Origin of the sequence: Prevotella pallens (assembly GCF_900454935.1) — a bacterium.
GTDB lineage: Bacteria > Bacteroidota > Bacteroidia > Bacteroidales > Bacteroidaceae > Prevotella > Prevotella pallens.
Genome location: NZ_UGTP01000005.1, coordinates 114,996 through 172,666 on the forward strand (window position 1 = coordinate 114,996; position 57,671 = coordinate 172,666).

The following is a 57,671-nucleotide window of genomic DNA, read 5'->3' on the forward strand; positions in this document are numbered from 1 at the left end:
AAGTCCAATCCCTCGATAAAGGCATAGTCCAATTGTGCGTATCGAATATCTTCCTGACCTAAGCGTTCACGCAGATAGGACTTAATGAGCTGTGCTGCATAGATGTAATTAGCAAAAGTCGGCTTGGCAATCGTCAGTCCTACGCATGGGCGCTTTTCCTCTATGAAAAGTCGTGCTTCCTCCAAAAGAAAACCTTTGGGCTTGTCTTCTTCCATGAGTTCACGTTTGAGGAGCTCGGCGGTGATATAGCCACGTTGCCAAACTAATTCTTGATACTTCGCTTTGGCTTGTTCCTCTTTGCTTTGTAAATAGCGGTTGATTTCTTTTGTTTCTTCGCCTATTCCTTTGCACCGTCCCTTACGACTGTCCCAAAGTTCGGGAGCGATTTCCTTGCCCGTGCTGTATTGCACCTGCTCACCGTCTATGGTGATGCGTCCCATAATCGGGCAGCTGCCGTTCTTTTTCTCTTTGGAGCGATTGATATAGAATAGTGTCTTGAATGTGCTTCGTGCCATAATGTCAAAGTTTTAAGGTGAATGTATCTTGTATGCGCTGCTGCACTATCTGCATATCCCGATGGATCCTTTCGGAGGAAACCGCTGCATATACCTGTGTTGTTCTCAGGTTGGTGTGTCCGAGCATACGGCTTACCGTTTCAATAGGTACACCTGCAGAGAGTGTGATAAGTGAAGCAAAGGTGTGGCGAGCCATGTGAAAGGTCAGCGGAGTTTCCATACCGATATTTCGCTGTATATAGTGCATGCCATTGAGGATAACGTCGGTGGTTGGAACGTCAAAGACAAAGCCTGCCCTTATCCCTCTATAGCGATTCATAATTTCCAGAGCAGGAGGAAGTACCTGTACACGATACGGAGTTTTGGTTTTCATTCGTCTGCCCTTGATGCAGAGTTCACCCTCTTCAAGGACGATGTTTTCCTCTCTGAGATTGCGCACGTCAGAGATAGCCAGCCCTGAAAAGCAGGAGAAGACGAACAAATCACGGACAATGCGGTAGTTTTCCCATTCAATCTCCAAGTCGATGATGCGCTCAAGTTCTTCCTGCGTAATGCTTCTCGGTTCGCCTTTTGGTCGCTCGTAACTGTAACCCAAGAACGGATAGAAGTCCAGCACACCTTTCTTCACCGCCATGCGGACGATGGTCTGCAAAGTAGACACGGTACTCGATATGCTGTTGCGTTTCAGTTTGCGGTCAATAGTGAGATAATACTCGAAGCCCTCGATAAAGGCTTTGTCCAACTGTGAAAGGGGAATGTCGCTTACCTTGTGCTTCTTCTGCACATACTCACGAAGCAGGGAGAGTTGGTAGGTACGGAGTTTGAACGTCTTTAAGGCTCGGTCGATACCGACACGTTCCTTTGTCTGTGTGAGATACTCCCCAAAACTCTCCAAGAGCAAGGCCTGACGGTGGATTTGCCCCTGATAGGCATCCCTCACGTCTGTGGCGGTAAAGGATTCTTCTCTTTCGCTGAGTTCATGAAAGCGTGCGTGGATGAGTGCGGTGCATTCACCGAGTTTCTGGTTGACGGACACAGCCATGCTACTCTTGCCGATAAGCCTTTGCTTGCGACTGTCCCAAAGAGCGAGCGGAGTCTTACACTTGGTGGAGAAGCCCGAATGGGTTCTGCCAACGGAGATTCGCCCAATGACAGGCACAAGTCCTTTCTTGTCGGTTCGTTTCGCCTGAACGAAGAACGATACTTTGAGTTTGTTTTCTTTCATTTTTCTGTCGTTTTTTCTAAATTTCCTTTGCTTGCAAAGGTACAGATGAACAAGTATTCCTGAGCGATGCAAAAAAATGAAAGATGAGGAATAAAAACCTATGAAACAGTTGTTTAGCTTCAATTCGTAACCCCTTTTTGCTTTTTCCTTGATGGGTTACGATTTGGTAACGGAACTCCTGCCGTTTGATGCTCGTTTTCGCTTACCCTTATAATAGCAGAGAAATGCTAAATGATGATATTTCAAATAGTTACATTCCTTGCGTTTCCCTCTGTTTCCCTTAATTCTTAATGACTGATTATGCCCGCAAGATGAGCCTTGATTTACGCATGATAGATGAAAATGGGTACTCAGATCATATCGACAACAAGGCAAGTCACTGTGCCAAGATGCTCAATGACTATTATCAAAAGTACGATGCACAGAAAGGTACGCAGTTCGTTTTCTCTGATTTAGGTACTTATAAGCCCGGTGGAGACTTCAATGTCTATTCGGAAATCAAGCGTAAGCTGGTAGAAGACTATCATATCCCGTCCTACGAAATACGTTTCATTCAGGAATGCAAGAATGAGAAAGCTAAGAAGGCGATGGTGGATGCGATGAACCGTGGTGACATTCGCATTATCTTCGGTTCTACCTCTATGTTGGGTACTGGCGTGAATGCACAGCAGCGTACCGTAGCCATCCATCATTTGGACACTCCTTGGCGACCTTCAGACTTGGAACAGCGCAACGGACGAGCGGTGCGCAAGGGAAACCTTATCGCCAAGGAATTTGCGAACAACAAGGTCGATGTGATTATCTATGCTGTGGAACGTTCCTTGGATAGCTACAAGTTTAACCTGCTGCACAACAAGCAGCTGTTCATCAATCAGCTGAAGACGAATACGCTTGGCAGTCGCACCATCGATGAGGGTTCAATGGATGAGGACAGCGGCATGAACTTCTCCGAATACGTAGCGGTGCTTTCTGGCAATACAGACCTTTTGGAGAAAGCAAGATTGGATAAGAAGATTACCACCTTGGAATCAGAGCGCAAGAACTTCCTTCGTGAGCGTGATGCCGCAACGGGCAAGTTGGCAGAGATTGACAGCTCCGTGTCCTTCCATACGGATAAAATCAAGGAGGCACAGTCTGATTTAGCTCTCTATGAGAAGCGTGTGGAGCGTGATGATGAAGGTACACCTATAAATAAACTGACAATCAAAGGTGTGGAAGACTGTACTGACATTAAGACTATTGCTGCACGTTTACAGGAAATAGACGAAAAAGCTCGCACCAAAGGAGAGTACAACAAAATTGGCGAAATCTATGGTTTCTCCATTATGGTCAAGACAGAGAGTACTTCCAAGGACTTGTTCGACTGTTCGGTGAACCGCTTTTTTGTGAAAGGGCAGGAGAGTATCTACTATACCTATAATAACGGTAAGTTGGCAACTGACCCGAAACTTGCGTGTCAGAACTTCATTAATGCCTTGGAGCGTATTCCAAAGGTGATAGAATCGCATGAGAAGGAAATGGCAAAGGTTGTGGCCAATAAAGAAGTTTACACCAACATTGCAAACAGTTCTTGGAAGAAAGAGGACGAGCTTCGCTCATTTAAAAGTAAAGCTGCTGAATTGGACAGAAAGATTGCATTGACAATTTCTACCAATAAAGAGGCAAAAGGAGATGTAGAACATGACAAATCCATATCCATAAGTGGACTACCTAACCAAATAGATAATAAACAATCTAAGATACATGAAGACAGTGAGGATGGTCGTTCACAAGGTTTTCGTCCAAAATGGAGGCACTAATTCTCCAATATATAGAAGATTAGATTTCGGTAGTATATATATTGCTGTCGAAATCTAACATTTTATTTTATATTAATTTCAACCACAGAACAGTCATCTTCCGTACATTGTAAAGGTGATGAAGTTCTCTGTTGCAAGTACTCACTTACATCATATTTTTTGTAGAAGCCATCGCTACAAAGTATGAAGCGATCTCCTGTTTGTACTGACATTTGATATACTTCTATTTGAGTTCTGTACCCTCTTCCATTAATACAGACTGTAAGGTAACTCTTACCTCCAATGTTGATTACATCATCGGACGTCAGCAGTGTGATTGTCCCATTAATATGTTCATGATATAGACGAACATCACCCAATGAAGTATAATAGAGAAAGCTATCCGTCAGATACACGAGCGTGAGGGCAGTACCCATCTTACACTTTCTTTGGTAGCATGCCTTGCGTAAGGTTTTATCGGCATATTCTAAGCTCTCTTGAATAATCTTTGAGGGGGCAGACGCCTTGTAACTTTCAAAGTAATCAAGGATTGCTTCACAAACGATTTTCGACGCCTGTTCAGGAAAATCTAATCCTCCCATACCATCAGCAAGTAAAACCAAAGTTCCGTCTGCTATTTTCTTCAGAAGAATAAAGTCTCCATTCTTTTCGTTAGCTGCTATGCTTTGAAAAGTAATACATATCTTCATCGGGTAAACTTATTAAAAACTTCTATCATTTTTTGGAATGCATATAAAACTTGCTCATACTGAAGAACTGAGTTACTGTCCAATATTTGTTGAAGAAGCCTACTGTCCTCTTCTTTTGTGATTTCCTTTTGTAGACATTTTTCATAATAGGACAAATACTTTATGGGGAGAAAACCAACAATGTCATTGGCAAGCCAATATGCACCGACAATAAACTCATCAAAATCGTCCCAATCAAATACTTCTTGGTACACACTCCTGTTTAAGTTGGCTACGAAGTAGTTCTCAATGATAAACCCCATATCATCAGCATCTTTATTTGTTTGCAGGTTACGATCTAACCAAGCATTAAACTTTAGGATAAAAAGTCCGTGAAGTGATGCTAGCTTGATGTCAAATTCATTATCAATACTTATGGTTATAGCATCTTTTAGTACCTCCTCATAACCTTTCACAGACATAGCAATATCTTCTTCTGGTGGCCAATAAATATATCCATCTTCTTTTGCAACATCTCCGTAAGGAACAATATCCATTTCATAAACCCCATAATAGAAGCGTTGATACATTTTCTCATCCTTAGTGAAACCATGCGCCAAAAGCATCTGCTTTATTTCGTCAAAGGCTTCCCAATTAGGGATAGCAATAGCTAAATCTAAATCTCTCGTTTTTCGACCAGAGCTAATGCCTACTAATTGCTGTATCAGTATATCACGTGCAGTTGCACCAATTACAAAGAAGTCTTGTCCTACCTCCTTAAAACATTCGCTGGCGGTTCTTAATAGTTCAACCAAAAGTGGATTGTCTATCTTATTACTTGAAATTTGAAAGCTCATCATTCAATATTTTATTTGCAGCTTCTATCGAACGACTATTGCCATCACCTAATAAGTCTGCATAAATAAGAATTATTGGCATTGTACTGCCTTTCCAAAACTTCTGATACATTGTAATTTCTCCTTCTGTTGCACGCATGGCACCTGTTTTCATCAGATTACCCCAAGCTACATCGGTATATATTTCAAACTTTTGTGGAATTAAATATCCGTTTACTTGATAAGCAGCACACTCTCCACCCCAGCATATTCCTTCGGGCAACACTATTTTATCCCATTGTGTTTTAGACTGTTCATCTCGAAAGGCAAAATGCTTCACCAAAAGTTTTGGCTTAAGAACATGATGATAGTTTTCCACCCATAGATCAAGCAACCTGCGTTTATCTTTCAGTATACGCTTTCTTTTAGTAGTCAATACAAACTTTCGAGTTTCTAATTCATCAAGTACATTTTTTATAGTACCTAACGAAACGTCGCACTGTTCTTTGATTTCCCTAAAAGTTTTACCCACATTGTCTACATCTTGCAATAAATAAAAAATAACTTTTAAGCCTGCTTCTTGAAAGATTGGATAAGCCTTGTTAAGCGCTATAGGTGCTTTTTCACCTGTGTGAGAAAGTTGAAAAATCAGCTTCTTACCTTTTGTATATAGGATTTGATAGTTACCAACAGTGTCTACAAAATTAATGCCTGCCGTTCGTAAAATGTTATAAACACCTGGTTGAACATATCGTGCTATAAGCAAAATAGGTATCTTTTGTAGTTCAGCACACCCCTTTATCAAATCCTGAATGCGGCCAATGTTGATACTATTCACCTCGTTTTCTACAAGGCAAGGAAAGTCTATTCCTATGATGTTAACTCGTCCTTTAAGTATAGGATTACTTTGTGGGGTTAAATCATAGGTGATATTGAGTCCACTTTCTCCCCATTGTTGCTTCATTGCACTTACTGCCTGTTCTATAATATGTATTTCTTCCATACTTGTTCATCATTTATTACTTGTTCAATAATATTGAACACTGCAAAGATAATGAACAAATACAAAGCCACCAAATATTTTGTTCAATAAATTAATTTTGTTCAATAATAGTGAACAATAGAAGAATATTGAAAGAATCTAATTTTTGAGAGAATTTACCTACACTCTCGCTTACGTAGTATACTATCAATCTCTTCACGAAGAAACAGCAGCCTACCATTAGCTTTGAGAAATGGGATCTTACCTGCCCAAACCCAGTTATAGATAGTCTTTTGCTCAACTTTCAAGATTCTAGAAACATCTATGATATCCAGATATTCCGGTTTCAAAGGTGGACGGACAGTTGTGTCGACGGATTGCTCTTGCAGGACAAGTAACTGGTCGAGTTTATTCTCGACAGTTTTTAGTTTATCAAACAATTGTTTGCACCAATCTGTTTCTGAAGTATCGTTTAAGTATGGCATAGTTCTCCTTTTTGATAGTTTCCACTTGTATCTTGCGTCAATATGCGCTGCTCTTTCATATATGCAATGTACTTTTTTGCAGTTCGGTCTTTGATCTCCATTTCATACATCAGCACCTCACAAAGTTCCTGGTATGAAAGCCTTAGTTTGGTCCGAAATGCAGATTTGATGACAAGCAAGAGTTCATCGGTCTTGCGCTTTTCCTTATCTTCCTTCGATTTCTCGCCACGATAGACGTGCATGTCTTCAGTTTTATCCCAACCGAAGAGCATCATTGGAACATCTAATGGGCTCCCGTCACGGACTTTCAATGCCTTTACGACCGAATATTCAGGATTGTCGTCCCTTTCTATGGAGAGAATACCCGCCGCCTTACGTTGAAGTTCCGAACCAATATGCCCACGCAACTTTATGCCATTAGGCACAAAGTGAAGCACACAAACAATACAGGTATTGTATATGCCTGCCAATCGGTACAGTTCATCTACAATGGCTATACTTTCCGTTTCATCGTTGGCAGAGCGTATCAAGTCAGCAATACCGTCAATTACCACAATATGGATACCACCATGCTTGTGATGGAATAAGTCCATACTCTCACGAATGATTTTTAGCCTGTCTTTGCGGGATAGTGATGCCAAGTAGAGTGAATGGTAGAACTCTGGCACTGCCTTTACTCCTGCCCGACGAAGTGTCTTTCCCAAGTTCTTGTGCAGCTGTGCTTCAGACTGCTCCGTATCATAGTGGAGTACCGCTAATCCTTTTGGGTTAGCAGTTATCTCTAATCCCAATGTCTGTTCAGCTTGTAATCGTTCCGAACCAAGTGTGCCTGAAAGGATTCCAGAAATATAGTTGCTCTTACCTGTTCCTTCTCCACCTGTGATACAAAACAGATTATCCTGGGTTCCGAGTGGAACACCATTGACTGCCACAACTGATTTTGAAGCATCAGGTGGATTATCGTAGTTGATTTCACAAGATTTTAATATCATCATTGTCTGCGAATACATATTGGTAAACATATCAGAAAGGAGAGCTTTCAAGTCATTCGAGTTATTTCCCAAGGCAAAGAAGTCTGATATATCTTTCTCCGACTTAATCCCTTGCAATGGTAAGGTCAAGCTCAAAACCTTATATTGAATGAGTGCATTTGTTTGTTGTTTGGCTTCTCTTATTCCCGTCTCATCAGTGTCATATAATATGATAATATGTCGAAAACGAAGCTGTAACCCTTCGATAATATTCTCAGGAATCTCTGCCGTCTCACTATTGAAACAAATAGCATTAAAACCATGGGCAGATAAAGATAGTACATCTTTCTCTCCACCAGTGATGAATATGATATCTCCTTTACTGGGCAACTGTTGGAAGCCAAAGACATAATCGGTCACTTTCTCACCACCATAAAGAAAGCGTAGCTTACTTTTAGGACGATAAATCTTTACAAATGCCCCCATATTGTAAGCAAACATCGGCTCTTCATTTGTCGACCCTAATGTAAACGGCTTACCTTGATTAGAGATAGACTCATAACGAGCAAGCGACTTTACATGAAAACGTTGTAAGGTATTGGAATCAATACCATATTGTTGCCAATATTTCATTTCCTCGATACCAAAAGATTGTTCTATTAGTTTAAACCACTTCTTCTCTTCCATTAACTTTGGTTGGTCTGCTGGTTGTGAAATAGGAGGTTTAGGAGGTTTCATTATCGTAGATCGTTGTTCAAAGCGTTCTTGCTTTCCTATGTAGATGTTTAGTTGCAAGTCTCGTATAATAGTTTCAAGTACCTTAACAAAATCTTTCTTAACATCCAATCCTATCATTGTGGCAGCAAACCAAAAACAATCTCCAGAATAAGCATCATTTCCAAAGTCTTTCATGCGATAGCAGTCTGACTTTCTATCAAGATATATATTGCATGAAGCACGTTTATCGTCGTACAAAGGATTACGGAAATTACGCTTAATCACGAAATCAATAGGCATATAGAAACAGAATATTTCAAGTCCTTTGTTGGTACGCAATAATATTTCTTCTTTGATGTTCATAGCTCTTCGAATAAGGTTTGAGATTCTCCCATATAGCCTTTTAGCACACCTTCCTTGTAAGCGTTTAGACGCTGCAAAGCCTCTAAACGACGAAAGCCCTTGAAAGTGGCTCTACCCGTCTTGACAGAGAGATAGAGTCCTTTAAATGGATAAACTACATGATTACTAGATACATATCTGTACGGAATAGAATTAGATTCCCTCCATCTTGCAAGTGATGCCTTTGATATTCCAAGCAGGTGCAGAACATCTGCCGAACTCAACTCTATCTTTTCCTCCAAAACGGAATAATCACGCTTTAGCTCCCTGATAAAGCAGGCTATCTGTCTAAATTCTTCACGAAGTGTTTGAAGTTCATTTATTAGGGAGAGTGTTTCGTGGTGTTCCATCTTCTTTAAGTAGGGTTTGGCAAAGATTAATAATAGCTGATAAAAATGGTTTCATTAGATGTTCTTTGTCGTGACTTGTTAGGTGTCTCTTGAAATCCTCCATGAAGTTAAAAATTTTAATTCCGTCACTCGGCATAACCGCCATCAACACCTTAATCAATTTATCTTGTTCTATAGTTTTATAAAAACCGTTCACATGAGTCTTAGGCTCAATCATTGATTCTATGGTTCCCAAAGGAAGATGAATAACTATAACTTCTTTCCCCAAGCCTGCAGCACACTTTCGATATGTGCTAAATCTTATATCCTTTTCCATCTTGCAAGCCTTAAGGAAATTTGAATACTCTATGCCACTTATATGAGCAGCTTCTTTTGCATTCTCACATAAAAGAACTAAACTCTCAAGTGTAGGGCTACTAATATAAAGATGCCCTTTGGGTTTTAATTTGTTTTTATTAGCCATAATATACATAATTGTAATTATTATGGCTACAAAGTTCCTAATGAAACAAGCTTTAGATAGAATATTAAAATACCATTTTCTGGTAGTATAATACCATTTTACGTGTTGATAATCAACGGTATAAAATATAAGGTAGGGACCATCAGTGCAAGGTGCAAGACCTATCTATATATATAGGCTTGCACCTTGCACTGAAAATTGTAGCCAAAGAATCTATAAAACATTTTCTATCAAATATTTGGAGCATGTTCATATTTTTAGTACTTTTGAACCCAAGAAACACAAGAGCGTGTTTCAAGCAGCAGTATCCACGTGTACTCTCAAAATACTCTGTTGTGGCTACAATCTGGCTACACAGAAAAGAAGAAAGTTTATAAAGAACTATGATACAAGGAGATGCAAGGAATATTCATTTTCCTCTCTCTCCGCAAACAAGGGTGTAAATCAGCAAGTTATGCGATTTACACCCTTTATTACACCCAAAAAAAATTCTCGGTATTTCTTGTATGGTTTATTGCGGCACGATGTCAAAGATTCTATTCTTACGTATCATTCAAAGCTACTAGAATAAGACTGTCACCAACTACTACACTATTGCCCTTTGTCGTAACAAAATCTCCCACCAACGAGTAGGATTTTCGTGGTCATCCACGATTTTGAATGCCACGGTTAGCAAGTAGGAGCGGGTCATCTAGGCAACCCAATGCGTCTCAACGAGCAGCACCAGCTCATCAGTCAAGGGCTTCGCTGGTAAGCAACGCCTTATGTCCCTTTTTCAGCCGTAGCAACAATCTCTGCCTTATTCTTTCCATCCAGTCGGCAGGAGTGAGCCGAGGTCACAACGGTTTCCGTAAGAACAAGTCAGGCGAGAAGCTCACTGAGTCAGAAGAAGACCTGCTTGAACACCGCACCGACGGCTCCGACGTATTCGACGCCCTCTACATCAGCTGCGAGAAATTCCCCGTCCACGACATCGTGAACGTACCTGTTAGTGGTGTGATGTAGTATAAAATCCCTCATAAACGGCAAGAAACTTATCCTTCTTACCGTTTTTTTGCAGTTTTTTTTGCATATTTGCGTGATTATTTTCGGCACAAATGACAGAAATTAAAAATATTTCACTAAATTTGTACAGAAATAAACAAGAAATCTTATATGAATGACTTGAAGCGCATAAAAATGGTTCTCTTTGAAAAGAAGCGGACAAGCAAATGGTTGTCAGAGCAGTTGGGGGTCAATCCGTCAACTGTGTCAAAATGGTGTACGAATAGCTCGCAACCAGATTTAGCAAGTCTGCTGAAGATTTGCGACCTTTTGGAAGTCGATATTAAAGAGCTTATCCAAAGAGAATATAAGAACTTTTTGTTATCGCAGGAATCATGAGTTTTCAACCTCAAAATGATTAGGTTATGAAGCAGTTTTCTGAAGCGACACGAGTGCAGATGCCAGCAATGGTACATCTCACTCGAATTGGATATAAATACTTCGGAAAAATTCACGAAGATATGGCTGGCACCGTTTATGACGGTGACACCAATATATTGCTTGGTGTGTTTGAGAAACAGTTTAAGAAACTGAATCCTGAACATGAGGGTGAGTATCTTCAGGTGTTGAAAGATATCCGTAAAGAACTGAACGATGATGATTTAGGACGTGGATTTTACAACCGTTTGAAAGCGGTTTCTCCTGTTAGACTTGTTGATTTTGACAATCCACTAAACAATACGTTCCATTTTACGGCAGAGTTCACTTGTAAGAATGTGCAGGACGAATTTCGCCCCGACATCACTCTATTTGTGAATGGTCTGCCATTGGTGTTTGTTGAAGTCAAGAAACCTAACAACCACGGTGGAATGCTTGCAGAAAGCAAGCGCATGAATCATGAGCGTTTCCCAAACAAGAAGTTCCGTCGATTCATCAATATTACGCAGCTGATGATTTTCAGCAACAATATGGAGTATGATGCTTTGGGTGGCATCGTACCAATACAGGGCGCGTTCTATTGCACAGGTGCAAGAAACTCAGCTCCTTTCAACTGCTTCCGTGAAGACAACCTTTCGAGTCAAAAGGTAGCACCGTTCTATACCGATTACCCATATCTCGACATCAATGCCGATGTAGAGAAAAAGATACTGGCTGACAACAACTGTCAGGTGATTCATACCAGCGTTGAGTATCAGACCAATCTTAATCCATTCAGCCCTACCAACCGCATTCTCACATCAATGTGCTCACCTGAGCGCCTGCTCTACTTGCTGAAGTATGGTATTGCTTACGTTAAGATGGAGCGTGAGGTGGACGGAAAAATCGAGTCCACTGACCAGAAGCACATCATGCGTTATCAGCAGTTCTTCGCTTCGCGTGCAATCCGACAGAAACTGTCTGAGGGAGTGAAGTCAGGCGTAGTATGGCATACGCAGGGAAGTGGCAAGACCGCCCTTTCTTATTCGCTCACTTACATTCTCAACGACTACTATGCCCAGCAAAATAAGGTGGCAAAGTTCTACTTCATTGTTGATCGTCTTGACTTGCTGGAACAAGCCACACAAGAGTTTGAGGCTCGTGGGCTTGTGGTTACTACGGCGAACACTCGTCAGGAATTGATGGAGCAGTTTCGTACCAATCAGGCACAGCAAGGCACCAGCGGTCAGGCGGAAATCACCGTGGTAAACATCCAGCGTTTCGCAGAAGATAAGGAGAAAGTGCGCATCAGCGACTATGCCACCAACCTACAACGCATCTTCATTCTTGACGAGGCACACCGTGGATATAAGCCTGGTGGTTGTTTCCTTGCCAACCTTTTTGAGGCTGATACTGATGCCATAAAGATTGCACTTACTGGTACACCATTGTTGGCAGAGGAACGAGCATCATGCAAGGTGTTCGGTGACTATCTCCATACCTACTATTATGATAGGTCTATTGCTGATGGCTACACGCTTAAAATCATCCGTGAAGACATCGAAACATCATACAAGGAGAAACTATCTGAGGTCTATGACAAGCTCGACACGCTTGTAGAAAAGAAGGATGTGCGCAAGTCGGAAATCATCGAGCACCCTAACTATGTGAAAGAACTTGGTCGCTATATCATGGAGGACTTGAAGAATTTCCGTAAGATACAAGGCGACGAGACTTTGGGAGGCATGGTTGTTTGTGAAACGAGTGAACAAGCACGTCGTCTGTATGAGGTTTTTGAAGAAGAGTGGAACAAGCAGAAACCTAAGACTGTCAAGATAAAAATGCCTGATGGCTCTTACTTTGTTGGCGAAGCGGTGGGTGAATATGAAACGAAATATAAACCTCTGAAAGCCGGGCTCATCCTTCACGACACCGACGACAAGGAAACACGCAAGCAGATTGTCAAGGACTTCAAGAAGAATATGACAATCGACATTCTGATAGTGTTCAATATGCTGCTCACAGGTTTTGATGCTCCACGCTTGAAACGTCTGTACTTTGGACGTAAGCTCAAAGACCACAACTTGCTACAGGCCATCACTCGTGTAAACCGTCCTTATAAGGATATGCGCTATGGCTTCCTCATAGACTTTGCTGACATCAAGAAGAACTTCGACGAGACCAACGAGGCATATCTCCGTGAGCTCAACCGCTTTAATGATGTGGACGAGACCGGCGAAGGCAATGCAACCGACACCTTTACACAAGTTATTGAGGATAAGGAGGAGATTATCAACCAGATGAAGGAGATACGCCAAACACTCTTTGACTACTCCTTCAATAATGCAGAAGAGTTTTCGGAAGAAATCTCCACCGAGGAGGATAAAGCAGTTCTACTCGACCTCAAACATGCTTTGGAGTCGGCAAAGAATATGGCTAACATCGTCCGCACCTTTGGTGACGACGACATGAAAGGGCAGTTTGCAAAGTTGGAGATAACCAAGCTCCCAGCTCTGCTGTCTGAGGTAAACCATCGCATTGACATCATCAACCAAAAAGAATACTTTGGTGCAAGCGCTGAAACCAAAACGCTCATCAATGAGGCGATGATGGATATTGAGTTCAACTTCTCCAAGATTGGGCAGGAAGAAATGCGCATGATAGCAGGAGGCGTGGAATTAAAAGAGAAATGGCAACGTACCATTTCAGCGTTCACTCAGAACTTCGATCAAGAAGACCCTGATTATATCACATTAAAGGATGCTTTTATGCAGCGTTTCAAAGAACATGGCTTTGTGGTTGACACTGTAGCAAAGTTCAACGAGGAAACAAAGGCTCTCGACGACATCATCAAACGACTGCAAGAGCTTCAGCGTCGTAACGACAATCTTGTGAAGAAGTATCACGGCGACCAGAAGTTTGCTCGTGTTCACAAACGCATCTGCGAGGAGAACAAAGCACGCACTACATCTGGCAAACTAGCGATGTTTGACGGACTGCGTGAGGAGGAACTGGTCATAGTGCTTAACATGATTAAGAACGAGATTGACTCAAAGGTATATGACCGCAACGACATTCTGAAAAAAGATGCCTATTTCGGACGCACCGTGATGGCTATCCTCAGCACCACCATCAATAGCATTGACAACTTCACAGTAAATGCAGATGATTACCAGTTCATCCAGCAGCGAATTGCAGGACAATACATGAATCAATATAAAGCAACTTACGCATACGCATAATATACACCTATGTCGCAAATTAAAGAAAAGACCATACAGCTGATTGATGCCCTCAAAGCCACATATAAAACGTATGGTATGGGCAACGATGGCAACGAATATAAGATTATCACACAGGTTTTCCTCTATAAGTTCCTGAATGATAAGTTTGGCTATGAGGTGAAGAATGCCCAATGTCCACAGTCAAAATTTCTCAACGAGGCTGAGCAGTGGGAAACCGCATACGAACAAATGTCAGACAACGACCGTTGGATGTTGCAGAACACCATTTCGGCAGACGTTCCTATGCTTGAACCTTATCATCTCATTCACAACTTATGGAATCAGCAAGGCAAGGGTGATTTTGACACTATCTTTGACAATACCATGACGGATATTGCCGAGAAGAATGCCGATATTTTCTCAACACAGACAACTGCCAACACCAAGATACCTCTCTTTGAGCCGTTGACACAGTTCGTTACCGACAGCGCACAGCGTGCTCCGTTCGCGCGCGCCCTGGTGGATAAGCTCGCCAACTTCTCGTTTGAAGAGGCATTCGCAGAGAACTACGATTTCTTTTCCAGCATCTTCGAGTACCTTATCAAGGACTACAATACCGCTGGTGGTGGTAAGTATGCGGAGTATTACACACCTCATGCCATTGCTACCATCATGGGACGCTTGCTCGTAGGCGACAATCCCAATCTTCACAATGTGGAGTGCTACGACCCCTCAGCTGGTACGGGTACTCTACTGATGGCATTGAGCCACCAAATTGGCGAGGACAAATGCACTATCTTTGCACAAGACATTTCCCAGCGAAGCAACAAGATGCTGAAGCTAAACTTGCTACTCAATGGTCTTGTGTCATCGCTCGACCATGCCGTGCAGGGTGATACCCTCGTAGCTCCTTACCACAAGAGCGACGACGGCCAGCAGTTACGCCAGTTTGATTTTGTGGTAAGCAACCCTCCTTTCAAGATGGACTTCTCGGACACTCGCGAGAAGATAGCAGCCATGCCGGCACGTTTCTGGGCTGGTGTCCCTAATGTGCCTGCAAAGAAGAAAGAGTCAATGGCTATTTACACTTGCTTCATCCAGCATGTCATAAATTCTTTGAAGAAAAACGGCAAGGGTGCCATTGTTATCCCTACTGGCTTCATTACTGCAAAGAGTGGCATCGAGAAGAATATTCTTCAGAAGATTGTTGACGACAAAGTAGTTTATGGATGTGTGTCCATGCCAAGCAATGTGTTTGCCAACACTGGCACCAACGTAAGCGTGTTGTTCTTCGACAAGTCTGCCACCACTGACAAGGTTATCCTCGTTGATGCAAGCAAACTCGGTGAGGAATATAAGGATGCCAACGGCTTGAAGAAAGTGCGCCTGAGCGATGACGAGATTGAGAAGATTGTTACCACATTCCAAAACAAGGAAGCAGTGGATGATTTCTCAGTTGCCGTTACCTACGACGAAATCAAGGAGAAACGTTATAGTCTCTCGGCTGGTCAATACTTCGACATCAAGATTGACTATGTGGACATCACCGAAGAGGAGTTCAATCAGCGCATGACCGATTATAAAACGGAACTCACGCAACAATTTGCCGAGAGCCACCGTTTAGAAGAGGAGATTATGAAGCAGTTGGATGCGCTGAAATTTAATACTACTATCAATTAAATAAAAAGGTAATGGGACAATTGTATAATATATACTGTGATGAAAGCTGTCATCTAATAAATGATGCTTTCAATAGCACCGCAATGGTTATCGGTGGCATCTTATGCCCAGACAATATCAAGAAAGAAGTGGCAAGCGATCTGAAAGAAATAAAGAAAAGACATGGCATTGCAGAGCATGTAGAGATTAAATGGAACAAAGTTTCACCTGCAATGCTTGGTTATTACCTTGATTTGGTTGACTATTTCTTTGATAATACCAACTTACATTTTAGAGCGGTCGTCATTCCTGACAAAAGTACGCTTAGGTACGGAGATTTCGGGCATACACCTGACGACTTCTACTACAAGACATATTTCAATATGCTCAAAACCATGTTGGAACCAGGTAGTGAATATGCTATTTATATAGATATTAAAGACACTCGAAGCCAGCAGAAGGTCGAAAAACTGCATGATGTTTTGTGCAATAACAGCTACGACTTTAACAGGCATATGATTAAAAGAGTACAACAAATACGCTCTCATGAAGTAGAGTTGATGGGACTAACAGACCTTTTGATAGGTGCTGTTTCATATCTGCATAGAGGCCTGACGCAAAGTCCACCAAAACTGGCTATCATTGATAGAATAAGGAAACGTAGTGGCTACACATTAGAAAATAGCACATTATACAGAGAAGACAAATTCAACTTGTTCATTTGGCATCAAAGAAATGGTACCAATAACTAAACTTCCAATAATAATAGAACTAAGTGAGTATGGAGGTAATTATTCTTCATATATAAATGCAGTTTATGCAATTTTTCACAAAGATTTCATAAGACACAAGACTTCTTTTGGTTCTCACGAACTGCAAATGAAGTTTAACCCTATGTATCAAGAGCGTGCCTACACTTTTTATCACATGACCCACGAGGGTAAGGTAGAAAGCGAGCGCACACCAGACCTGCGACGTTGCGAAAGAATTGGTTGGGCACGTCCTTGCATTGAAAATGTGGAAAGCTGGTCGTTAAAGTTTTGGAGACAAAATAGACAGCGTTCGTCAAACAGGGTTTGCATTCTCTTAGACGTAGAAGAGGATTATGACTATTTTGTCATCCTTGAAGTTCGTGGTACCTATGTATTGCTTTGGACAGCTTTCATATCTCAGTGTCATCATGAAACAAGGAAAAAACTAAAAGAATATGAAGAGTGGAAAAAGAATGAAGGCAACAATGTAAATACACCTGACCAGTTGATAGAAATCATTCGAAATGAGATAAAAAAGCAAGAGGCGACTTAACATCGCCTCCGTAACTCCTTCAACACATGGTTGCTGAGATAGTGCAAAGTTATCCATTATACTGGACTTTGCCAAGTTTTGAGGCAATTTTAAGGATTTGTTTAACATTGTTTAAGATATGAAAAGGCCGTATTTGACAAAACATAGACTTGGTGAACTCATAGAAGTAACTCGTGGAGCAAGTCTATCGGGTGAATACTATGCAGAGGAAGGTAAGTTAGTTCGCCTGACACTTGGTAATTTCGATTTGAACGGAGGTGGATTCAAACTCAACACCTCAAAGACGGATTTGTACTTTACAGGTCCTGTAAAAGAGAACTTTATTCTGAGTAAAGGTGACATCATCACGCCGCTTACCGAGCAGACGATAGGTTTGCTTGGTGCAACTGCGCGTATTCCAGAGAGTGGCAAATACATACAGAGTCAAGATGTTGCTCTTATTCGTTGCAAAGAGGGATTGTTATATCCTAACTACTGCTATTACCTGATTTCGTCTAAGATGGTCAGAAACCAGCTTAGTGCAGCAGCTCAACAAACAAAAATACGCCACACTTCACCCGACAGAATCAAGGATTGCACAGTGTGTATTCCGTCTTATGAAGAGCAAGTACGCATAGGAGATTTACTTGTTGAGATTGATGAAAAAATCAACCTCAACAAGTCTATAAATCATAATTTAGCGACACTTGTCCGTTCATCAAAAGAGGGAGAAGTTCGTCGCGCTGCTTAGTGAGCGATATAATTTCTTTTCTGTTTCGAGTTATCTGTTCAAAAAAAGTTTGTGCTGTATCTTCAAAATCCTTAACCTCTTTTTCTGACGGCACAATTACAGGTTGTTCTTTCAAGAAGCTAAAATGTCTTGCATATCCTTTCCCTATTTTTACACCTTTCATAGCATAATATAAGTACTCAATAGGGATATTTGAATCCTTTGATAATATCACCTGTGTTCCGTCTGCGCCTCTAACAAACGGAAAGTTCACATACTTTACAGCACAAGAGTGGTCACCAAAAACAATAGCTGGATATTGGTTAACTACGGCTTCTTCTCTTTCGGTGAACCCTGCATAATAGACATCAGTGGCTTGGTCGATTATGGGATATGTTCCAGATGGCAAATATTCGTCTGTGCTAAGTCGTGGAGTTATAAATACTTTATCCAAAATACTACCAATATTTGTGACTTCCCACCCTCCAGGTATCTCTCTCTTCAGCTTCTCATTCCACACCATCTTTCCCCCACTACTTTTATAAGGCTTTCCATTTTCATCTGGAAAGTCGAACTGTACAAACCAATAATCGTAGAGTTGCTTTGCCATCGCCTCCAAATTATGATTTATCGGTAGTCGCTTTGCTCTGGCGGACACCTTGTCGCCTAGTGGTTGGTTACCGCCCATTTTTGATATGCTCGAGGGAGGAGGGAATGAGCCTTGTGGGAGCTTGTAGCGGTAGGTGCAATCAATCTCGCACGGTGGAAAAGCGATTGCGGGTATTCGTGCTTGGTCTGGGGCATGGACCGTGCAGCTTAGCCGTGGTAATGACACGGAATCAAAGATTGTTCTTACGAGGGAGAGGACTTATTGGAAGGAAATGAGGGACTGAATTTTGCGAACAGAGGCTTATTTTCCCTTCACAAAGTTAGGTTGCTACCCTTGGTGAAAAATTAGACACGATTTCCTCTCAATATTTTTATAGATCTACACCTGTATAGAATCTAATGTACGTTGTAAGAGAAAATTACTAAGTCAGTCATAATGATTACTTATAAACGGTATTTTGCCCGATATTGTTCACTTTATGAGTATGATTTAAGTGTTTTTGATAGTCTCTGATTTCCCTGTTTTCTCTTATATTTCCCGCCATATCCCTTTCACTTGGTAGAACATTAAAAGCCTTCTAATTTTGCATCGTCAGACCTGACTGAAAGCCCTATGCGCAAGGGCAAGTTATTCATTTCAAAACAATTGAATTATGACGATAAACGAATTACTGGACAAGCCTGTTTGGCAGATGACTGGTGAAGAATTGCTTTTCCTTGCACGACACGGCAATATGTCCACGAATGGAGAAACGGCAAAGGCTTCCTCCAAAGAAGAAAAGCAGTATGTGTACGGCTTGGCAGGCATCGCACGACTTTTTGGGTGCAGTCTGCCAACGGCTAATCGCATCAAGCAGAGTGGTAAAATCAATCGTGCCATTACACAAGTCGGTCGTAAGATTATTGTTGATGCTGACCTTGCACTTGAATTGGCAGGGCGAAAGATAGGAGGACGATGATGAATACAACTGATTATGAAAACATTTGGCAAAAGTCGCTCATTCATGTAACCGATGAGTTTGCACTTCCTCCAGTTGTACTGCAAGCAGGCGAAGCTATTATTGGCACATTAGGTAACTTCAGTGTATCGACAGGCAAGGCAAAAGCCAAGAAAACTTTCAATGTGAGTGCCATCGTTGCAGCAGCCCTTGTCAATGGACAGGTGCTGGAATATCAAGCATCATTTCCTGAAAGTAAACGCACGATACTTTACTTTGACACGGAACAAAGTCCTTACCATTGCCAACTTGTAATGCAACGCATTTTGAAATTGGCAAAACTGCCGATAGACAAGGAACCACAGAATTTGAAGTTCAGTCATCTTAGAGCCATTGCTGACCCTAACGAGCGCAGAGAAATCATTCGCTATGCAATTTACCATACGCCAAATGTGGGGTTGGTGGTTATTGACGGCATTCGTGATTTGATGCTCGACATTAACAACTCAACGGAAGCGACCAAGTTGGTAGGTGATCTAATGCAGTGGACAAGTGAACAGAATATCCATATACAGACCGTGCTTCACCTCAACAAGGGCGATGACAACGCACGAGGACATATTGGGACGGAACTCAACAACAAGGCTGAAACAGTTCTTCAAATCACAAAGGACAACACTATGCCTGAACGCAGTATTGTTGCGCCCTCCATCATCCGCACCAAACCTTTTGAAAAGTTTGCCTTTCGACTTAAGGAGGTTGAAGACGAGATTTGCATTCCCCAAATAGATCTCTCATATTCGGACAATGAACGGAAGTCACATCGTTTCTCCTATCAAGAGTTAAGCACTAATGAACATCGAAAAGCGTTGGAACCAATCTTCTCTACAAATGAAGTCTTGCTAACCCGTTGGCGGAATTAATCAATAGATAAAATATCAGAAATATGAATGTAAAAAAGTTGCACATGTCGCTAAAAATCAGTAACTTTATGATTATCAACAATACTGTTATCTGCTTTAACTCCATGCACAACTTATATGCAAATTTCGTCAAAATACTTGAGATATGCAAGAAATTCTCCTACGGATTGGTTAATGACCTTGGAAATATTCCTCGTCGTGGTGTTGTCCCTCGCTTCTCTGACCTTGATGTCATAGCCCTGAGTCTGACAGCTGAGCATCTCGGCATTGACAGTGAGAATAACCTCTTTGACCGGCTGAAAGAATACCAAAAGGACTTTTGTCATCTCATCAGTCGTCGCCAGTTCAATGACCGTCGCAAGAACACATATCACCTGTGTGAAATGATTCGTAAGCGTATAGCAAAGGCAATGGATGGTGCAGAGGAATATTTCTGTGTAGATTCCAAACCGATAGAGGTTTGCAGACTCTCAAGAGGCAAACGCTGCAAGATGGGCAAGGACGAGCCTGATAAATCTCCAGCTTTTGGTTACTGCGCCACGCAAGGAGTATATTATTATGGTTATAAGTTGCACGCTGTATGCGGTTTACGAGGTGTTATACATTCATTTGACCTGACGGCTGCTAATGTTCATGATATACATTATATGAAGGATGTGAAGTTTGAATTTTCAGAGTGCAGTATTCTTGCTGATAGAGCTTATCTGAGTGCAGAACTGCAACAAGATCTGTTTTCATCTGCGCACATCAAACTGGAGGTTCCGTATAGATTAAACATGAAGACATGGAAGCCTGCTTTTAAACCTTATGCGAAGGCTAGAAAAAGAATTGAGACTTGTTTCTCTCAACTATGTGACCATCTCATGCTCATCAGGAACTATGCAAAACAGACCACAGGACTATTCGCAAGAATTACTGCCAAAATCAGTACGTTTACAGTACTGCAATACATTAACTACATAAACGACAGACCACTAGGACATGTCAAATATGCATTAAATTAATTCCGCCAACAAGTTCTTGCTATATAGTAAACTTATCGTAGCTCTCAAAGAGGCTTATGCAGAAGTTGTGGGACAATCCTACGGACAAACAAAGCTCAAGGAGCTTTTACAATTCTTGCTCAACAAAGGCATAGTGGTTAAGGAAGAACGAGGAAAATATCGGTTCAACCATAATTCTCTACAATAAAACCTTTGGTCGGTCGGACACAGGCTATATATCCCTGAAACAATCCGACCAAAGAGAAACAAACTTGGTCGGACGTAAAGGTGTGCCTATAGTGTACGACTGTCCGACCAATCCTAAGCCTTTCAGCCTCTAAAAGAAAAAGGCTGAGACTTATTCATTTCAAATATCAAAACAAATTACAATGGAAATACAAAATATCAAGCAAATCTCTATCACAGATTATTTGCAGCAACAGGGTTATTCACCTGCACGAGTACAAGGTATTCACTTTTGGTACTGCTCCCCACTTCGTAACGAAAGTACACCATCATTCAAAGTAAATATAGAGCGTAATCAATGGTATGACTTTGGAACTGGCGAACATGGAGATATCATTGACCTTGTGCGTGCTTTACAGCATTGTACCATGAACGAAGCTATTGAACTTCTAATCGGTTCAAAACAAATAATGCATCAAGATTTTTCTTTTGGCGGTGAAAGAAAAACCTCTAAGCACAAATTAGAAATCATATCTGTGCAATCGCTTACCAATCCTTATTTGTTACGTTACATCGTAGAGCGAGGAATATCTCTCAGCATCGCTAATAGATTCTGTTCTGAAATTCGATACAATAATACCAATCGGACATACTATGCCATTGGATTTTCAAACGATGCTGGCGGATGGGAAATTCGTAATCCTTATTTCAAAGGCTGCATTGCTCCAAAAGCGATTACAACTATTAGTAAAGGCACAGACGTTTTACAAATCTTTGAAGGGTTTATGGATTTCCTTTCGTGGCAAACGCTAAATCCTTCTTCAACTTGCGACACCATAGTTCTTAATTCTTTGGCTCTTTTGCCACGTATTCAAGAGAAGATAAAAGGCTACAAGCAAGTTGAGAGTTTTCTAGACAATGATGAAGCAGGACGAAAATCGTTTGACGTTTTGAAGCAGTTTTGCCCATCTATCATAGATGGCTCTGTTCGCTATCGAACTCACAAAGACCTCAACGAATGGCTTATATCTCTGTCCAAAGTACAAGAAAATCAACCTTCGTTACCAACCATAAAGTGTGGTATCAGAAGATAGTGTTTATCAGGGAAGCAAGTTTGTGTTTTGAGTATCTCAAAACCTACTTGCTCCCACCTTTGGGAGGTGATAATCCCGTTGGTCTCATCAAAAAAATAAAAATGGAACAGAAGAATAAAGGTGGACGCCCCACCAAGACATTATCAGAGAAACGGAAATATCAAGTGCTTCTTCGGCTTAATACAATGGAGTACTACACCTTGTTGAGAAAAGCACGTGAAGCCTTAATTCCTCGAACAGAGTTCTTACGGCAGCTCATAACAAATGCAGAAGTAAAGAGTCGAATCAAGCCAGAGGAAATGCAACTCATCCGTACAGTTTCTGGCATGGCTAACAATCTTAACCAGATTGCCCATCGGCTCAATGCTTTCGGCATCTCTGCACTCAACGAAGAACTGAATGCGCTGAAACAACTTATTCACGAACTTATGAAACGATTGAAGCCATGATAGCCAAGATTATTAAAGGAACAAACTTCAGTGGAGTTGTCAGTTATATGCTTAGCAAGCGTGAAGATAAAGTCAAAGTCTTACAAGCCAATGGCGTGCGCAGTTCTTTTCCAAATGACATTGCATACGACTTCAACTTGCAAGCCTCTATGCGCCCGAATGTACATAAACCTGTTTGTCATACCATACTCTCATTCTCGGCACATGATTCAGAACGACTGACAGATGCAACAATGGTGAAGATTGCCAACGAGTATCTTCATAAAATGGGCTATGGCGACACACAGAGCCTTATCGTAAAGCACAGTGACCGCCAGCATCCGCACTTGCACATTTGTATCAATCGTATCGGCAATGATGGCAAGACCATCAGCGACCGCAACGAAAAGTATCGTTCCACAAAGATTTGCCGAGGACTGACTGAGCGTTATGGTCTAACTATTGGCGAAGGAAAGCAAGAGGTAAACCGATCACGATTGAGAGGTGAAGATAAATTGCGGTATGAGATATTCGATACCATTAAGTCTATATTACCTCAATCTCAGACTTGGAAAGATTTTGTTGCAGAATTAGAGCAAGAAGATATTACCACTCGTTTCAAAACAAAAGGTAATACCGATGTTGTACAAGGAATCATCTTTGAAAAGGATGGTTGCAGCTTCAGTGGCTCAAAGATAGACCGCTCGTGTTCTTTCTCTCGCCTTAATGCGGAGATAGAGCGAAATTCCCAACGGCAAGAGCAAAATCATCTAAAAAAAGAGCCTATGACACATTCTGTCGATGACAACAGTTTTACTTCAGACTTTTCCGAAGCAATCAGCGAAGTGTTCACTATGCCAATGCCAAGTAGTGGCGTGGATGTAGATGAACTCTGCTTTCAAAAGAAGCTTCGCAATCGAGCTAATCGCAAACGTAGAATTTAGTCACATCAAATTTATATCAGAATGAATAACGAAATAGCACCTGTTCTCGATATTCTCGAAGAACTCAAACAAGACTGCAAAGCCATCAGTAAAGCACAAGCAGAACTGCGCACGGCTCTTGTTGAACAGCCTATAAACTCAAAAGCAGAGCATACCGCAGCGCAAGAAGCCGTACAAATTCATCTCTCCCAAGAGACCCAAGTCAAAATCAAGGAGCATCAACTTTTTGTTTTGGCGGCACTCTCTGAGTCGAGCAAGAAACTCGACCCAAAGTTTGAAGCCTTGCAGCAACTCATCAAAGAGCAGCAAAAGCCCGTAGAATATAAGAACTACTCGCTCTTTGCAAGTGTGCATTTAGCCGAGCGCATGTTACTCCTGTTAGTCTGTGGACTGGTCATGATAAGTTGCTGGTTCTTCAGTATGGGAGCAAACCAACTGCAAACCTCCTCCGATTACGACCTGCGTTACCGCTATCTGCGTATGCAAGGAAAAGCTACTGCCTCAGACTTTGCTCATCTTGACAGCATCTTTATCACGCACCGCAATTCCAAAGCCATTCAGCAGATGCAACAGAAGGTTGTTGATTATGAGCAAGCCCTACAACGACAAGCAGAGTTATTGTTACAACAGGATAAGATTAAGCAGGAGCAGAGAGAGCTGAAGATACATTTACTTTCCCAATAACATATTGAGACCATCTCTTCTTTCTATCTTTCCTGTATCTAACTCTTGTAAAGAGCTTCTGTCTACAAAAAAGGAAGATTGATATATTTACTCAGAGGTTATCGTACTGCAAGATAAGAGGAGAGCAAAGGATTGAAAAAGAAGTGGAAAGTACAGTGAAATCAGTAGAGTATGCAGGAAGTACACTTAGTCTTCCAGCAACTCTTTTCATCTATTTTGTAGCATAATACTTATAGACTGTTATTCATTGTAATACAAGAAATTAGTAATGTTTGAGCGTGAACTTTGCATAGAGTTCCATATAAATCATGTCCATAAGAACTAACAGAGAAAACCAAGATGCATAGTAGATTCCTTCCTTTTCTTTTATCTTTTGAGGATTCATCACATTGCCTTGATATGAAAGAGCATTGTGAGCGCAACGATTTCGATGTTCATATAGGCTTTCATATATTTTATCATTGAGAGGGCTTTCTAAGAGACTATCTCCCGCCCACCTTTTAATGGCAAATAGCTCTTTGATTTTGAGGTCTCGTAGTTCTCGAGGAAGCCATACCTTTAGAATGCTTTTCTCGAGAATATTGTCCTTGAAGTCTTTTAATTGGTTTAGTAATTCGTTCTTTCTTGTATCATCAATCTTTTTAACTCGTTCGATAAGGGTTTTATAGACGATATTCTTGCTATCGTATTTAGAGTATTCTCCCTGTTTAGAATTGTCGCGCAAAAAATCTCGGCGATACTCAAAGTCGTAGGTAGCAATATCCCATAAGATACACTTTGCTTTTTGCTCCATGCATCCTGTTAACTTCATGAAAAGAGTCTGTAAGATGTATTCTTTCATGATGTAATTACAAACCTTCCCCTTGTATAAGTCCATAGGGAACAATGTTTTCTCAATAAGAGAGGCGAGAGGTGTAAGAATGAAATCTTTATGCTTCATCACTTGAATTGTTTTGACTCATTAAATAGCTTCTATATATATTAATAGAGGCTTGGATACGGCTACGAAGGTATTTAAGGGCTGAGGGTGACTTAGTGTGCTTATTATTTCCTTTAAATTCATCTACCTTTTCCTTTATTTCAGAGGAAATTCTTTCTATTGTAGAGGAGATAGTTTTGCCTTCAACAATGGTGTAATATATTAACCCAAACAGATAAATGTCAGCATCTATGATAGAAGTGAATATCCTTGGAATAAAAGGGAATTGTAGATGCCTCTCAAGTGCTAGGTATCTTTGTTGATAGTCGTCTATTAACAGGTGACTAAACAAAAAGCTATCCTCATTGTTGACCTCTGCTAATATATAAGACTCGTAGTATTTCTCCATTTTAGTTTTATAGCTTTGTGCGAGTCTTCCTGCACCTTCATTCTTTTTATATTGCGATAGTAATGATAGATATCGAACAAAGTCAATAGGGGCATTATTGATGGTTATACTATTGGTGAATTGAGGAGAAAACCATTGTTCAAAGCCTTCTCTTAAGAAATATAGAGATTTGCGGCTTTCTATCTGAGAGAGTGATTTACCTTTAATGTTTATATTGCGAAAGACAGAGGAGTATAGCTTTTGTTGTTCTGTCTTTTTTTGGCTGATGGGTACAATAAGAGAGAACCCTATATAGGAATCTTTCCAAAAGCTATTGTCTAATCCAAAATTAACAGTTTTATATTTACTATACTTGTTGGCGGAATTAATTTAATGCATATTTGACATGTCCTAGTGGTCTGTCGTTTATGTAGTTAATGTATTGCAGTACTGTAAACGTACTGATTTTGGCAGTAATTCTTGCGAATAGTCCTGTGGTCTGTTTGGCATAGTTCCTGATGAGCATGAGATGGTCACATAGTTGAGAGAAACAAGTCTCAATTCTTTTTCTAGCCTTCGCATAAGGTTTAAAAGCAGGCTTCCATGTCTTCATGTTTAATCTATACGGAACCTCCAGTTTGATGTGCGCAGATGAAAACAGATCTTGTTGCAGTTCTGCACTCAGATAAGCTCTATCAGCAAGAATACTGCACTCTGAAAATTCAAACTTCACATCCTTCATATAATGTATATCATGAACATTAGCAGCCGTCAGGTCAAATGAATGTATAACACCTCGTAAACCGCATACAGCGTGCAACTTATAACCATAATAATATACTCCTTGCGTGGCGCAGTAACCAAAAGCTGGAGATTTATCAGGCTCGTCCTTGCCCATCTTGCAGCGTTTGCCTCTTGAGAGTCTGCAAACCTCTATCGGTTTGGAATCTACACAGAAATATTCCTCTGCACCATCCATTGCCTTTGCTATACGCTTACGAATCATTTCACACAGGTGATATGTGTTCTTGCGACGGTCATTGAACTGGCGACGACTGATGAGATGACAAAAGTCCTTTTGGTATTCTTTCAGCCGGTCAAAGAGGTTATTCTCACTGTCAATGCCGAGATGCTCAGCTGTCAGACTCAGGGCTATGACATCAAGGTCAGAGAAGCGAGGGACAACACCACGACGAGGAATATTTCCAAGGTCATTAACCAATCCGTAGGAGAATTTCTTGCATATCTCAAGTATTTTGACGAAATTTGCATATAAGTTGTGCATGGAGTTAAAGCAGATAACAGTATTGTTGATTATCATAAAGTTACTGATTTTTAGCGACATGTGCAACTTTTTTACATTCATATTTCTGATATTTTATCTATTGATTAATTCCGCCAACGGGTTTACTATGATCTATCTTATCAAGAATGCTCTGCTTGTCCTGCCCATCTTTAGTGAAATATTTGAATTGCCATTCAATTGGCATTATATCCTCATTATCATCCTCTAAATCGTCATTTTCATTAGCTGTAGATGTGTATTCTTTATCTTTGAATTTGAACTTTTCCCTATCTGGGAATAGTCCTATGTAGGCAATAAGTATTGCAGATAGGCGTTGCTGTCCATCTAAGATATAGTTTGTCGTGCCATCATAATTCCCAATAGTTATAGGTGGAACAAATAAGCCATTTTTTAAGCTGGTAATAAGTTCCTTTACATCTTCTTCTTCCCAAACAAAGGCTCGTTGGTAGTCGGGTAAAATTATTTCTTTTGTGAGTATGAGTTTAATCCATTGCTCAAGGGAGTACTCGCCATAGAAGTTTCTGCTACCTTTTGTGATACTTGTATTCATGAATTGTATTTTGTATTGTTTATTTTTGGAGCATTGTCAATTATATGGCTTAACTCTTCTTCCACTTCCTCTACCGTAGGCAGAGCCGACCTCAAATTCTCAGGAATAGCTTTTGAGAGTTGGTAATCACTCACACCTATTGGCTGGTCGTAACCCGAGAGTGCATATTGCGCCACCACCTTATCGCCTCCATTGCAGAGGAGCAATCCAATGGTCTTGTTGTCGTGTTCGCCACGGAGAGTATCATCTACTACATTGATGTAGAAGTTGAGTTGCCCCATGTATTCGGGCTTGAAAGGGGTGGCTTTGAATTCGATAACCACATAGGCATGCAGTTGAATATTGTAGAGAATGAGGTCAGCATAGAAATCTGAATCACCTACTTCAAAATGTTTCTGTTGCGCCACAAAGGCAAAGCCACTTCCCATTTCGAGTAAGTACTTTGTGATATGCGAAACCAATTGCTTTTCAATGTCTCGTTCTGCCATTTTATCTGTTTGTCCCATCATATCAAAGATGTAAGGGTCTTTCATCAGATAGTTGGCAAGGTCGCTTTGCGGTTTGGGTAATCGTACCGAGAAGTTGCTCACTTTCTTTGCCGTAATCTGCCGGCCAAAGAGATTGGTCTCAATCTGCATTTGCAGAACATTACTACTCCAACCATTGGCAACCGCCTGCGTGATATACCAATAACGTTCACCCAAAGGCAGCTTGCTATTAAGCAATATAACATGGCTCGCCCAGTTAGTGCGAACTACGGCAGACTGTTTAAAAATGTCTTCTATCTGATTTATATCGTGTTGGTAAATGACAGACAGTACTTCAGATATCTCTCCTAATTGTGCAAGAGGTTCTTGCGTAATTATATCTCCTAGATTACCTGTAGCTTGAATTTGCGCAAGAGGTTCTTGCGTAAATTGATTGAGTTCGCTTGTAAGTTGTAATACATTATTAACCGAAGGACTATTAAGCTGTTTTTCAACCTTACCCATTTCTAATAGAATCTCCATAGGATAGGCTTTGGCGAATTGACACATATAGATAAGATTACGAGTGGAATAGCCTTTCTTATCAGGATATTTAGAACGTATCGCTTTTGAAAGATTATCTATGACTTTGCTTCCCCAACCTTCTTTTTTTTGGAGGTAGAGAATAAAATGCCCTACTTTCCAATAGTGGAAGAGCATATCTGCATTAGCCGAGGCAACCACGCGCACTTGTGTATGCTCGAGGTCTGTACCAATAGCTTGAACAACGAGGGATAAATCTTGTTTCTCTGCTTTATTTATTTCTTGGCTCATATTATTTCGGTGTTATAATTGATTGAATTTACTCATGGCATTTGCTTTGATGTCGTCTGCAATCTCTCACAAACTCATCGAAGGCCTTGTAGAAAACATTAGGTGTTGATTTTCTCGGTTTGACTTCTTCTATAGGTTTGTGCAGCGCATTGAATGCCTCTTTAATTTGTTCAGGGGTTGGCATTATTTCTTCTACTTCAAACTTTTTGAAGATTTCCTGCACCTCTGTATAATAGCCCAAAAGTGAAGCATTGATTTCAGAAGCCGGTTGTTTAAGCTTGTTGCTACAACCATTCTTCACACGTTGTTTATCTGCATCCCATTTGGCAGCATCAATACGATAACCTGTTGTGAATTCAATTCGTTTGGAAGCAAAATTAACACGCATACGGATAGGTACATTCTCAACTATGAGAACTCCGTCCTTTTTCCTGCTTTCCAACGTGAAGATAATATTCCGCTTGATGTTCATACTTTTGGGTGTTTTGATTTATGCACCTAAATTTACACCCAAAAATTGATTCTACCAAAGATTTTCCATGAAATCTCATTTTATTAACATTTTGCGTAAACTACTATATTACAATAGATTGATACGATTTGATAGTTTGTGATAGTTCGAGAGTAAGAGTCTCTCTCTCTGCTTTAGGTACTCTGAACAGACCAACAGAGAAATCCTAACAAAAACGTAAGTATCATAGCTACAAGTAGTTATGATACTTTTCTTTTATATCTATTCTTCTTATCAGAGTACGTACAGAGGGGGTAAATACTCCCTAAATACTCTACAATGGCTACAATCTGGCTACACTTTTTGAGGCAAAATAAAAATTGTAGCCAAGAGTTCGTACAGAGTACGCATAGAGTACACGCAAATTGTTGTTATTCAAATAAATATGTCGAACTTTGCAGCGTGGTTACAGAAGTTTATCCTGCTAATAATTCAATCTTTTGGCTACAATTCTATCAGAAGCTGGCTACAATTATTGAATTTTGGCTACAACTTTCCTTGCCATGGCTACAATTAAACAACAGCAGCGCAAATGAAAACCATTTTCAGAGCAGTCTTCTATTTAAGAAGCAACTATGTGAACAAGGAGGGTAAAACTCCCGTGATGTTGAGAATCTATCTCAACAACGAACGACTTTCCATTGGCTCAACAGGTATTGCCGTTCAGCAGTCGCAATGGGATAGTGAAAAAGAACGGCTGAAAGGAAGGACTACAGAGGCTCTTTCTACTAATCTCGAGTTAGATAACATCCAAAGTGGATTGCAGACCATCTTCAAAAAGTTGGAAATGACAGATGCCATTTCTTTGGAACGTATCAAGTCGGAGTATCTCGGCAAGAAAGAAGAGGTAGAAACAATGATGACACTCTTCGATAAGCACAACAAAGATATTGCCAAGCAAGTGGGCATATCTGTAAGTGCTGCCACTTTTCAGAAATATAATGTCTGCAAACGACACTTCACAACTTTCTTGCAGGATAAGTACAAACGTTCGGACATACGCTTGTCTGAACTCACCTATATCATCATACACGATTTTGATATTTATCTTCGCACAGTAGTTGGTCAGAACCCAAATACAGCTACCAAGACAATGAAGACTTTCAAGACAATTACGATTTTAGGCAGAAAAATGGGGGTAATCCATCATGATCCTTTTCTTAATCATCGTTTTCACCTTGAGCCAGTCAATCGTGGTTTCTTAACAGATGAAGAGATTTTGAAGATAGCTAATAAGAACCTGGGCATACAACGTTTGGAATTAGTTCGTGATTTATTCGTATTCTCGTGCTTCACAGGTTTGGCGTACATTGATGTGGCCAACCTTACTCCCGAGAACATTGTGACCCTTGACGACAAACAATGGATAATGACAAAACGACAAAAGACGAGTGTTGCAACAAATGTTCTTTTATTGGATATTCCAAAGAATATCATCGAAAAGTATAGTGGCAAGACCTATCGTAATGGTAAACTATTCCCAATGCTAACTAATCAGCGAACCAATTCATATCTGAAGGAAATTGCAGATATTTGTGGCATTAAAAAGGACCTAACCTTTCACATGGCTCGCCACACATTTGCAACAATGTCATTGAGTAAAGGTGTTTCTATGGAATCAGTTTCTAAGATGCTGGGACATACCAACATTAAAACTACACAAATTTATGCCCGTATAACCAATAAGAAAATAGAACACGATATGGAACAGTTGGCAGGCAAGTTAGACAAGTTCAATGTTGCTATGGGCATCAACTCAAAATAATGTATAACACTAAACCAAGAAGATTATGACAACAACAAAGAAAGAGCTTTCCTACTTCCGTTTGAAGTTGGAAGCGTATCTCGGAGAGCATTTTCCAGAGAGAGTGAATGAAAATACGTTTATAACTGCTCGCGCAGATGAAGCATTGACAATTTACTGCGATGCTATAGCACAAGGTTTTTCTCACCCAGAGGCGGAGACGATGGCAAGCGAAGTTCTGTATCAAGGACTGCATTTCTCCAAGTACGATACGCTTGTGTCTGTCTTAGAGAATGAGTTCGAGAAAGAACTGCCTTCTCCTCTTCCTGAAAGACTAACACCAATGCTTCTGAAGAATAAGGCTGTGCAAAGCGTTTTCGATAAGTATGAACTGACGGACGACTTTGGTGCAAGTCCAGAGTATGAGAAACTCTACACCGAACTGACAGGGACAATAGTTTTGATTATCGAGGTTAATGGTCTGCCAACCGTCGATAGTGAGAATATGACTTGATGTACCCCCATCGGAAGCTTTTGTAGTGTCAAGCGCCAAGATAAACGCTCCGCTCCACACGTCAAGAGTTTGTGCAAACACTTGTCTTTTTTCGAGCATAGCTCTCAACAACTCGTGTGTAGCCTGCGCATCTTGTTATTGCTCTTGAACTATTAAAAGCTCCGATATGAATACAATCATCATGAATCAAGACGTTCACACACCTGCCTTCATCAAGGCAGACGCATCGAACAAAACCGATAATATCAAGCAGAAGCCGACTTCTCCCAAGCAAGTCCACCGCTTCTCTTGGACACGCTTCATCGAACTCGCTATCCTGCTTTCCATCGTTATCGGTGTCATTTGGCTTATCTCGAAGATGGTAACGCCACAAGTCGTAACTGTCGTGTCAGTCATTGCAGGTTTTCTGATACTGCGCTTTATCGTCAGAGTCATTCTCCAAGTTACCTTTACGCTGCTGAGCATTCTCTTCTGGCTGGCAATTCTCTGTGCCATCCTACTTTGCGTGCTTTGAGAAGTACGGCTCTGTAATACCTTTCATTTATCGTTCATTAGGTGGTTATCTCACATTTCGAGATAGCCACCTTTTCTATTTTCCACTATGAGCGTTGCACTTTCGCTTCCTTTCCAATGCTCCACAATATGCGAAATGAAGAAGACGGATGCTGTTCCCTTTTTATCCGCAAAGGTAGTACGGGGCTTGTGGCTTTCTCAAGGTCTGTGCCGCTTGGTTTGTCTGGAAAATCTCCACACCTACGGGTAGTATTTTCCGCCAAAACCTTGTGTAAGCCCACCCCGCTACCTCTATTTTGCTACAAAAAGGAATCAGCATACTCCGATCTTTGGACGCATAAAAAAAATGTCGCTATGGATAAGCAAAAAGTAAATACAACATCTTCGATGAACAGAAAAGGATATAGCTCCTCCTCTCATTACCGCATTAACCCTGTGGCTGAAAAAAGTGAGCAAGTGTTGGCAATTAAGTTTGTACAATGGGACGTTCCCCCTTTGGAGAGCCTTTGTAATAGCAAAGTATATCTCCTACGTGTGAAACTCAATCGTGGTGAGTGTATGAGCCGTGAGGAAAAGAATTGGCTATGTGAATCGGTGAACTCTAACACCTATTTCCGCACAGCCGTTCCACTGCAAGGCTATCGCTTTGACTTCTTTGACGTGCTGAAGAAATACCTTGTCAATCAGTACGGACAATGGACAGAGTATTACGCACCCGACAGAACAAGCCTAAGAGCCTACCTATATGGGCGCATCAATCAAATAGTAGAAATTCCCAAGTATTAACAACATCAAAACATATACGACAATGAAAGGAACAGAACATTTCACACGGACAATAGCCGAGTATCTTAATCAACGTGCTATGACAGACCCCTTGTTTGCCCCTAACTTGATGAAACCGAACAAGAATATCGAGGAGTGCATCACCTACATTCTTAATGAAGTGCAGAAAAGCGGTTGCAATGGCTTTGATGATGATGAAATCTTCTCTATGGCTGTTCACTACTATGATGAAGACGATATAGAGGTCGGCAAGGCTATTTCTTGCCAAGTTGCCGTTAGGAACTGGATTATGCTGGATTTTGGGACGGGATGAAGAGTGAAAAAGCCTGCGCGCCATTCTATAATCCTTTCTGGCAATCGAAGAATACGACCCTTGAGGTTCCTGAATGGAAAGAGCTTATACGCTTTAACATACCTATCAAAGTGTATTGCAATAGGTTCGATTCCGACCCAACAAACGTTTCTCCCGCAGAACCATATTATTTCTACTTAGGCAGAGAGATTGGATTAACTGGAAAACAAGCATACGATGCAAGCCAAAATGTAAAGACGCATGGCTTTGGCGCATTTGGCAACTGGTTCCTCTAACTCATACAATTATTATCAACAACAAAAATTATCAGTACAAATAAACAAAACAAGGATATGAAAAAAATAAATTATACCTTGATATTAGCGTTCATGGCTTTATCGTCTCTATTCACTGCATGCCAGAGAAATGGAGACATGCCAGACAGAACTGATGCTAATTCAACAGTAGACCACCTCATTTTCAAAGAAGTTTTTTACATTGGTTACTGCACTTATAGGGATTTGTCCTCCATGGGCTTCAAAAGCCAGTATAGCAGATACGAGGATGCTAATTATATTGTGATATACAATCCAACCAATCAACCGATATCGCTTGCCAATATGGCACTTGCTTGTCATATTGTTGACCCAAGTATTCAATATTCGTTCCAAAAAGACGGAAATGGAGATTTTACCAAACGATATTATGGAATTGGAGGCATGTCGTACTTCCCCAACGACCCTGTGACAAAAAAGCCACATGTCATACAGCCTGGTGACAGTGTCATCGTAGTGAAGTATGCGTGCGATCACAAGAAGAAATTCCTTGCCGAGAATGAAACCACAGAAGAAGAGGCAAAGAAAAACTACTATGGCTGGGAAGCTCTGCCCGACTACAGTAAACTTCCAAAGGACAAGACCTTTGAATTATGCAACCAGCATTCACCGAAAAACGGAATGTGCGACCCTAACGACAAATTTGACAACAAGGATATTCCAAACATGCGTGACCTTGTTTTGTGGGATGGACTTCCATTTAAGGGACCAAGCCAGAGTATGCGCATCGCTTTGGTGAAATTGCCTGATGGCGATGCTTCCAAGCCTCATACCAAAGACGAAAATGGATTTTATCCTGACGAATCGCCACGCTCTCGCAACAATTGGTATCGACTATATGATTTGTATGGAACCGAGCAGGACCAAATTAATGACGAGACAGATCCGCTGAAGAAAAGAGAATTAGAAAAGAACAGAAAATACCCAACGGCATACTACCACATGATATATAACACAACTGGTATGGGAGGCATCAATGCTATTGAGCTGAATTACAATTGGGTTGTCGACTTCCTTACCATTTGTCCTTCGACAGAGAAGAAAATGGACTTGCTGACAGGTCCAAGCTCTGTAACAGTATATGATGCAACAGGACACCCCGTAATGGAAGGAACAGAAGAAAAGAAAGAAAAAGTATGGTGGTACGATAGAGGAACGGCAAGTGTTTGCAAGCGGATATTTGGAATTAATGACTTTTCTAATCCGTCATTCGACCCTTCGGAATTACAAGGTGCGCTGATTCGTCGTAGCAATGGAAAGGGATTTGTAGCCGAGATGAGTTCTGCACTGAACTACACGAAAGGTGTACCATCACTGTGCAGACGTGACAGCAAGGGAAAACCGTTAGACATGACTGCATACTGGAAGGTCAACTCCATCAACGCACGTACGAAGAAGAAATAAGAGTGGAGACATACAAGAATAACTAAACAACAATAACTGATAAAAAGAAAAACTAACAAATGAAAAAGATGATGCTATGCGCATTGGCAATAATTGCGCTTTTCGCAAATTGTACACGTGACGGACAACCAGAAGAAAAGAAAAATACCGCTGAGACAGAAACCGCAGACCTAATTATAAAGGACATTTACTATGCTGGAGACTTCGTGGAGACACCCTACGGCAACAAATCTGAAGAAACGGATGACAAGTTTATTTCCGTCTACAACCCTACCGACCATGACATAAGCCTTGAGAACATGGCTTTGGCACTCTGTCAGTACAACGCTGTTGACAAGATTAACTTTGACAAACCTAATTGCGATTATAGACAGAAAGGGTTTGGGGTTTCCAATATGATTGGCTTCCCTAAAGATAAAAGTGGCATGCCATACATCGTAAAGGCAGGCAAAACCATCGTTATTGCCATGAGAGCCATCAATCATGCGGAAGGATACAAGAAGTACTTGACAGAGAATGGAGAAGATCCAACCAAATACAAAGGTATCGAAAAGCTTATCGACCTTTCCAAAGCCGACTTTGAATGGGGACAGAATGGTAACGAAAACGTTCCACACATGACGTTCCTCTATTGTAAGGAAAACGACAAAGAACAGGAAAAACGAATGAAAGAGGACAAATCTAAAGTCGGAGTATGGGATGAAGACGACGATGAGTATGTACCTTTCGGATTTGAGCGTAACTTCACCATTGCGCTGATACGTTTGGCAGAACCTATCGAGAAGATAAAAGAGAATATGAACAATGCCAAGGTAAATGAAGCGTTGCTAAAAGAAATTGAAGAGCCGACGGCAAAGTATGGACGCTATGTCATGTGGAACGAGAGTGGACATCACTCACATTCACAAATTTTCATGTTCTTACCGAACCAATGGGTCGTAGATGCTGTAAACGTAAGGTTCAAAGGATCTACTACTGAAAAAAGTTTCCCTATATCGGGTACGCTGGACAAGGGTTGGAATGGCGTTTACGAAAAGGCTGATGACAAGATAGACGTTGGTGCAGGCAAGATGATTACTCGACGTTTCAATGGAAAAAGATTATCCGATACAAACAACTCATCGGTTGACTTTGAGGTCAAGAAAGTAGTTGTACCTACGAAATAAGAAGGCATGGGCATTATAAATGCCTGCCTTCTCTTGCTAAACATCATGAAATAGGTTTTACCTAAATATGTTTAATTTAATATTTTTATAGTATGAGAAAAATTTACATGTTAACAATGAGCCTGTTCGTTTGCATGGGTGCATTAGCAGACAACGTAAACGGCACTATTGGTGATAATTTGAAATGGACGTTTACCAATGATGGCACACTTACCATTAGCGGAACAGGAGAGATGCAACACGCAGATGGTAACTCTGTTTATGCATGGGGTGGCGAAAATACGCAAGTAAATCGCAACGACATTAAAAAGGTAGTAGTACAAGAAGGCGTTACGTCTCTTGCTGAATATATATGTTGGGACTTTGCAAGCCTTCAAGAAGTATCGCTACCTAAGTCGTTGACCAAGTTGGGAAAAGAATGTTTCAAACATTGTATTGCGCTCAAGTCCATAACATTACCCGATAACATCACATTAATTGGCGAGAGTGCCTTTGAAGAGTGCAAGGCTTTAGAGACTGTTACTTTCCCGAAAAATCTAAAGGAAATAAACGCTAAAGCATTCTACAACTGCAATCTTAAGAAGGTAGACCTTTCACAAACACAAGTAGAAACAATTGGCATGGGAGCTTTTGCTCACAATGTTCAATGTGAAGAGGTATATTTGCCAAAGACGCTCAAAACGTTCTTTGGTACCGATGAGGGCGCTTTTGGTGACTGCAACAAAATAAAGAAAGCAGTATGCCTTGCTGTAAATCCACCCCAAACCCTTGATGGAGGTGAAGACTTTATCAATGGAGGCATCAAAATGGATCCTGTTGATTGGGTAAACATTTTCACTGGCTTTGATGACGATTTTGTATTGGAAGTGCCAGCAGGAAGCGAGGAGAAATACAGAAGCGCAAACGGCTGGAAAAATGCAGCCAACAACATAGCTACTGGTATCCGTGGTGTCAAGGCATCTCAGGGAAAGGTTGGTGTATACGATATCACTGGCAAGAGATATATGAACCATGATGATGCACAAACAGTCAACACATTGCAACGTGGCGTTTATATCATCAATGGAAAAAAAGTGTTAGTTAAATAACACACTCATTTATCCCCACCTATAGAATGTATTAAAGATGTACCTAAGAAAAACGTGCATAGAGACAACAAATTCCGTGCATCATAAAACAAAAGTTATTCTATACATACTGGAGGTGGGGATTTTTTATTTTATCAAATTTACCTTAGGCTATACCTCGTGTTACACAAAAACACAAGATAAAAAAGACTATTGCTGTCCGTTAAAACTTTTTGAGCCTAAAAAATTAGGGCTGGATTCCTCCTGACTTCGTCACTTTTTCAAGACATATTTGTAAGTACTTTATAATCAATGCTTATCTTTGTTGCTTAGGGTGACGTGCAAAAAGGCGAGTAAAGTAGCAAGCTCGACCCCTTATACGAGAAATAACCTGATTTTTTAGATTCTTGCCAAGAAATATTGGATGATTTATATTTCTGGGTGACACGATGACGAAGTCAGGAAAAAGCAGTGGATGGTACAGAGAAAGGAAAGATGAATTACACACTTTTAAGGACACTACCAGAATCACTTTTTATACTAATAAATTAAATATGAGGAAAATTTTTACATTTTTAGTGTTGCTATGCTGCGCAACAACCTTGGCTTTTTCCGCCCCTGTGGGCAGACAACAAGCCCGACAAGCTGCATTGGCTTTTATCAAGAGCCATGTAAGTACTAACTCCCAGGTCGCTACACGAGCTTCACAAGCAACACCCTCGCTCAACGAGGTGGCAAGTACCAATGCCTACTACATTTTCAACGTAGGCAAGGGACAGGGCTTCGTCATCGCCTCTGCTGACGACCGCACGGCTGACGTGTTAGGTTATGCAGAAGAGGGAACATACGACGAGCAGCAATGTCCGGCATCGCTCAAGATGCTTTTGGCACAATATCGACAGGAGGTGAGCATGCTGAACAACATGCCTGCCACCACAAAGCCTGCCACCACGCGCGCTGGCAGAAAGCTGCAGCCCATTGAACCGTTGCTAAAAACCACATGGAGTCAGTACAGTCCCTACAACCAACAAACGCCTATGCACAACGACAAACACTGTGTTACGGGATGTGTCGCCACGGCAGCAGCCCAAATTATGGGCTACTACCAGTATCCAAAGAAGGCTCCCGCCATGCCTGCCTACACGGCTCCATCGGCTCATCTACAAGTATCCGAGCTTGTAGAGAGTACCTTCGAGTGGAACGACATACTGCCTTCGTACCGCATTCCCACCACCCAGCAGCAGCAAGACGCTGTGGCTAAGCTGATGAGGTATGTTGGACAGGCGGTGTATATGGATTATACCGCTGATGATTCGGGTGCCGATTCCTACAATGTCATATTGTTCCTTACACGAATGTTTGGTTACGCCAAAGACATGCACCGTGTTTTCAGAGACCACTATACCAGCGAGGAATGGTGCAACCTGATATACAATGAGTTGAAAGCCAAACGACCCGTATATTACTTTGCCGAAGATGTGGTGTACAACTATGGTCACGCCTTTGTCTGCGATGGCTACAAGGAAGGCGACTACTTTCACATCAACTGGGGCTGGGGAGGTCAATTCAACGGCTACTATCGCCTGTCGGTTCTTTCGCCACGCGAATATGGATTTAAGCAACTGCCCAGTATCTACACGCGCGAGCAAGGAGCTATCATCGGATTCAGACCAAGCGAAGGTGCTGATGTATTTCCCAAAGTTGTTGACATCAAAGAGATGACGCCCCTGCAAGGTCAAAGCCGATCGAACAGTAGTGATGACTTCACGGATTTTGACATCACCATGAAATGCGTGAACAATTACGGCGAAGCCTTTGATGCTGATTGCGGCTTAGGCTTTTGGCAGGGAGGTAGATTGATAAACGCCGTAAAGCTGTTCAGCTCAAAGTTCAAGACCGACGGCAAGATACAAAGGAACGAAGCGAACTTCAACATACCGCACACCCTCGCCAACGGAAAGTACACCGTGCTGCCCGTTTACCGCATACAAGGCGAAAGCGAATGGAAAGCCTGTGGCGGCATTGGAGATATGGCGCAGGAGATAGAGATTACCGACACGGAACTGAAGACCTCCACTGCCAAGCCTGTTCTGGAGGTGAAGAAAGTGGACGTGAAAGGTAGCAAGGAGGCAGGACGTCCCCTGTTCGTAACCCTCACCATAGAGAACAAAGGCGACGAGCTGTACGACACCTTCAACATGCTCTTCAAGTATGACTATGTTGCTTCTACCACCACCTTCTTGCCAGCACGACAGACGACAGACGTGGTGTTTGAGCTTTATCCAAAGGAGGTTGGAGAGTTTGATTACTCCTTCGAATGCAAATCGGGCGCCACTATCAGCTCCAGAGGAAACATTACCATTACTGAATCTAAGTCGCAAAACCTTCCTTCGGTTGAGGTGAAAATCGAACAAAGTGAAGAAAACGCTTTCCAAGCTCCTGCCATGAGGGGGAAACTCATTGCGACCAACAGCGAGAGTGCTGACTATTGCGGCGGTTTTGACATTGAGCTGCGTTGCAAGAAAGGCAATACAGACGAGGCTTATTTTGAAAACAAAATATCACTGACAGACATCATTCCCGCCAACAGCACGAAGGAAATACCGTTCTCGATAGACAACGTTGCCGCTGGGGCACAATATGCCATTTACGTAGATGGCTACAAGGTAGAGAAAGAAGAAGACTTCATCCAAGGTGGGATGAAATACGTACCTAAATGGGAACGCATTCTCAAGACACCGTTCTACATGGCAAAAGACGCACCAACAGCAATCGCTGTTCCGCACATCAGCCATGAGCCAATGCTCATATACAACCTGCAAGGTGTGGTGGTAGGCAAAGGCGAGCAACAGTTCGAGTCACTGCCAAAGGGCATCTACATCATCGGTGGCAAGAAAGTAGTTAAGTGATAACCACCATCCTCATCCAGCCCATTCATCTTTTCGACAAGGCAAACAAGCTTTCTCGTGACCTTTTCGGAGTTGAATGGGCTGTTGCATGCATGTCCTACTTTACGTTTGTTGTTCAACACATTAGCTGTAAACGAAAGCGCCATGTATGGCAAGGTCTGTATACAAAACAGGGTTACCTGTCGTGCCGTTTGGTCTAAAGGTACCCCTGTCCTTCTATGCCGCCTCATGGTGAATAGACGGCATCGTGAGTGGAGCTGTCTTTATTTAAAGATGTCTATATCGCTTTCGTGATTGTCACCCCACATATCGTCAGACATGTCAAATTGCTTGGCGTTGCCGTCGCCAGTGGCTGGGGTGTTGGGGGCTGTGGCTATACTCCTGTCCTCCATCACCCCATAATTTGTTTCCAGCTTGATGATGTAGGCATGTGGCTTGATGTAAGCGCGGTTGCCACGTGTGGTTGTATTGTTGTTCATATTCTCAGTTTTCATCTTTCCGTTATTTTACAATTTTCTTACCTTTGATTACATAGATGCCATTAGGTAGCGTGTCGAAGCTGGTGCCTACGTAGCGTCCATCGAGTGTGTAGATGCGCTGTGCGCCATTTTGTGCTTTATCTTGTTGTAAGTCGTCTATCCCCGTTGTCTCATCTTCCATAAGGACGACAAAGTACTTGGCATTGCTCGGAGCGTTATTCTTTGGCTGGATGTAGCCACGGAACGGTGCCGCTGTGGCTGGCTCTATTGGCTTCGCATCGCCAACGGGAGCTGCAGTCTTGTACACTTTTCGCCAAACGTCAATCCCCATTTTGTCCGTATTCAGCAGCCAAGTATTGAGCTTGAAAGCCAAGCTGTCGTTAAGCCGTTCGGTGCCACCCACGAAGAAGAATTCCTGATTAGGCTTGGTAGCCTGATAACTTTGCGGTTTGAGCGTACCATTTACATTGTTGTTGTATAAAGTAGATGTTGGATTTTGTTGCGGAACTTTCTGTCCATTGTCATCTATCTTATCAGTACCCGATGCCGCAATCTCTACGTTAGTGGCGCCAAATTCCTTTGAGGTGTGTACCTGCCCGTCGATTATGCGCAGCAGGTAGGGCTTGTTGCCCTCAAGCACGCTTTCATCAGGAATAGAACGGAACAAGTAATATTGCGTGTATTCCTTTTCTCCCTGAACGGGTGGTTGTAGTTGTCTTTTAGGTGTAGTTCGTAGGCACGGATGCCTTTGGGCAATTGAACCTCGTAGGGCAGCAGCATGGTGAAGCAGTTCTTGCCGTTGCTTATGCCGGAAAAGTCGCGGTACGCCGACAGAGAGTTGTTGCTATCCAGTGTTGGAAATGGAACTTCATAATCATCATAGCAGTCGTAAGTGCCATTTGACACAGTAGCATTGTACTTGTTATACACAGCCTTCGTAGCCTTGAATACGTTGGGGAACTCATAGTCAGCTCCGTCTTGTACACTTAGCAGTGTGCAGGTGTTATCGGCTTTCACAAAGTTCACGTCCTCGCCCTGAGCAAATGTAAAAGCTTTGCCTTTAGGCAGGTACACCACGGTGTGGGTTGGCAGTCCCCAAAAAGGATATCAAATCCTTTCCGATTCAACTTGGGATTTTCTATGCTCGGATTATCTAATGTATGCAGGTCTATGAATTCCAAGTTAATACAGCCGTCAAAGTTACCAGCACCGAGATTGCACCCTGCTTCGCCCTTCCAAGTGAAACCTGTTAGTCCGTCATTATAGGAAAAAGCATAATCCAATTGTCTTGACAGTAGATGGGATGACCAAGTCTCCTTTGAATCCACATAGCGAAAATGCGCTCAGTTCTATGGTTGTAACTCTGGGCATGTTGATACTCTCCAAACTGCGACAACACGAAAAAGCACCTTTTCTGATATAGTTTACCGATGCAGGTAATTCCATCTTCGCTATTGACCGACACTCACTGAACATCCCACCCGCAATGTTTTGGATGCCGTCTTCTATCGTCACCTCCTTCAGCTCGGAACATCCAAAAAACGCATTCACGCCTGATTCTTCTGAGGGCGCGTTTTGAACATTGGGTGAGACTTCTTCTTGTAGGCGAGCAGATGCCGGAACTGTGACGCTTGTCAGGCTCGTACAGAAGGCAAAGCTATTAACTCCCAGACAATTAACCTGAGGAATGCTCAGTTGTGCAAGGTTCTTGCATCTTTGAAAAGCTGTCGTGGCTATGAAGGTTACACCAGGAATGTCTGCCTTCGTTAAGCCACTTTCTTCGAAGGCACTCACACCTATATATGATAGTGCTGCAGGGAAGTTGATGGATGCCAAGTTGGTTGTCCTATAAAAAGCAAGATTTCCTATTACCATCACGGAGGGTGGAAGCGTAACAGCGGTGATGGTGGATACGCCATTGAAAGCTTTCTCGTCAATCTCGGTAACCGTCCATTGTTGACTGTTGTTATTCGTAACAGTTTGCGGAATGGTAATGGCACCTGACAGCGTTTGTGCATACGAGTTTGCTGGATTAGTGTCTTGTGGTGCAATTACGGACACGTGTTTATTTGTAGCATCTGTTACACGGTACCAAAGTTGTCCACTTTGAAAGTTCTGTCCTGCCATGGGCAAAGCCAAAAGCAGCGACACGGCAACAAGCCATGTCTTTGAATATATAATCTTGAAAGAAGATAATTGTTTCATCATATTTTTATTGTGTTATGTCAATAGTCCGTTAAAAATTTGTGGTTTACGAATCTTTCGTTTCTAAGCCAACAGAAATTGTGACAGAAAGAAGACATAATAAGTCTCTGAAAAAGAGATGATTAGGTAACAAAATATAACACAATGAAATCGGCTATCTCATTGAATTTCAGTAACTTTATAGATGTAAAAAGACAATAAATTTTATGCTGATAACCAACTTGATTAGCCGATATATGAGGCTCTGCAAAGCAGCATTTAGTGCTGAAGATGGAGCAAGGTTAAACAAAAGTATTCAAACAAACGTCATGGAAATGCTTTTTCTTTTGATGGTCATCCCAAGGAAATGTAATTTCACGCAGATGGGACGCTATGGAAAGCGTGTCGAACAATGCTATCGGCAGACGGCAGAGCGCAGCGTGAACTGGCTCGAAATGAATATGTGGCTGAGTGCTTTCGCCTTCAAGCAGGGTAAGGGTCGCAATGCCATCGTTATTGATCCAAGCTTCATTAAGAAGACTGGGAAGCATACCCCATACGTGGGTACGTTTTGATCGGGCTGCGCAGGTGCGGTAAAGCACGGTCTTGAGATCCTCGGCATCGGTGTGATAGACGTAGACTTGCATGAGTGTATGATGCTGAAGGCTGTGCAGACCACATTGGAAAAAGGCGAGGAGAAAAAGAGATGAGCCTATACGACTGGTATGCCAAAGTATTGGAGGACGACAAGGTAACCTTACAGCGTATTTGCAAGGTTCTTGTCGCCGACTCAGCCTTCTCCAAAAGGCCTTTCATCGACAAGGTAATGAAGATGGGATTCCATGTTGTGAGCCGCTTGCGCCATGACGCAGCCTTGTTCTACATGTGGGATGGGGAACCCACAGGAAAGCCCGGCCGTCCTCGTGTCAAAGGTGATAAGGAACATCGACATATCCAAAGTCAATGAGCTTGATTTAGGAGAGACCTCCGGCAAAGCCTATGCGCTCAAGGCATGGTGCAAGTCCTTGCATAGGGTTGTGTCGCTTGTCATCCACGAGTTACCTAATGGTAGTCGGTGCTTGTATTTCTGTACGGATGAGAACATGAGTGGACGCGATGTGGTGGAGTACTACACCACACGTTTCCAAGAGGAGTTTTGCTTTCGCGACGCAAAGCAGTTCCTCGGTCTTACCGATTGTCAGGCACGCGACAAGAGAAAACTTAACTTTGCCTTCAACTCTTCATTCACGGCACTCAATGTGGCGAAAATCATGTGCAAGGAACATGAAACGTCCATCGGTCGACTTAAAGCGCAGATGATCAATGCCTACTATGCGCAACGAATTATTGACGTGTTCGAGAAGAACCCGAACACGCCAATAAATAAAGAAAGGATAAATTATTGCTGTCCGGTAAAAATAAACAGAAAGCTCTGTATCCCTTTACTCATCGGTGTTGCAGCCGTTTTACTTATCCAGGGGCTTGGTTTTCAGTTTTAAACTGTAAGCATTATAAAATGTGCTTATTTTAACAAGGGAAGCCCTATAATAACCAAATAAATTAATGAAATCATAAGTTTAAGCCTATTTTAACTAATACAGATAACTCCAAAAAAGTTTTATCGGACACCAATAAGGATAAATGATATATTTAGTTTCGATGCTGACGCAGCATAATATTTAACGGACTATTGTTAAGTAAGGCTCTTTTGCAGGGTCTTGGGTGATGACCTTAAAGGCTTCACCTAAAAGTCTTGCCCGGACAAAATCACTTTTCGTTTTTGCTCCCGACTTGCGGTAGAGTCTGATAAGCTTCTGCTGGTCTTCAGAATTAGGTATCCTGATGTGCCATCTGTCCCATCGTGGGCAGGTGGCACATCTGCCATCGGGCTTCTTTTGTTTCTGCTTTTTCATTGCTTTCTAATCACGACTTTGGAGTGATTTAATCCCCCATTCGGGGCAAGGGTCTTTGTGGGACAAACGGCAGTTTGTGGTACAAAGACACACCTTGCTGATGTAGAAAATGGGATTATAAGCCCATACCGTGTTACTGCATTCACTGAATACAGTAACTCGGCGTAGGCTTGCATTCGAGGAATGCAGTACTTCAGAGTTTCCGCCATCTTTCCACATCATCTTTGTATTGGTCGAGATGTTCTCGAAGCACCTGCTCCACATATCCTGAAACGCTTGCTCCCTGCTCACCGATTTTCCTCACCACGAAGTCCAACTTTCGTTGAGTTTCCTCTGATACATACACGGCTTTGCGGTGGCTGTTGCGAAAGGGCTGGAGATATTTCCCCTGAAACTCGGATAATTGCTTCCTGTCCCTTGTTTTTCCCATTCGTTGATGATTCTCTTCGGTAGAAGTAGCCCTTTCCGTTGGTGACAACTCTGTTTCTTGATAGAACGGTTGAGAATAGTCCTTGTGACTCTGCTTCTCATTTTGTTCCTCAACTTTAACAGGCTCAAATCTTTTCTTTTCCTCTTCATAATCTATCGGCTGATCAAAATCGGGCAACTCTTCGGGCTTGCGGAGCTTAACACCATAATTGCCCATATCTCGAAGGGCTTGTTCCAGACGTTGTTTCCTTTGTTCATCTATTCTTGCCATAATTTCTTGGGTATTGCGTTATAATGCCTTTCAAGCATTGTTTGTATGTCGCTCTGCCTATAGAGTATCTTGCCGCCGATTTTACAGTAGGCAATCGTACCGTTGTCCCGATAGTCCTGAAGTGTGCGGGTACTCAGACGTAACAGACTGCAAACCTCCTCGCCAGTGAGGTAAACCTCTCCGCCCAGCATCGGACGGGCTGTAGAACAATAACGCTCCAGTTTCTTCAAAGTACCCTCCATCAACTGTGCAAACATCTGCATTTGAGGGCCTTGCTGTGTAATGATTTCTTTCTCTTCCATAGTTCATTCTGTGTTTGATTTCATTCATTGTTTGCATTCAGTAACTCTGCGATGTCGCTCTCCTTATAATAGCATTTATGCCCAATGATGGAGAAGGGTATTTTACCCGTGTCGCGATAGGATTGCAGGGTGCGTTTGCTGATGCCGAGCCTGCGGCATACGGCTTCGTTGTCGAGCCATTGCTCGGTCTTGGGCGGATTGCCGATGAGTTGTTCGATACGATGAATAAAGTCTGCAAAGTCGGAGCAGTGCCGCTCCCACGCTTTGCGGTCGATGATAATGAGTTTCATTTCCTTGATTTTATTTTGATTACTTTATTGTTACTCGGCAAACGAACTAATATGCAGTCCATAGCCGTACTTATTGAGTGCAAAAGTAAACCCTCGGAAGCACCGCTGCAAGAAATGAGGAAAAGCAGGGAAATAGAAGGAAGAGAAAAGAAGTTAGTCTGTCAATTTGAAAAGCTTTTAAGCTTTCACCCAAAAGCTCTTAAGCTTTTAGCAAAAAGCTTATAAGCTTTTTGTAAATAACTTATAAGCTTTTGTCAGATTACTTATAAGCTTTTCATAGATTGCTTATAAGCTTTTCATAGAAAGCTCATAAACTTTAAGCGCAAAGGCTGGTAGCTTTCCCTATCAGATTTGGAGCTGTCGCTGAAAAGCTCTTATGTTCTGTATAAGAATGGTATGATTGCGGTAATGAGAAGAGGTGCCGGCTCTTTCCTTTTATCACATAGCAATTATTCTCTCGACAGTTCGATAGTTCGACAAATCGATATGTAGAACTATCGATATATCGTTTTATCAATAGATTATTTTGACGATATATAGTTTTGACAACAGATAGTCATGACAATAAATTGTACAAACAACAGATAGTCCGTATTATCGTCAGTCCTATCTATTGTTGGTTGTTACGCCTTGCGTCCAAAGAGCCTGAGTATGCCGTATTCTTGTCGTGCCTATACTCTCTACGGCAGCCCTGCCCTGCAAGGTTGGGAGAGATGAATACGACCGCACGGATATTAAAAATGGCAATACCGCCTTGAAACAGAAAAATCCTGCGGTGGAGATTCTTCTCTCCATCCGCAGGACTCGACCTTTCAGGACAGATTGGCTGCCGTTGTACATTTGCACGATAAGAAACGGCATCAGGGGTTTTGCGTGTGCCTTTGCTTACAACGCCTTCGGGCTTGCTTCCTCCGTCAGTCTGACTGTCGGCAGATTATTGCTCTCAATGAGCAGCACTATCGTGCCTGTGAGTTCGGTGTAAAGACGGTCGTATTGCTCGTCAGAAGCCAATGTGTCCGTCAAACCGAACTTGTCGAATGTGGCTTGAATAGCCTTGTTCGACAACAATATGGGTGCGAGCTTCTCAGGGAGTGGTGCAGGCAGTTCCCTCTCAAACTCGTTCTCCAAGACAGAAACAAGCGTGTCGTACTTGGAAAAGTGCAAACCGTGATACAAAACCTCACTTGCTATGCTCTCTGCTTCGAGGTGCGTAAAACCTTGCGCCACGGCATCGCAGTAAGCAGTTAGAGCCATGTCTGCTCGTGTGGTGATAAACTCTGTGTCGTGCAATCTTTCGGGGTGATGCTCACTCATATAACTTCTTAATTTCAACCGAAAGTAGGAAAGTTCCTGTTTGTTGTTCTTTTTCATAATCGTTTGCTTTTCAATCGTGAATAATAAATGTTTGGTAATTACTTCCTTTTTATGCTTGTTGCAATGGAACGTTCTGCCGTGCTATCGACTCACAATAACCCTCAAATACAGTATGCTCCCTGTCTGTGAGTGCAGTCATATCCTCTTGTATCTTATGGTCGGTTATCTTTCCATAAATCTGTGTCGTACCGATATTGCTGTGTCCGAGCATCTTGCTGAGCGTTTCCATCGAAATACCATTGGAAAGGCATATTGTGGTTGAGAATGTGTGGCGAGCCATGTGAAAGGTCAAGCCCTTATCTATCAGGCATATCTGCCCGATGTTCACACACGCAAAGGATGCTTTCCTTATTGTGAGATTGGGGAATATCAATTCGTCCGATTTCTTATCCTTGATATAAAGCGAAAGGATTTGCTTGGCAATGGGCAGGAGTGGAATGATGGCTTCCACGTCTGTTTTCTGCCGCTTGATGCGGATTTCCTCCGTACCATCTGCATTACGGATGATATGCTTCGGTTTGAGCCGTTGCATATCCACACGAGCCAGACCAGTAAAGGCACAGAAAAGGAATAGTTGCCTTGCTCGCTCAAATTGCCTGTCAATGATGGGCGTTTGTAATACTCGTTGCAGCTCCTCCGTAGTGAGATAACGCCTTGTGCGGTGTGGAAGTTCTGCTTTGTAGTCTGCAAACGGATCGATGCGGATATACTTCTTCTGCTGACCTATGCCGATGAGTTTTCTAAGGAAGATGACTGCTACCTGAATAGTGGCAAGAGAAAGGTTGCGCTCTGATTTAAGGTAGAAGTCCATCCCTTCGATAAAACCATAGTCAAGCGATGAGTAGCGAATATCCTCCAGCCCCAAGCGTTCACGCAAATAAGCCTCAATGAGTTGTGTGGCATAGATGTAGTTGGCAAAGGTCGGCTTGGCTACCGTTATTCCCACACAAGGACGCTTTTCCTCTATGAAAAGTCGTGCTTCCTCCAAAAGAAAACCTTTAGACTTGTCCTCTTCCAAAAGTTCACGTTTGAGGAGCTCGGCGGTGATATAGCCACGTTGCCAAACTAATTCTTGATACTTCGCTTTAGCTTGTTCCTCTTTACTTTGTAAATAGCGGTTGATTTCTTTTGTTTCTTCGCCTGTTCCCTTGCATCGCCCCTTATGGCTATCCCAAAGTTCGGGAGCGATTTCCTTTCCCGTGCTATACTGTACTTGTTCTCCGTCTATGGTGATGCGTCCCATAATCGGGCATTTGCCGTTCTTTTTCTCTTTGGAGCGATTAATATAAAAGAGTGTCTTGAATGTACTACGTGTCATGAGGTCAAAGTTTTAAGGTGAATGTATCTTGTATGCGCTGCTGCACTATCTGCATATCCCGATGGATTCTTTCGGAAGAAACCGCTGCATATACCTGTGTTGTTCTCAGGTTGGTGTGTCCGAGCATACGGCTTACCGTTTCAATAGGTACACCTGCAGAGAGTGTGATGAGCGATGCAAAGGTGTGGCGAGCCATGTGAAAGGTCAGCGGAGTTTTCATCCCGATGTTTCTCTGTATGTGGTGTATGCCATTGAGGATAATGTCGGTAGTCGGCACGTCAAAAACAAAACCTGCCCTTATGCCTCTATAGCGATTCATAATTTCCAGAGCAGGAGGAAGTACTTGTACACGATACGGAGTCTTTGTCTTCATGCGTCTGCCCTTGATGCAGAGTTCACCCTCTTCAAGGACGATGTTTTCCTCTCTGAGATTGCGCACGTCAGAGATAGCCAGTCCTGAAAAGCAGGAGAAGACGAACAAATCACGGACAATGCGGTAGTTCTCCCATTTAATCTCCAAGTCGATGATGTGCTCAAGTTCTTCCTGCGTAATGCTTCTCGGTTCGCCTTTTGGTCGCTCGTAACTGTAGCCCAAGAACGGATAGAAGTCCAGCACACCTTTCTTCACCGCCATGCGGACGATGGTCTGCAAAGTAGACAAGGTACTCGATATGTTGCTGCGTTTCAGTTTGCGGTCAATAGTGAGATAATACTCGAAGCCCTCGATAAAGGCTTTGTCCAACTGTGAAAGGGGAATGTCGCTTACCTTGTGCTTCTTCTGCACATACTCACGAAGCAGGGAGAGTTGGTAGGTACGGAGTTTGAACGTCTTTAAGGCTCGGTCGATACCTATACGCTCCTTTGTCTGTGTGAGATAGTCCCCAAAACTCTCCAAGAGCAAGGCCTGACGGTGGATTTGCCCCTGATAGGCATCCCTCACGTCTGTGGCGGTAAAGGATTCTTCTCTTTCACAAAGTTCATGAAAGCGTGCGTGGATGAGTGCGGTGCATTCACCGAGTTTCTGATTGACGGACACAGCCATGCTGCTCTTACCGATGAGCCGTTGCTTGCGGCTGTCCCAAAGAGCGATCGGAGTCTTACACTTGGTGGAGAAGCCCGAATGGGTTCTGCCAACGGAGATTCGCCCGATGACAGGCACAAGTCCTCTCTTGTCGGTTCGTTTCGCCTGAACGAAGAACGATACTTTCAGTTTGTTTTCTTTCATTTTTCTGTCGTTTTTTCTAAATTTCCTTTGCTTGCAAAGGTACAGATGAACAAGTATTCCTGAGCGATGCAGAAAAATGAAAGATGAAGAATAAAAACCTATGACACAGTTGTTTACCCTCAATTCGTAACCCCTTTTTGCTTTTTCCCTGATGGGTTACGATTTGGTAACGGAACTCCTGCCGTTTAATGCTCGTTCTTGCTTAGCCTCAAAATAGTAAGAAAATGCTAAATGATGATATTTCAAATAGTTACATTCCTTGCGTTTCCCCCTATTTCCCTTAATTCTTAATGACTGATTATGCCCGCAAGATGAGCCTTGACTTACGCATGATAGATGAAAATGGGTACTCAGACCATATAGACAACAAGGCAAGCCATTGTGCCAAGATGCTCAATGACTATTACCGAAAGTTCGATGCACAGAAAGGAACGCAGTTTGTTTTCTCTGATTTAGGTACTTATAAGCCCGGTGGAGATTTCAATGTCTATTCGGAAATCAAGCGTAAGCTGGTAGAGGATTATCATATTCCATCCTATGAAATACGTTTCATTCAGGAATGCAAGAATGAGAAAGCTAAGAAGGCGATGGTGGATGCGATGAACCGTGGTGATATTCGCATTATCTTCGGTTCTACCTCTATGTTGGGTACTGGCGTGAATGCACAGCAGCGTGCCGTAGCCATCCATCATTTGGACACTCCTTGGCGACCTTCAGACTTGGAACAGCGCAACGGACGAGCGGTGCGCAAGGGAAACCTTATCGCCAAGGAATTTGCGAACAACAAGGTCGATGTGATTATCTATGCTGTGGAACGTTCCTTGGATAGCTACAAGTTTAACCTGCTGCACAACAAGCAGCTGTTCATCAATCAGCTGAAGACGAATACGCTTGGCAGTCGCACCATCGATGAGGGCTCGATGGACGAGGATAGCGGTATGAACTTCTCAGAATACGTAGCAGTGCTTTCTGGCAATACCGACCTTTTAGAGAAAGCAAGATTGGATAAGAAGATTACCACCTTGGAGTCAGAGCGCAAGAACTTCCTCCGTGAGCGTGATGCCGCAACGGGCAAGTTGGCAGAGATTGACAGCTCCGTGTCCTTCCATACGGATAAAATCAAGGAGGCTCAGTCTGACTTAGCTCTCTTTGAGAAGCGTGTGGAGCGTATGATGAAGGTACACCTATAAATAAACTGACAATCAAAGGTGTGGAAGACAGTACAGACATCAAGGCCATTGCTGCACGTCTGCAGGAGATAGACGAGAAGGCACGCACCAAGGGAGAGTACAATAAAATCGGTGAGATTTATGGTTTCTCCATTATGGTCAAGACAGAGAGTACTTCCAAAGACTTATTCGATTGCTCTGTAAATCGCTTTTTTGTGAAAGGCCAGGAGAGCATTTACTATACCTATAATAATGGTAAGTTGGCAACTGACCCTAAACTTGCGTGTCAAAACTTTGTTAATGCCTTGGAGCGTATTCCCAAGGTGATAGAGTCGCATGAGAAGGAAATGGAAAAAGTAGCAGCTGGTAAGGAGGTTTACATTACTATTGCAAACAGCTCGTGGAAAAAAGAGGACGAGCTTCGCTCACTTAAAAGTGAAGCTGCTGAATTGGACAGAAAGATTGCGCTTACGCTTACACCGCCGGAGGAGGAAACAGAGGAAACAGAGAAAGAGAAAATGAAGCAAGTAGAGGGTCTGTCCGGCAACAATCATTCTGTCGGGAAAGGGAATGATAACCTTTCTGTTCAGGATGCAGAAGAGGAGAAACATTCGCAGAGTTTCAAACCGAAATGGCGACATTATCCTTAATGTTATTCCTTAGTTCTCTCTATTAGATTTTGGCAAATAACGCTTGTTATTGCCAAAATCTAATAGATTACTTGTGTTGTTTACTATTTGCTTATCCTAAACCTTTCTTGAAGTTCGGATAGTGCAGCTAATAGTTCTTCAAATGAAGGTTTTTTCCCATAAATCATTGATTCCATCATTGCCTGATAGTCTGATTTCCATTCTTCAAGAATATCTTCCCGGGGGACAATCCGGAGACGTTTGCGTACATCGGGAGTATAATCCACATCTTTCACTGAAGTATAAATTTCTCTATGATGACGAATAGATTCCCATAATGCATCATCTGCAATGGCTTTCTGTGCAAAATCTTTATTCATCATGGTGTAAAGGTCATAAAGATGTCGGCTCTTGCGCTCCGCTATCATTCCGTGTCCGGGAATGGAGAAGAGTTCGTGAAGCAAGAACGCCTTTTCAAGGAATGTCTTTGCGGGAATAGCAGTATAAACGGCACTGTCAGCCAATGGTGTAATCGGAAGATGCTCTCCAATAATACTTTTAATTTGTATTGATTCTGTCGGTTCAAGCAATGAACGTGCACTCACTTCCAATACAATATCAGGGCGGAGATATGTAAGCTCCTTGTCAAAAACTGATTTGTAGTGAAGATAAATCTGACGTGGCTCGGGATAGGTGGCGTCACCTTCGCCATTGGGTTGGGTATTAACTGTGACAAACGACAGCAAGCCTTGTCTTTTTAGTTCTTCACACATCATAGGGCTTAGTTCCTCTAAAACAAAAAGCGATGATGCCTTGCGCAATTTCTTGATTTGTTTTTTCGTGAGATCTCCTTCAGGAGCACCAAGAAAAACAGGATTGACAGCAACATCTATATCTTCCGAGAATCGCTCTATAAGTTTCCAACCTTTGCTCAGACTTGTGCCGCCTTTGAAAACAAGATGCTCTGCTATAGGAAGTGAAAAGATAGTTTGCAAGATTGCAGTTACCCAAAAATCTTTCTCAATCACTTGTGCGGGTAACCCGACTTTATCTGCAATTGATTCATAGACGCTTTTCCGTTGTGAGTCGGATAATCCAAGAAACCTATTCATATAGACCAACTATAAATTCCCTTACCTTTGAAGGCATCAGTTTGAGGTCGGCAACTTGAAGGTGAGGATTTTCGTTTAACTTCATTTTAATGGTAGCAACCTGCTCATCAGTCAGGTTCTCTACTTTCCAGTCTTTAAGGGCTGTTGTTAAGAGAAGGGCCAACCGGCTACGGATGGAGAAATATCTGGGAGAGGCGCGCTTGAATTTTATGTTTTTCCCTTCGCCAAGATTTATAGTACGTGAGACGCCATCGGTTAAGTAAGCTATGTTCATGGGTATCTGTTGAGTCAGTCCTAACTGGTATTGGGCATAAAGTCCCGTTGGGACAATTCTTGCGCCATCCCTTTTTGCCATTGCTTTGGCAATATCCTCAAGCGATGGAGGAACCATACCCAGGCCATATACTTTTTCCATTTTGGGGTAGCAATAAATGCCACGTGCAACCCTAAGCATCTGTCCTTTTTCTACGAGACGTTCCAAAGCCTTATTAACGGCATCTCGATTGCCATACGAAATAAAATCTCCCACAAAAAACACAGAACCACGTCCGCGCTTCTTTGATTTTATAAGTATTTTACTTTCAATGCTTTTTGTCATAATTATAATTGTATTTTGTCGTGAAATAATGCATTATTCACGACAACAAAGGTACATATAAAATCTCATAATCAGCACAAAAAACAGAGAAAAGTACGAGCTTAACGAGCTATGCCAGTATTAATGTACGTATTTTCAATTTTGGGTTCTGCGGGATTTAGTGTGAATTAACATGCCGTATCCCGCATTAAGCGGCACGAAATTCGTATCTTTGTAGTCTGTATGAAGAAATCAAGACCATCGGCAGAGGATATGGTACTGCCGAACGCTATCGGATAGCGATTCTATTCATCTATGGTGATCTATACATATGTTAACTCACACTAAATCCCGCAGAACCCAATTTTGTAACCGTTATTTTGTAATGTAACTGCTTGCATTTACACAACAAAACAACAATAAAAACCAACAAATACGCATCACCAACTATCTCGCCTTCTCAGCATCTCGTCAATCTCTTCCCTGAGAAAAAGTAACCTGCCATTGGCTTTGAGATAGGGAATTTTTCCTGTCCACACCCAATTATAGATGGTCTTTTGCTCCACTTTGAGAATCTTGGATACATCTATGATATCCAAGTATTCCGGTTTCAAGGGAGGATGGACAGTTGTATCAACAGATTGATCCTGCAGGACAAGCAGGCGGTTGAGTTTGTCCTCGACACGCATCAGTTTATCAAACAATCGTTTCTGCCAAGTGTCTTCGGTTTTATAATCTATGTACGGCATAGTTCTCCTTTTTGATAGTTACCACTAGTATCTTGTGCCAAGATACGTTGTTCTTTCATATAGGCTATGTATTTCTTTGCGGTCCTGTCCTTGATTTCCATTTCTCGCATCAGTACCTCACAGGCTCAGTAGGAAAAAGGTGGGGAAATTTCTTTATTTGATATCTTTTTCTTTCCTTTGCATTATGGAAGATACTTATCTATATCATTTAGCATCGTTGGTTCTCCCTAAGGATGTATTGAAATACTTCTCTGTGGTTAAAATAGAACCTAGTCCTTCATTATTGCGTATCCATCTTGATGAGAAGATGGAGAAAGAACTTTCCGATGACCTTCATTTTGAGTCTAAAGGCTTCATGGACGCTGTTGAGGTTACCGACTTCCCTATTCGTGACCATAAAGTTATTCTTATTCTTCGCCGTCGTCGTTGGTTAGATACGCATACAGGCAAGAGTTTCTCTCTTCCTTTACAGATTGATATTACAGCCTCCGGTACTCGTTATTCCAAAGAGTTCGGAGCTTTTTTAAAAGAAACGTATGGAGACATCCCCAGTGACCTGCCGTACGCTTGAGGAATTTTATCATATCGATGGACATCAGTTTGAGAAACAATATAAGGAGGTGCTTAGCGGCTATAGGGATTGGGATCAGCTAGATCACGCTGAGGACTGGCTTCTGTTTGCTGATAATATTGGTTCACATCTTGCTATAGATGAGACCGCTCTCTCCAACGGAGAACTTTATACGATAGTAACTAATAGGGACAGACATGGCAAGAAGGGCTGCCTTGTAGCAGTGGTTGTTGGAACAAAGTCTGAGAAGGTATGTGAGGCACTCGATAGGATAGATGAACAAAAGCGTGAGAAGGTCGAGGAGGTAACACTAGACTTGTCAGACAGTATGCGTAAGATAGTACGCCATAGCTTCCCTAAAACCAAAAGAGTCATTGATAGATTTCATGTTCAAAAGCTTGCCTGTGATGCTGTACAGCAGATGAGGATAGACTATCGTTGGAGAGCCATACAGGAGGCAAATGATGAAATGGAGGAAGCCAAACTTATAGGAAAGAAATATCAACCTCGCACCTTTGAGAATGGAGATACGAAGAAGGAACTGCTAGCCAGGAGTAGATATCTTCTGTTCAAGTCTTCAGAGAAATGGACAGACTCACAGAAACAGAGAGCTAAGATACTCTTCGAACTTTATCCTAAGCTTCAGACGGCCTATGGTCTGTGTCATTCCTTAAGAATGATTTTTGCCAAGAATACCATCAAAAATGCAGCAAGGTTATCAATGGCTAAATGGTACAATAAGGTGGAAGAGGCAGGGTTTGATTCTTTCAATGTTATTGCAGCTACATTCTATGAGCATTATGATGATATCCTTAATTTTTACAACAATAGAGCATCAAATGCAGCAGCAGAATCTTTCAACTCAAAAATAAAATTATTCAGAACGAATCTGAGAGGAGTCAGAGACAAAAGTTTCTTTTTGTTTAGAATCAAAAACCTATATGCATAATCCACACCTTTTTCCTACCTTGGCAACCCGATGCGCCACGACGAGATGTATCTGCTAATCAACCAAGGCTTCGCAGGCAAACAACGCCTCATGCCATTCTTCAACCGCTCCAACAGCCCCAACCTTATCCTTGCCATCCAGTCGGCAGGAGTGAGCCGAGGGCGCAACGGCTTCCGCAAGGACAAGTCAGGCGAGAAACTCGCCGAATCCGAGGAAGACCTCCTCGAACACCGCACCGCCGGCTCCGACGCTTTCGACACCCTCTATATCGGTTGCGAGAATTTTCCTGTACATGATATAGTGAGTGTACCTGTCAGCGGAGTGATGTAGCCGCAATATGTTTTATAGAGCGACAAGAGAAACTCATATTCTTGTCGCTTTCTCACATTTATATGCTAAAAAACTTGCAGAAAACACTTATTTTTAGCTTTTCTAGTAGATTCTTTGGTTTTTCAAATAAAATCAAAATAAAAAGAATTACATTTGCATTAGCAAATAAAAGCGAGTAATGGATAAATATTTAAATAGAAAAAAAGTCGTTCTAGTTGGGCAGAAACGAACTAGCAGATGGCTTGCAAATGAACTTCCCCAAATAGAACGTATTCGATATGCTGCGATACTTCGCCATCAAGGTTGGTAATGTAGCTAGTGCTGCCTAAGTGGTCAGGATGGTAGTAGAACTGCATCTTCTCGTAGTCGTCGTTGGGTTTGAAGTTACCGTTTACAGCTCTTGTGCGTGCCATTGCCTGCATACGGTATTCGTCTTGGGTCTGTCTCTTATGTTCACCGATATATGCTGCTTTTTTGATTTTACTTAAAATTCAATCATAATATCTAATTAATTGTGGTTATCAATTATTTAACGTTGTTCTTTCCAGTTTATTGCTTACGGTTTTTAATACCCTTGTATAGGTAAGTGTAAACTATATATAGTTATAGTCTTGTTGTTTTAATATTATACATTCTGTTATTTATCACTATTGTGGCTTGCGTTTTCGTACCACGTTTTTACTCTTTTGTTTATGACGTCATATTTACTAAAATGAGACGTCATATTTACCAGGATTAGACGTCATATCCGTCAGATTGAGACGTCATATTTTAGAGTGTATGACATCATATTTTGAACCTTAATGCTCATTCTTTAAGAATCAGGTAGTTATTGGGATTACTCCCGATTTGGAGCATTACCTGTGTGTCTAATTCTTGTATGTATAAGTTTTACGTTCTCGTCAGTCGCCATACAACTTCGAAATATGGACTATCAAGTATAGCTTATTATCTATATCTATGTATCTCTGATAACTACCAAGATATTTATCGTTTGTGTTTTTTGTAATCTCATAAAATCTAGGAGATTTATCATTTTCAAAGATGCAGTTTATAGCATAATAATTGTACGGAAGATCGGTTATGACAGAAACATTTATTGGTCGTATAACAATTATATATACATTATTCTTGCGTGGAAAGATGCCATTAAGTAATCCTTTGTCATAGATCCTAAATCCATCATAAACAGCGGTGATAGGAATCTTTTGATTTACCATTAATGTATCTCCATTCATTTCATTACGACAACATATAACCTTATTAACAAAACCTAAGTTGTGAGTTTTTGTATAGAAAATATCTACACATTTTAAGGTTAAATATTCTTCTTGAGCCATCGCTGATGACCCAAGAAGAAACAAAAAAGTTAATAATATAACTCTAATCATTTTGACTCTTTTTAGTAACTGATTTCAATTGTCCTGTCGCATTAACTTCTGTTACAGGTGCGAATAAACCACTACCTGGTATTATTTCAACTTTATCTCCTATCTTTCGTGAAACTGCTCCTTGGACTAATGTAAACGTATCTCCATTATCATATTTATAGATTACATTTTGAAAACCATTGGAAGGAACAGTTGGAATCTTAA

General features: G+C 41.8%; 55 protein-coding genes and 11 pseudogenes (2 of these 66 cut by a window edge). 32 read left to right on the forward strand and 34 right to left on the reverse strand.

The features are described 5' to 3' along the window. Both DX009_RS12595 and DX009_RS12600 read right to left on the reverse strand, forming a co-directional pair. Window positions 1-515 carry the 5' end (the start) of a site-specific integrase gene (locus DX009_RS12595; protein ID WP_115084341.1) on the reverse strand. The gene continues 748 nt to the left of window position 1, outside the view, so only the first 515 of its 1,263 coding nucleotides appear in the window; the start codon lies at window positions 513-515; its stop codon lies off the left edge, out of view. 4 nt (window positions 516-519) lie between these two features. Beyond that, a complete protein-coding gene (locus tag DX009_RS12600; RefSeq protein ID WP_115084342.1) occupies window positions 520-1,740 on the reverse strand; it encodes a site-specific integrase in 1,221 nt (406 codons plus the stop codon). 287 nt (window positions 1,741-2,027) lie between these two features. Between DX009_RS12600 and DX009_RS12605 the strand changes: the two are divergent. Next, window positions 2,028-3,539, forward strand: a pseudogene (locus DX009_RS12605) (helicase-related protein); the annotation flags it as partial. Window positions 3,540-3,601: 62 nt separating this feature from the next. Here the strand turns inward: DX009_RS12605 and DX009_RS12610 are convergent. The 7 genes from DX009_RS12610 to DX009_RS12640 form a co-directional block, all read right to left on the reverse strand. Next, window positions 3,602-4,228 (reverse strand): PP2C family protein-serine/threonine phosphatase, encoded by a 627-nt coding sequence (locus DX009_RS12610; RefSeq protein WP_018968526.1) that lies wholly within the window; start codon window positions 4,226-4,228, stop codon window positions 3,602-3,604. Then, window positions 4,225-5,064 carry a nucleotidyl transferase AbiEii/AbiGii toxin family protein gene (locus tag DX009_RS12615; RefSeq protein WP_036868292.1) on the reverse strand — a complete coding sequence of 280 codons (840 nt, stop codon included), beginning with the start codon at window positions 5,062-5,064 and terminating at the stop codon, window positions 4,225-4,227. The genes DX009_RS12610 and DX009_RS12615 overlap by 4 nt, the downstream gene beginning before the upstream one ends. Then, window positions 5,042-6,046, reverse strand: a complete 1,005-nt coding sequence (locus DX009_RS12620; protein WP_115084344.1) for a type IV toxin-antitoxin system AbiEi family antitoxin — start codon at window positions 6,044-6,046, stop codon at window positions 5,042-5,044. The genes DX009_RS12615 and DX009_RS12620 overlap by 23 nt, the downstream gene beginning before the upstream one ends. A 155-nt stretch (window positions 6,047-6,201) precedes the next feature. Continuing rightward, window positions 6,202-6,510, reverse strand: coding sequence for a helix-turn-helix domain-containing protein (locus DX009_RS12625; protein ID WP_025001306.1), 309 nt, complete (start codon window positions 6,508-6,510; stop codon window positions 6,202-6,204). Continuing rightward, window positions 6,498-8,561: a bifunctional DNA primase/helicase gene (locus DX009_RS12630; RefSeq protein ID WP_115084345.1), complete on the reverse strand. Its 2,064-nt coding sequence runs from the start codon at window positions 8,559-8,561 to the stop codon at window positions 6,498-6,500. Before DX009_RS12630 ends, DX009_RS12625 begins: the two co-directional genes overlap by 13 nt. Continuing rightward, window positions 8,558-8,950 (reverse strand): hypothetical protein, encoded by a 393-nt coding sequence (locus DX009_RS12635; RefSeq protein ID WP_009228505.1) that lies wholly within the window; start codon window positions 8,948-8,950, stop codon window positions 8,558-8,560. The genes DX009_RS12630 and DX009_RS12635 overlap by 4 nt, the downstream gene beginning before the upstream one ends. Continuing rightward, on the reverse strand, window positions 8,916-9,413 hold the full coding sequence (locus DX009_RS12640; protein ID WP_025001308.1) for a hypothetical protein: 498 nt from the start codon (window positions 9,411-9,413) through the stop codon (window positions 8,916-8,918). The genes DX009_RS12635 and DX009_RS12640 overlap by 35 nt, the downstream gene beginning before the upstream one ends. Window positions 9,414-10,568: 1,155 nt before the next feature. Between DX009_RS12640 and DX009_RS12645 the strand changes: the two genes are divergently transcribed. From DX009_RS12645 to DX009_RS12670, 6 genes are all read left to right on the forward strand, one after another. Next, on the forward strand, window positions 10,569-10,796 hold the full coding sequence (locus DX009_RS12645; RefSeq protein WP_115084346.1) for a helix-turn-helix transcriptional regulator: 228 nt from the start codon (window positions 10,569-10,571) through the stop codon (window positions 10,794-10,796). 26 nt (window positions 10,797-10,822) lie between these two features. Continuing rightward, window positions 10,823-14,056, forward strand: a complete 3,234-nt coding sequence (locus tag DX009_RS12650) for a type I restriction endonuclease subunit R (RefSeq protein WP_115084347.1) — start codon at window positions 10,823-10,825, stop codon at window positions 14,054-14,056. 9 nt (window positions 14,057-14,065) lie between these two features. After that, window positions 14,066-15,718 carry an HsdM family class I SAM-dependent methyltransferase gene (locus DX009_RS12655; RefSeq protein WP_115084348.1) on the forward strand — a complete coding sequence of 551 codons (1,653 nt, stop codon included), beginning with the start codon at window positions 14,066-14,068 and terminating at the stop codon, window positions 15,716-15,718. Window positions 15,719-15,729: 11 nt separating this feature from the next. Next, window positions 15,730-16,449, forward strand: coding sequence for a DUF3800 domain-containing protein (locus tag DX009_RS12660; RefSeq protein WP_115084349.1), 720 nt, complete (start codon window positions 15,730-15,732; stop codon window positions 16,447-16,449). Then, window positions 16,433-17,002, forward strand: coding sequence for a hypothetical protein (locus DX009_RS12665; RefSeq protein ID WP_115084350.1), 570 nt, complete (start codon window positions 16,433-16,435; stop codon window positions 17,000-17,002). Before DX009_RS12660 ends, DX009_RS12665 begins: the two co-directional genes overlap by 17 nt. A 118-nt stretch (window positions 17,003-17,120) precedes the next feature. Further along, the gene (locus DX009_RS12670) at window positions 17,121-17,732 is read left to right on the forward strand and encodes a restriction endonuclease subunit S (RefSeq protein WP_115084351.1); all 612 of its coding nucleotides are present in this window, start codon (window positions 17,121-17,123) and stop codon (window positions 17,730-17,732) included. On the opposite strand, the pseudogene DX009_RS12675 reads toward DX009_RS12670, so the two are convergent. Further along, window positions 17,665-18,342 (reverse strand): annotated as a pseudogene (locus DX009_RS12675) (restriction endonuclease subunit S); the annotation flags it as partial. The gene DX009_RS12670 and the pseudogene DX009_RS12675 overlap by 68 nt on opposite strands. Window positions 18,343-18,973: 631 nt before the next feature. Between DX009_RS12675 and DX009_RS12680 the strand changes: the two are divergent. From DX009_RS12680 to DX009_RS12715, 8 genes and pseudogenes are all read left to right on the forward strand, one after another. After that, a complete protein-coding gene (locus DX009_RS12680) occupies window positions 18,974-19,279 on the forward strand; it encodes a DUF3853 family protein (protein ID WP_115084353.1) in 306 nt (101 codons plus the stop codon). Next, window positions 19,276-20,160: pseudogene (locus tag DX009_RS12685) on the forward strand (AAA family ATPase); the annotation flags it as partial. The gene DX009_RS12680 and the pseudogene DX009_RS12685, both read left to right, overlap by 4 nt. Window positions 20,161-20,225: 65 nt before the next feature. After that, window positions 20,226-21,185, forward strand: coding sequence for an IS982 family transposase (locus DX009_RS12690; protein WP_115082768.1), 960 nt, complete (start codon window positions 20,226-20,228; stop codon window positions 21,183-21,185). Between the two features lie 16 nt (window positions 21,186-21,201). After that, window positions 21,202-21,372, forward strand: a pseudogene (locus DX009_RS12695) (AAA family ATPase); the annotation flags it as partial. Window positions 21,373-21,553: 181 nt separating this feature from the next. Next, on the forward strand, window positions 21,554-22,444 hold the full coding sequence (locus DX009_RS12700) for a CHC2 zinc finger domain-containing protein (RefSeq protein WP_115084355.1): 891 nt from the start codon (window positions 21,554-21,556) through the stop codon (window positions 22,442-22,444). Between the two features lie 101 nt (window positions 22,445-22,545). Beyond that, complete coding sequence (locus tag DX009_RS12705; protein ID WP_115084402.1) at window positions 22,546-22,893, forward strand: plasmid mobilization protein; 348 nt, start codon at window positions 22,546-22,548, stop codon at window positions 22,891-22,893. Beyond that, window positions 22,890-23,816, forward strand: a complete 927-nt coding sequence (locus DX009_RS12710) for a relaxase/mobilization nuclease domain-containing protein (protein WP_115084356.1) — start codon at window positions 22,890-22,892, stop codon at window positions 23,814-23,816. The genes DX009_RS12705 and DX009_RS12710 overlap by 4 nt, the downstream gene beginning before the upstream one ends. Window positions 23,817-23,837: 21 nt before the next feature. Next, window positions 23,838-24,500: a hypothetical protein gene (locus DX009_RS12715; protein ID WP_115084357.1), complete on the forward strand. Its 663-nt coding sequence runs from the start codon at window positions 23,838-23,840 to the stop codon at window positions 24,498-24,500. Between the two features lie 262 nt (window positions 24,501-24,762). Here the strand turns inward: DX009_RS12715 and DX009_RS12720 are convergent, their stop codons facing one another. From DX009_RS12720 to DX009_RS12745, 6 genes and pseudogenes are all read right to left on the reverse strand, one after another. Next, window positions 24,763-25,440 (reverse strand): hypothetical protein, encoded by a 678-nt coding sequence (locus tag DX009_RS12720; protein WP_115084358.1) that lies wholly within the window; start codon window positions 25,438-25,440, stop codon window positions 24,763-24,765. Further along, window positions 25,430-25,828, reverse strand: coding sequence for a hypothetical protein (locus DX009_RS12725; RefSeq protein WP_115084359.1), 399 nt, complete (start codon window positions 25,826-25,828; stop codon window positions 25,430-25,432). Before DX009_RS12725 ends, DX009_RS12720 begins: the two co-directional genes overlap by 11 nt. Before the next feature lie 364 nt (window positions 25,829-26,192). Continuing rightward, on the reverse strand, window positions 26,193-27,152 hold the full coding sequence (locus DX009_RS12730) for an IS982 family transposase (protein ID WP_115082768.1): 960 nt from the start codon (window positions 27,150-27,152) through the stop codon (window positions 26,193-26,195). Between the two features lie 37 nt (window positions 27,153-27,189). Further along, window positions 27,190-27,663: a DUF262 domain-containing protein gene (locus DX009_RS12735; protein WP_115084360.1), complete on the reverse strand. Its 474-nt coding sequence runs from the start codon at window positions 27,661-27,663 to the stop codon at window positions 27,190-27,192. Further along, the gene (locus DX009_RS12740; RefSeq protein WP_115084361.1) at window positions 27,660-28,964 is read right to left on the reverse strand and encodes a PDDEXK nuclease domain-containing protein; all 1,305 of its coding nucleotides are present in this window, start codon (window positions 28,962-28,964) and stop codon (window positions 27,660-27,662) included. The genes DX009_RS12735 and DX009_RS12740 overlap by 4 nt, the downstream gene beginning before the upstream one ends. Before the next feature lie 52 nt (window positions 28,965-29,016). After that, window positions 29,017-29,436, reverse strand: a pseudogene (locus DX009_RS12745) (Arm DNA-binding domain-containing protein); the annotation flags it as partial. Between the two features lie 571 nt (window positions 29,437-30,007). On the opposite strand from DX009_RS12745, the gene DX009_RS12750 reads away from it, so the two are divergent. The 10 genes and pseudogenes from DX009_RS12750 to DX009_RS12795 all read left to right on the forward strand — a co-directional run bounded on the left by DX009_RS12750 (window position 30,008) and on the right by DX009_RS12795 (window position 40,205). After that, a complete protein-coding gene (locus DX009_RS12750) occupies window positions 30,008-31,240 on the forward strand; it encodes a site-specific integrase (protein WP_115084295.1) in 1,233 nt (410 codons plus the stop codon). A 25-nt stretch (window positions 31,241-31,265) separates the two neighbouring features. Then, window positions 31,266-31,733 carry a DUF1896 domain-containing protein gene (locus DX009_RS12755; protein ID WP_115084362.1) on the forward strand — a complete coding sequence of 156 codons (468 nt, stop codon included), beginning with the start codon at window positions 31,266-31,268 and terminating at the stop codon, window positions 31,731-31,733. Window positions 31,734-31,899: 166 nt separating this feature from the next. After that, window positions 31,900-32,247, forward strand: coding sequence for a hypothetical protein (locus DX009_RS12760; protein WP_115084363.1), 348 nt, complete (start codon window positions 31,900-31,902; stop codon window positions 32,245-32,247). Window positions 32,248-32,600: 353 nt separating this feature from the next. Continuing rightward, window positions 32,601-33,032: a hypothetical protein gene (locus DX009_RS12765; protein ID WP_115084298.1), complete on the forward strand. Its 432-nt coding sequence runs from the start codon at window positions 32,601-32,603 to the stop codon at window positions 33,030-33,032. A 22-nt stretch (window positions 33,033-33,054) separates the two neighbouring features. Continuing rightward, window positions 33,055-33,327: pseudogene (locus DX009_RS12770) on the forward strand (PcfK-like family protein); the annotation flags it as partial. Beyond that, window positions 33,312-33,620: pseudogene (locus tag DX009_RS12775) on the forward strand (hypothetical protein); the annotation flags it as partial. The pseudogenes DX009_RS12770 and DX009_RS12775, both read left to right, overlap by 16 nt. A gap of 57 nt (window positions 33,621-33,677) precedes the next feature. Further along, window positions 33,678-35,063, forward strand: coding sequence for a hypothetical protein (locus tag DX009_RS12780; protein WP_115084364.1), 1,386 nt, complete (start codon window positions 33,678-33,680; stop codon window positions 35,061-35,063). 59 nt (window positions 35,064-35,122) lie between these two features. Next, a complete protein-coding gene (locus DX009_RS12785) occupies window positions 35,123-36,229 on the forward strand; it encodes a DUF4876 domain-containing protein (RefSeq protein ID WP_115084365.1) in 1,107 nt (368 codons plus the stop codon). 92 nt (window positions 36,230-36,321) lie between these two features. After that, on the forward strand, window positions 36,322-37,317 hold the full coding sequence (locus DX009_RS12790; protein ID WP_115084366.1) for a leucine-rich repeat domain-containing protein: 996 nt from the start codon (window positions 36,322-36,324) through the stop codon (window positions 37,315-37,317). A 533-nt stretch (window positions 37,318-37,850) separates the two neighbouring features. Beyond that, window positions 37,851-40,205, forward strand: a complete 2,355-nt coding sequence (locus DX009_RS12795) for a C10 family peptidase (protein WP_245944670.1) — start codon at window positions 37,851-37,853, stop codon at window positions 40,203-40,205. 263 nt (window positions 40,206-40,468) lie between these two features. On the opposite strand, the gene DX009_RS12800 is transcribed toward DX009_RS12795, so the two are convergent. From DX009_RS12800 to DX009_RS12815, 4 genes are all read right to left on the reverse strand, one after another. Continuing rightward, entirely contained in the window at window positions 40,469-40,699 is a 231-nt protein-coding gene (locus DX009_RS12800; protein ID WP_004374740.1) for a hypothetical protein, read from the reverse strand. Window positions 40,700-40,706: 7 nt separating this feature from the next. Beyond that, window positions 40,707-41,351, reverse strand: a complete 645-nt coding sequence (locus DX009_RS13440; RefSeq protein ID WP_181792372.1) for a hypothetical protein — start codon at window positions 41,349-41,351, stop codon at window positions 40,707-40,709. Beyond that, a complete protein-coding gene (locus DX009_RS12810) occupies window positions 41,288-41,761 on the reverse strand; it encodes a hypothetical protein (protein ID WP_181792373.1) in 474 nt (157 codons plus the stop codon). The genes DX009_RS13440 and DX009_RS12810 overlap by 64 nt, the downstream gene beginning before the upstream one ends. A 183-nt stretch (window positions 41,762-41,944) precedes the next feature. Further along, window positions 41,945-42,892 (reverse strand): leucine-rich repeat domain-containing protein, encoded by a 948-nt coding sequence (locus DX009_RS12815; protein WP_115084369.1) that lies wholly within the window; start codon window positions 42,890-42,892, stop codon window positions 41,945-41,947. A 326-nt stretch (window positions 42,893-43,218) separates the two neighbouring features. On the opposite strand from DX009_RS12815, the gene DX009_RS13670 reads away from it, so the two are divergent. Next, entirely contained in the window at window positions 43,219-43,443 is a 225-nt protein-coding gene (locus DX009_RS13670; RefSeq protein WP_245944671.1) for a hypothetical protein, read from the forward strand. A 357-nt stretch (window positions 43,444-43,800) separates the two neighbouring features. Further along, on the forward strand, window positions 43,801-44,367 hold the full coding sequence (locus tag DX009_RS13680; protein WP_245944672.1) for a hypothetical protein: 567 nt from the start codon (window positions 43,801-43,803) through the stop codon (window positions 44,365-44,367). A gap of 195 nt (window positions 44,368-44,562) precedes the next feature. Here DX009_RS13680 and DX009_RS12825 read toward each other — a convergent pair. The 4 genes and pseudogenes from DX009_RS12825 to DX009_RS12845 form a co-directional block, all read right to left on the reverse strand. Beyond that, window positions 44,563-44,781, reverse strand: a pseudogene (locus tag DX009_RS12825) (plasmid mobilization protein); the annotation flags it as partial. 193 nt (window positions 44,782-44,974) lie between these two features. Then, the gene (locus DX009_RS12835; protein ID WP_115084372.1) at window positions 44,975-45,481 is read right to left on the reverse strand and encodes a DUF3408 domain-containing protein; all 507 of its coding nucleotides are present in this window, start codon (window positions 45,479-45,481) and stop codon (window positions 44,975-44,977) included. Continuing rightward, a complete protein-coding gene (locus DX009_RS12840) occupies window positions 45,469-45,783 on the reverse strand; it encodes a helix-turn-helix domain-containing protein (protein ID WP_115084373.1) in 315 nt (104 codons plus the stop codon). Before DX009_RS12840 ends, DX009_RS12835 begins: the two co-directional genes overlap by 13 nt. A 20-nt stretch (window positions 45,784-45,803) precedes the next feature. After that, window positions 45,804-46,073, reverse strand: coding sequence for a helix-turn-helix domain-containing protein (locus tag DX009_RS12845; protein WP_115084374.1), 270 nt, complete (start codon window positions 46,071-46,073; stop codon window positions 45,804-45,806). On the opposite strand from DX009_RS12845, the gene DX009_RS13685 reads away from it, so the two are divergent. Then, complete coding sequence (locus tag DX009_RS13685) at window positions 45,963-46,298, forward strand: hypothetical protein (protein WP_245944673.1); 336 nt, start codon at window positions 45,963-45,965, stop codon at window positions 46,296-46,298. The genes DX009_RS12845 and DX009_RS13685 overlap by 111 nt on opposite strands. 660 nt (window positions 46,299-46,958) lie before the next feature. Here the strand turns inward: DX009_RS13685 and DX009_RS12855 are convergent. The 3 genes from DX009_RS12855 to DX009_RS12865 are packed head-to-tail and all read right to left on the reverse strand — an operon-like array spanning window position 46,959 to window position 49,990. Then, window positions 46,959-47,444, reverse strand: coding sequence for a DUF1896 domain-containing protein (locus tag DX009_RS12855; RefSeq protein WP_115084376.1), 486 nt, complete (start codon window positions 47,442-47,444; stop codon window positions 46,959-46,961). 52 nt (window positions 47,445-47,496) lie between these two features. Continuing rightward, window positions 47,497-48,765, reverse strand: coding sequence for a site-specific integrase (locus DX009_RS12860; protein WP_115084377.1), 1,269 nt, complete (start codon window positions 48,763-48,765; stop codon window positions 47,497-47,499). A gap of 4 nt (window positions 48,766-48,769) precedes the next feature. After that, entirely contained in the window at window positions 48,770-49,990 is a 1,221-nt protein-coding gene (locus tag DX009_RS12865; protein WP_115084378.1) for a site-specific integrase, read from the reverse strand. A 287-nt stretch (window positions 49,991-50,277) separates the two neighbouring features. Between DX009_RS12865 and DX009_RS12870 the strand changes: the two are divergent. Next, window positions 50,278-51,809: pseudogene (locus DX009_RS12870) on the forward strand (helicase-related protein); the annotation flags it as partial. Window positions 51,810-51,892: 83 nt separating this feature from the next. On the opposite strand, the gene DX009_RS12875 reads toward DX009_RS12870, so the two are convergent. From DX009_RS12875 to DX009_RS12890, 4 genes and pseudogenes are all read right to left on the reverse strand, one after another. Beyond that, on the reverse strand, window positions 51,893-52,900 hold the full coding sequence (locus tag DX009_RS12875; protein ID WP_115084379.1) for a nucleotidyl transferase AbiEii/AbiGii toxin family protein: 1,008 nt from the start codon (window positions 52,898-52,900) through the stop codon (window positions 51,893-51,895). After that, window positions 52,893-53,498, reverse strand: a complete 606-nt coding sequence (locus DX009_RS12880) for a DUF6088 family protein (RefSeq protein ID WP_115084380.1) — start codon at window positions 53,496-53,498, stop codon at window positions 52,893-52,895. The genes DX009_RS12875 and DX009_RS12880 overlap by 8 nt, the downstream gene beginning before the upstream one ends. 419 nt (window positions 53,499-53,917) lie before the next feature. Then, a complete protein-coding gene (locus DX009_RS12885; protein WP_115084381.1) occupies window positions 53,918-54,226 on the reverse strand; it encodes a helix-turn-helix domain-containing protein in 309 nt (102 codons plus the stop codon). Next, a pseudogene (locus DX009_RS12890) lies at window positions 54,214-54,348 on the reverse strand (AAA family ATPase); the annotation flags it as partial. The pseudogene DX009_RS12890 and the gene DX009_RS12885, both read right to left, overlap by 13 nt. A 62-nt stretch (window positions 54,349-54,410) precedes the next feature. On the opposite strand from DX009_RS12890, the gene DX009_RS12895 reads away from it, so the two are divergent. Genes DX009_RS12895 through DX009_RS12905 form a run of 3 tightly spaced genes read left to right on the forward strand, consistent with a single transcriptional unit; the run spans window position 54,411 to window position 56,076 of the window. Then, window positions 54,411-54,797, forward strand: a complete 387-nt coding sequence (locus DX009_RS12895; RefSeq protein ID WP_115083410.1) for an ISAon1 family transposase N-terminal region protein — start codon at window positions 54,411-54,413, stop codon at window positions 54,795-54,797. Then, window positions 54,763-55,746 carry an ISAon1 family transposase gene (locus tag DX009_RS12900; protein WP_115084382.1) on the forward strand — a complete coding sequence of 328 codons (984 nt, stop codon included), beginning with the start codon at window positions 54,763-54,765 and terminating at the stop codon, window positions 55,744-55,746. The genes DX009_RS12895 and DX009_RS12900 overlap by 35 nt, the downstream gene beginning before the upstream one ends. A gap of 30 nt (window positions 55,747-55,776) precedes the next feature. Beyond that, window positions 55,777-56,076: a hypothetical protein gene (locus DX009_RS12905; protein WP_245944674.1), complete on the forward strand. Its 300-nt coding sequence runs from the start codon at window positions 55,777-55,779 to the stop codon at window positions 56,074-56,076. A 242-nt stretch (window positions 56,077-56,318) separates the two neighbouring features. On the opposite strand, the pseudogene DX009_RS12910 reads toward DX009_RS12905, so the two are convergent. From DX009_RS12910 to DX009_RS12920, 3 genes and pseudogenes are all read right to left on the reverse strand, one after another. After that, window positions 56,319-56,495, reverse strand: a pseudogene (locus tag DX009_RS12910) (RHS repeat domain-containing protein); the annotation flags it as partial. Between the two features lie 483 nt (window positions 56,496-56,978). Next, window positions 56,979-57,416 (reverse strand): hypothetical protein, encoded by a 438-nt coding sequence (locus DX009_RS12915; protein ID WP_115084383.1) that lies wholly within the window; start codon window positions 57,414-57,416, stop codon window positions 56,979-56,981. 43 nt (window positions 57,417-57,459) lie between these two features. Further along, window positions 57,460-57,671, reverse strand: the 3' portion of a protein-coding gene (locus DX009_RS12920; protein ID WP_115084384.1) for a hypothetical protein. It continues 7 nt past the right edge of the window; 212 of the gene's 219 nt are visible here — the last part of the coding sequence; the start codon falls outside the window, past its right edge; its stop codon occupies window positions 57,460-57,462.

Excerpts from the sequence above, each read along its gene's own strand:
- DX009_RS12600 (WP_115084342.1), bottom strand. The coding sequence starts at position 1,740 with ATGAAAGAAAACAAACTCAAAGTATCGTTCTTCGTTCAGGCGAAACGA.
- DX009_RS12610 (WP_018968526.1), bottom strand. The coding sequence starts at position 4,228 with ATGAAGATATGTATTACTTTTCAAAGCATAGCAGCTAACGAAAAGAAT.
- DX009_RS12615 (WP_036868292.1), bottom strand. The coding sequence starts at position 5,064 with ATGAGCTTTCAAATTTCAAGTAATAAGATAGACAATCCACTTTTGGTT.
- DX009_RS12620 (WP_115084344.1), bottom strand. The coding sequence starts at position 6,046 with ATGGAAGAAATACATATTATAGAACAGGCAGTAAGTGCAATGAAGCAA.
- DX009_RS12625 (WP_025001306.1), bottom strand. The coding sequence starts at position 6,510 with ATGCCATACTTAAACGATACTTCAGAAACAGATTGGTGCAAACAATTG.
- DX009_RS12630 (WP_115084345.1), bottom strand. The coding sequence starts at position 8,561 with ATGAACATCAAAGAAGAAATATTATTGCGTACCAACAAAGGACTTGAA.
- DX009_RS12635 (WP_009228505.1), bottom strand. The coding sequence starts at position 8,950 with ATGGAACACCACGAAACACTCTCCCTAATAAATGAACTTCAAACACTT.
- DX009_RS12640 (WP_025001308.1), bottom strand. The coding sequence starts at position 9,413 with ATGGCTAATAAAAACAAATTAAAACCCAAAGGGCATCTTTATATTAGT.
- DX009_RS12645 (WP_115084346.1), top strand. The coding sequence starts at position 10,569 with ATGAATGACTTGAAGCGCATAAAAATGGTTCTCTTTGAAAAGAAGCGG.
- DX009_RS12650 (WP_115084347.1), top strand. The coding sequence starts at position 10,823 with ATGAAGCAGTTTTCTGAAGCGACACGAGTGCAGATGCCAGCAATGGTA.
- DX009_RS12655 (WP_115084348.1), top strand. The coding sequence starts at position 14,066 with ATGTCGCAAATTAAAGAAAAGACCATACAGCTGATTGATGCCCTCAAA.
- DX009_RS12660 (WP_115084349.1), top strand. The coding sequence starts at position 15,730 with ATGGGACAATTGTATAATATATACTGTGATGAAAGCTGTCATCTAATA.
- DX009_RS12665 (WP_115084350.1), top strand. The coding sequence starts at position 16,433 with ATGGTACCAATAACTAAACTTCCAATAATAATAGAACTAAGTGAGTAT.
- DX009_RS12670 (WP_115084351.1), top strand. The coding sequence starts at position 17,121 with ATGAAAAGGCCGTATTTGACAAAACATAGACTTGGTGAACTCATAGAA.
- DX009_RS12680 (WP_115084353.1), top strand. The coding sequence starts at position 18,974 with ATGACGATAAACGAATTACTGGACAAGCCTGTTTGGCAGATGACTGGT.
- DX009_RS12690 (WP_115082768.1), top strand. The coding sequence starts at position 20,226 with ATGTCGCTAAAAATCAGTAACTTTATGATTATCAACAATACTGTTATC.
- DX009_RS12700 (WP_115084355.1), top strand. The coding sequence starts at position 21,554 with ATGGAAATACAAAATATCAAGCAAATCTCTATCACAGATTATTTGCAG.
- DX009_RS12705 (WP_115084402.1), top strand. The coding sequence starts at position 22,546 with ATGGAACAGAAGAATAAAGGTGGACGCCCCACCAAGACATTATCAGAG.
- DX009_RS12710 (WP_115084356.1), top strand. The coding sequence starts at position 22,890 with ATGATAGCCAAGATTATTAAAGGAACAAACTTCAGTGGAGTTGTCAGT.
- DX009_RS12715 (WP_115084357.1), top strand. The coding sequence starts at position 23,838 with ATGAATAACGAAATAGCACCTGTTCTCGATATTCTCGAAGAACTCAAA.
- DX009_RS12720 (WP_115084358.1), bottom strand. The coding sequence starts at position 25,440 with ATGAAGCATAAAGATTTCATTCTTACACCTCTCGCCTCTCTTATTGAG.
- DX009_RS12725 (WP_115084359.1), bottom strand. The coding sequence starts at position 25,828 with ATGGAGAAATACTACGAGTCTTATATATTAGCAGAGGTCAACAATGAG.
- DX009_RS12730 (WP_115082768.1), bottom strand. The coding sequence starts at position 27,152 with ATGTCGCTAAAAATCAGTAACTTTATGATAATCAACAATACTGTTATC.
- DX009_RS12735 (WP_115084360.1), bottom strand. The coding sequence starts at position 27,663 with ATGAATACAAGTATCACAAAAGGTAGCAGAAACTTCTATGGCGAGTAC.
- DX009_RS12740 (WP_115084361.1), bottom strand. The coding sequence starts at position 28,964 with ATGAGCCAAGAAATAAATAAAGCAGAGAAACAAGATTTATCCCTCGTT.
- DX009_RS12750 (WP_115084295.1), top strand. The coding sequence starts at position 30,008 with ATGAAAACCATTTTCAGAGCAGTCTTCTATTTAAGAAGCAACTATGTG.
- DX009_RS12755 (WP_115084362.1), top strand. The coding sequence starts at position 31,266 with ATGACAACAACAAAGAAAGAGCTTTCCTACTTCCGTTTGAAGTTGGAA.
- DX009_RS12760 (WP_115084363.1), top strand. The coding sequence starts at position 31,900 with ATGAATACAATCATCATGAATCAAGACGTTCACACACCTGCCTTCATC.
- DX009_RS12765 (WP_115084298.1), top strand. The coding sequence starts at position 32,601 with ATGGATAAGCAAAAAGTAAATACAACATCTTCGATGAACAGAAAAGGA.
- DX009_RS12780 (WP_115084364.1), top strand. The coding sequence starts at position 33,678 with ATGAAAAAAATAAATTATACCTTGATATTAGCGTTCATGGCTTTATCG.
- DX009_RS12785 (WP_115084365.1), top strand. The coding sequence starts at position 35,123 with ATGAAAAAGATGATGCTATGCGCATTGGCAATAATTGCGCTTTTCGCA.
- DX009_RS12790 (WP_115084366.1), top strand. The coding sequence starts at position 36,322 with ATGAGAAAAATTTACATGTTAACAATGAGCCTGTTCGTTTGCATGGGT.
- DX009_RS12795 (WP_245944670.1), top strand. The coding sequence starts at position 37,851 with ATGAGGAAAATTTTTACATTTTTAGTGTTGCTATGCTGCGCAACAACC.
- DX009_RS12800 (WP_004374740.1), bottom strand. The coding sequence starts at position 40,699 with ATGAAAACTGAGAATATGAACAACAATACAACCACACGTGGCAACCGC.
- DX009_RS12815 (WP_115084369.1), bottom strand. The coding sequence starts at position 42,892 with ATGATGAAACAATTATCTTCTTTCAAGATTATATATTCAAAGACATGG.
- DX009_RS13670 (WP_245944671.1), top strand. The coding sequence starts at position 43,219 with ATGGTCATCCCAAGGAAATGTAATTTCACGCAGATGGGACGCTATGGA.
- DX009_RS12835 (WP_115084372.1), bottom strand. The coding sequence starts at position 45,481 with ATGGCAAGAATAGATGAACAAAGGAAACAACGTCTGGAACAAGCCCTT.
- DX009_RS12840 (WP_115084373.1), bottom strand. The coding sequence starts at position 45,783 with ATGGAAGAGAAAGAAATCATTACACAGCAAGGCCCTCAAATGCAGATG.
- DX009_RS12845 (WP_115084374.1), bottom strand. The coding sequence starts at position 46,073 with ATGAAACTCATTATCATCGACCGCAAAGCGTGGGAGCGGCACTGCTCC.
- DX009_RS12855 (WP_115084376.1), bottom strand. The coding sequence starts at position 47,444 with ATGAAAAAGAACAACAAACAGGAACTTTCCTACTTTCGGTTGAAATTA.
- DX009_RS12860 (WP_115084377.1), bottom strand. The coding sequence starts at position 48,765 with ATGACACGTAGTACATTCAAGACACTCTTTTATATTAATCGCTCCAAA.
- DX009_RS12865 (WP_115084378.1), bottom strand. The coding sequence starts at position 49,990 with ATGAAAGAAAACAAACTGAAAGTATCGTTCTTCGTTCAGGCGAAACGA.
- DX009_RS12875 (WP_115084379.1), bottom strand. The coding sequence starts at position 52,900 with ATGAATAGGTTTCTTGGATTATCCGACTCACAACGGAAAAGCGTCTAT.
- DX009_RS12880 (WP_115084380.1), bottom strand. The coding sequence starts at position 53,498 with ATGACAAAAAGCATTGAAAGTAAAATACTTATAAAATCAAAGAAGCGC.
- DX009_RS12885 (WP_115084381.1), bottom strand. The coding sequence starts at position 54,226 with ATGCCGTACATAGATTATAAAACCGAAGACACTTGGCAGAAACGATTG.
- DX009_RS12895 (WP_115083410.1), top strand. The coding sequence starts at position 54,411 with ATGGAAGATACTTATCTATATCATTTAGCATCGTTGGTTCTCCCTAAG.
- DX009_RS12900 (WP_115084382.1), top strand. The coding sequence starts at position 54,763 with ATGGAGACATCCCCAGTGACCTGCCGTACGCTTGAGGAATTTTATCAT.
- DX009_RS12905 (WP_245944674.1), top strand. The coding sequence starts at position 55,777 with ATGCGCCACGACGAGATGTATCTGCTAATCAACCAAGGCTTCGCAGGC.
- DX009_RS12915 (WP_115084383.1), bottom strand. The coding sequence starts at position 57,416 with ATGGCTCAAGAAGAATATTTAACCTTAAAATGTGTAGATATTTTCTAT.